The 54,555-nt window shown below is 44.4% G+C and carries 35 protein-coding genes (1 of these 35 running past the window's edge); 11 read left to right on the forward strand and 24 right to left on the reverse strand.

Going from position 1 to position 54,555, the window contains the following annotated elements; all coding sequences use genetic code 11:
• Window positions 1–1,833, reverse strand: the 5' portion of a protein-coding gene (locus tag Q1A18_RS12550; protein ID WP_299580567.1) for a TonB-dependent receptor. It extends 222 nt beyond the left edge of the window; only the first 1,833 of its 2,055 coding nucleotides appear in the window; the start codon lies at window positions 1,831–1,833; the stop codon falls past the left edge of the window.
• Between the two features lie 701 nt (window positions 1,834–2,534).
• Here Q1A18_RS12550 and Q1A18_RS12555 point away from each other — a divergent pair.
• Window positions 2,535–3,041: a sigma-70 family RNA polymerase sigma factor gene (locus Q1A18_RS12555; RefSeq protein WP_299580570.1), complete on the forward strand. Its 507-nt coding sequence runs from the start codon at window positions 2,535–2,537 to the stop codon at window positions 3,039–3,041.
• Between the two features lie 111 nt (window positions 3,042–3,152).
• Complete coding sequence (locus tag Q1A18_RS12560) at window positions 3,153–3,701, forward strand: DJ-1 family glyoxalase III (protein ID WP_299580573.1); 549 nt, start codon at window positions 3,153–3,155, stop codon at window positions 3,699–3,701.
• 39 nt (window positions 3,702–3,740) lie between these two features.
• Here the strand turns inward: Q1A18_RS12560 and Q1A18_RS12565 are convergent, their stop codons facing one another.
• The 4 genes from Q1A18_RS12565 to Q1A18_RS12580 all read right to left on the reverse strand — a co-directional run bounded on the left by Q1A18_RS12565 (window position 3,741) and on the right by Q1A18_RS12580 (window position 12,714).
• Window positions 3,741–5,792 (reverse strand): tetratricopeptide repeat-containing sensor histidine kinase, encoded by a 2,052-nt coding sequence (locus tag Q1A18_RS12565; RefSeq protein ID WP_299580576.1) that lies wholly within the window; start codon window positions 5,790–5,792, stop codon window positions 3,741–3,743.
• A gap of 211 nt (window positions 5,793–6,003) precedes the next feature.
• Window positions 6,004–6,744: a DUF1080 domain-containing protein gene (locus Q1A18_RS12570; RefSeq protein ID WP_299580579.1), complete on the reverse strand. Its 741-nt coding sequence runs from the start codon at window positions 6,742–6,744 to the stop codon at window positions 6,004–6,006.
• Between the two features lie 163 nt (window positions 6,745–6,907).
• Window positions 6,908–10,597 (reverse strand): phosphoribosylformylglycinamidine synthase, encoded by a 3,690-nt coding sequence (purL, locus tag Q1A18_RS12575; RefSeq protein WP_299580582.1) that lies wholly within the window; start codon window positions 10,595–10,597, stop codon window positions 6,908–6,910.
• 491 nt (window positions 10,598–11,088) lie between these two features.
• Entirely contained in the window at window positions 11,089–12,714 is a 1,626-nt protein-coding gene (locus Q1A18_RS12580) for a M20/M25/M40 family metallo-hydrolase (RefSeq protein WP_299580585.1), read from the reverse strand.
• A 315-nt stretch (window positions 12,715–13,029) separates the two neighbouring features.
• On the opposite strand from Q1A18_RS12580, the gene Q1A18_RS12585 reads away from it, so the two are divergent.
• Window positions 13,030–13,527, forward strand: a complete 498-nt coding sequence (locus Q1A18_RS12585; RefSeq protein ID WP_299580588.1) for a YkgJ family cysteine cluster protein — start codon at window positions 13,030–13,032, stop codon at window positions 13,525–13,527.
• Between the two features lie 11 nt (window positions 13,528–13,538).
• On the opposite strand, the gene Q1A18_RS12590 is transcribed toward Q1A18_RS12585, so the two are convergent.
• The 9 genes from Q1A18_RS12590 to Q1A18_RS12630 form a co-directional block, all read right to left on the reverse strand.
• Window positions 13,539–14,735, reverse strand: a complete 1,197-nt coding sequence (locus tag Q1A18_RS12590; protein ID WP_299580591.1) for an exo-alpha-sialidase — start codon at window positions 14,733–14,735, stop codon at window positions 13,539–13,541.
• 39 nt (window positions 14,736–14,774) lie between these two features.
• Complete coding sequence (locus Q1A18_RS12595) at window positions 14,775–15,782, reverse strand: metallophosphoesterase family protein (RefSeq protein ID WP_299580594.1); 1,008 nt, start codon at window positions 15,780–15,782, stop codon at window positions 14,775–14,777.
• Window positions 15,783–15,785: 3 nt separating this feature from the next.
• Window positions 15,786–17,561: a metallophosphoesterase family protein gene (locus tag Q1A18_RS12600; protein ID WP_299580597.1), complete on the reverse strand. Its 1,776-nt coding sequence runs from the start codon at window positions 17,559–17,561 to the stop codon at window positions 15,786–15,788.
• A 57-nt stretch (window positions 17,562–17,618) separates the two neighbouring features.
• Window positions 17,619–19,937, reverse strand: coding sequence for a hypothetical protein (locus tag Q1A18_RS12605; protein ID WP_299580600.1), 2,319 nt, complete (start codon window positions 19,935–19,937; stop codon window positions 17,619–17,621).
• Between the two features lie 183 nt (window positions 19,938–20,120).
• Window positions 20,121–22,337 (reverse strand): hypothetical protein, encoded by a 2,217-nt coding sequence (locus tag Q1A18_RS12610; protein WP_299580603.1) that lies wholly within the window; start codon window positions 22,335–22,337, stop codon window positions 20,121–20,123.
• 59 nt (window positions 22,338–22,396) lie between these two features.
• Window positions 22,397–23,683: a DUF3748 domain-containing protein gene (locus Q1A18_RS12615; protein ID WP_299580606.1), complete on the reverse strand. Its 1,287-nt coding sequence runs from the start codon at window positions 23,681–23,683 to the stop codon at window positions 22,397–22,399.
• A 149-nt stretch (window positions 23,684–23,832) separates the two neighbouring features.
• Window positions 23,833–25,368: a calcineurin-like phosphoesterase family protein gene (locus tag Q1A18_RS12620; protein ID WP_299580609.1), complete on the reverse strand. Its 1,536-nt coding sequence runs from the start codon at window positions 25,366–25,368 to the stop codon at window positions 23,833–23,835.
• Between the two features lie 126 nt (window positions 25,369–25,494).
• Window positions 25,495–27,195 (reverse strand): SusD/RagB family nutrient-binding outer membrane lipoprotein, encoded by a 1,701-nt coding sequence (locus Q1A18_RS12625; RefSeq protein ID WP_299580612.1) that lies wholly within the window; start codon window positions 27,193–27,195, stop codon window positions 25,495–25,497.
• Between the two features lie 18 nt (window positions 27,196–27,213).
• The gene (locus Q1A18_RS12630) at window positions 27,214–30,636 is read right to left on the reverse strand and encodes a SusC/RagA family TonB-linked outer membrane protein (RefSeq protein WP_299580615.1); all 3,423 of its coding nucleotides are present in this window, start codon (window positions 30,634–30,636) and stop codon (window positions 27,214–27,216) included.
• Between the two features lie 845 nt (window positions 30,637–31,481).
• Here Q1A18_RS12630 and Q1A18_RS12635 point away from each other — a divergent pair.
• Complete coding sequence (locus Q1A18_RS12635; protein WP_299580618.1) at window positions 31,482–31,988, forward strand: OsmC family protein; 507 nt, start codon at window positions 31,482–31,484, stop codon at window positions 31,986–31,988.
• Between the two features lie 163 nt (window positions 31,989–32,151).
• Here Q1A18_RS12635 and Q1A18_RS12640 read toward each other — a convergent pair whose 3' ends face one another.
• The 3 genes from Q1A18_RS12640 to Q1A18_RS12650 form a co-directional block, all read right to left on the reverse strand.
• Window positions 32,152–32,799 carry a hypothetical protein gene (locus Q1A18_RS12640; RefSeq protein ID WP_299580621.1) on the reverse strand — a complete coding sequence of 216 codons (648 nt, stop codon included), beginning with the start codon at window positions 32,797–32,799 and terminating at the stop codon, window positions 32,152–32,154.
• 761 nt (window positions 32,800–33,560) lie between these two features.
• Complete coding sequence (locus tag Q1A18_RS12645) at window positions 33,561–34,316, reverse strand: type II CAAX endopeptidase family protein (protein WP_299580624.1); 756 nt, start codon at window positions 34,314–34,316, stop codon at window positions 33,561–33,563.
• A 656-nt stretch (window positions 34,317–34,972) separates the two neighbouring features.
• Window positions 34,973–36,553, reverse strand: a complete 1,581-nt coding sequence (locus Q1A18_RS12650; protein ID WP_299580627.1) for a sulfatase — start codon at window positions 36,551–36,553, stop codon at window positions 34,973–34,975.
• A 239-nt stretch (window positions 36,554–36,792) separates the two neighbouring features.
• On the opposite strand from Q1A18_RS12650, the gene Q1A18_RS12655 reads away from it, so the two are divergent.
• The 6 genes from Q1A18_RS12655 (at window position 36,793) to Q1A18_RS12680 (ending at window position 44,795) form a co-directional block, all read left to right on the forward strand.
• Window positions 36,793–38,022: a M48 family metallopeptidase gene (locus Q1A18_RS12655; protein WP_299580630.1), complete on the forward strand. Its 1,230-nt coding sequence runs from the start codon at window positions 36,793–36,795 to the stop codon at window positions 38,020–38,022.
• A gap of 103 nt (window positions 38,023–38,125) precedes the next feature.
• A complete protein-coding gene (locus Q1A18_RS12660) occupies window positions 38,126–38,500 on the forward strand; it encodes a four helix bundle protein (RefSeq protein WP_299580633.1) in 375 nt (124 codons plus the stop codon).
• Window positions 38,501–38,586: 86 nt separating this feature from the next.
• Window positions 38,587–39,843 carry a competence/damage-inducible protein A gene (locus Q1A18_RS12665; RefSeq protein ID WP_299580636.1) on the forward strand — a complete coding sequence of 419 codons (1,257 nt, stop codon included), beginning with the start codon at window positions 38,587–38,589 and terminating at the stop codon, window positions 39,841–39,843.
• Window positions 39,844–40,021: 178 nt separating this feature from the next.
• Window positions 40,022–42,496, forward strand: a complete 2,475-nt coding sequence (locus Q1A18_RS12670; protein WP_299580639.1) for an AsmA-like C-terminal region-containing protein — start codon at window positions 40,022–40,024, stop codon at window positions 42,494–42,496.
• Window positions 42,497–42,578: 82 nt separating this feature from the next.
• Window positions 42,579–43,607, forward strand: coding sequence for a glycoside hydrolase family 43 protein (locus Q1A18_RS12675; RefSeq protein ID WP_299580642.1), 1,029 nt, complete (start codon window positions 42,579–42,581; stop codon window positions 43,605–43,607).
• Window positions 43,608–43,862: 255 nt separating this feature from the next.
• A complete protein-coding gene (locus tag Q1A18_RS12680) occupies window positions 43,863–44,795 on the forward strand; it encodes a magnesium transporter CorA family protein (RefSeq protein ID WP_299580645.1) in 933 nt (310 codons plus the stop codon).
• Between the two features lie 202 nt (window positions 44,796–44,997).
• Here Q1A18_RS12680 and Q1A18_RS12685 read toward each other — a convergent pair whose 3' ends face one another.
• From Q1A18_RS12685 to Q1A18_RS12700, 4 genes are all read right to left on the reverse strand, one after another.
• On the reverse strand, window positions 44,998–45,990 hold the full coding sequence (locus Q1A18_RS12685; RefSeq protein ID WP_299580648.1) for a GntR family transcriptional regulator: 993 nt from the start codon (window positions 45,988–45,990) through the stop codon (window positions 44,998–45,000).
• 60 nt (window positions 45,991–46,050) lie between these two features.
• A complete protein-coding gene (gene fucP / locus Q1A18_RS12690) occupies window positions 46,051–47,343 on the reverse strand; it encodes an L-fucose:H+ symporter permease (RefSeq protein WP_299580651.1) in 1,293 nt (430 codons plus the stop codon).
• Between the two features lie 48 nt (window positions 47,344–47,391).
• On the reverse strand, window positions 47,392–48,531 hold the full coding sequence (locus Q1A18_RS12695; RefSeq protein ID WP_299580654.1) for a DUF6786 family protein: 1,140 nt from the start codon (window positions 48,529–48,531) through the stop codon (window positions 47,392–47,394).
• Between the two features lie 122 nt (window positions 48,532–48,653).
• Complete coding sequence (locus Q1A18_RS12700; protein ID WP_299580657.1) at window positions 48,654–50,435, reverse strand: L-fucose isomerase; 1,782 nt, start codon at window positions 50,433–50,435, stop codon at window positions 48,654–48,656.
• A 133-nt stretch (window positions 50,436–50,568) separates the two neighbouring features.
• Between Q1A18_RS12700 and Q1A18_RS12705 the strand changes: the two genes are divergently transcribed.
• Window positions 50,569–51,987: a dicarboxylate/amino acid:cation symporter gene (locus Q1A18_RS12705; protein WP_299580660.1), complete on the forward strand. Its 1,419-nt coding sequence runs from the start codon at window positions 50,569–50,571 to the stop codon at window positions 51,985–51,987.
• On the opposite strand, the gene Q1A18_RS12710 is transcribed toward Q1A18_RS12705, so the two are convergent.
• From Q1A18_RS12710 to Q1A18_RS12720, 3 genes are all read right to left on the reverse strand, one after another.
• Window positions 51,984–52,394 (reverse strand): DUF134 domain-containing protein, encoded by a 411-nt coding sequence (locus Q1A18_RS12710; RefSeq protein WP_299580663.1) that lies wholly within the window; start codon window positions 52,392–52,394, stop codon window positions 51,984–51,986. The two genes, Q1A18_RS12705 and Q1A18_RS12710, sit on opposite strands and share 4 nt — an antisense overlap.
• Window positions 52,395–53,468 carry a chorismate synthase gene (gene aroC, locus Q1A18_RS12715; RefSeq protein WP_299580666.1) on the reverse strand — a complete coding sequence of 358 codons (1,074 nt, stop codon included), beginning with the start codon at window positions 53,466–53,468 and terminating at the stop codon, window positions 52,395–52,397. It lies immediately after the preceding gene.
• Between the two features lie 64 nt (window positions 53,469–53,532).
• Window positions 53,533–54,111 carry an FKBP-type peptidyl-prolyl cis-trans isomerase gene (locus Q1A18_RS12720; RefSeq protein WP_299580669.1) on the reverse strand — a complete coding sequence of 193 codons (579 nt, stop codon included), beginning with the start codon at window positions 54,109–54,111 and terminating at the stop codon, window positions 53,533–53,535.
• Between the last annotated feature and the right edge of the window lie 444 nt (window positions 54,112–54,555).

Genomic DNA, 54,555 nt, shown 5'->3' on the forward strand with positions numbered 1-54,555 from the left:
CCGGTCCTGGAATCGGAAGTTCCATGCCCCCATCAGGTCTTTCCATAATTTATGGTCCACCGAAAATACAAACTTGTGCTTCAGGTTGTCCAAAGCATAATTCGACAAATACTCACTTTGACTTTTATCCAGTTGATTATAGGCATAGTTGGTATTGATCCGCTGAATAAAGAACGGTTGTCCCAGCAATTCCGGAACATTCAAAGCGGCAATGAATTCCAATCCATTACTTTTAATTTCTGTCAGGTTGCGGGTTTCCCACAGAAACTCTTCACTTTCTCGCACCCAGTCAATCAAATCTTTTCCAACACGATGATAATAACCAGCCTGCAAATGCAAGTAGCGGTTATTCAACTTCAGTCCACCTTCAATCGTTGTGGATCGCTCGGGTTTTAAATCAGGATTGCCCTTGTTGGTAGGGCCTGCGTAATACAAATCGGTAAAAGTGGGCATGCGCAAGGACTTATTGAATGATCCATACGCTTTCAGCCCATCGGTTAACTGGTAGCTCAAATCCACCCCGGGATAAATGTTCCATTCATAATTCAAGTCCGAAATCCAGTTTGCCATAGCACCACCCGAGGCAGTCAGGTTCCCCAGGTAAAAAGTATGTTCTGCAAAGTATGAAACGCTTGTACGTGAATGGGACTTGGTAAATTGCTGCCCCTTTTCTCCCGGAACATCAATCGGTTCTTCCATCATTTCACCCAACACATTGCTCCAAATATTTTCAGATCGAAACTCAGCGCCAAAAGCAGTTTTGCCCCACTGGCTGGTAAACCAGCTATTGATAGATGCCCCCAGCACATCGGTCATATGATAGTTATGTCCGCTGTACCACGACGCCGGATTGTCGCGAAACAGTTCGAACCGATCCTGATGCCGTCGCCAGTATAAAGCCGGGGTAAAATGCAATTTCTCTCCGGTTTCAAATTTCAAAGATGCAAAGGTGGTTTTGGTCTGCTCAAACTGATTAGGATAGGCCGGGGTGTAAAAACCGTTGGCTCCAAAAGACTTATTGGAGTGGCCTGCCTGTACATCCAATTTTCCGGCTTCAGCCTGCAAAAGGCCATGGTAAAACACATTATAGCTATCAAAGTCCGTATTGTCAATATAGCCGTCCGAAGCCATATTATTAATAGCAATAAAGTTGCTTAGCTTCCCAACTTGGGCATTGGCCGAAACATTGAGATCGCGAAGCTGGTGCTCGCCATAGGTCAAATCAATAGCAAGCTGATCGGCCAGCAATGGTTCGGTAACAATATTGATGGCACCCGAAAATGCATTGGGACCGTAAACCCGAGCTGCAGGCCCTTCCAGAATTTCAATACGTTTGATGCTTTTAAAACTAACCGGTAGGTTAAGGTTGTGATGACCGGTTTGCGGATCGGAAAGATTAATTCCATTGAGAAGAATAAGTGTTTGATCGAAAGAGCCTCCCCTGACGGAAACATCGGCTTGCACGCCATGCGTTCCCCGCTGTCGAATGTCAACACTCAAAGCATACTCCAGCAGGTCTTGAATACTGTTGACCGGAGCCGCATCAATCTGATCTTTCTCAATCACGGAAACAATCCGTGCCACCTGTGAATAAGTTACAGGTGCTCTTTGGGCACTGACCTCAATCTCATCAAGATCATATTCCATGCTCACTTCCAATCGATCAGTTTGGGCAATCGTTTCGTTAATTCCAGCCACCATAAAATAGGTCACAGCCAACACGGCAATGTGCACCTGCTTATTCAGCGCCTGAAACAAGGAATACCTTTGACCTCCCCAACGTTTAAAAACAAGCTTTTCAGCCCATTTGTACTTAAAATTTAAATTTTTCATTGATCTGTATTACTTCTATAAGTAATCGGAAACGGCAAATGTAAAAATATCTTTCCAAAGGTAAAAGTCAGCCAAAAGGCAATTATTAAAGCTCAAATCTAATCCTGTTGAACCAGATCAAAAGTGCCCATCATCTCCTTTCAATTCATGCCAGATTGATTATTTACTTGTAGAAAGCCGACCTCACATGTGGAGCATTTCATACACCATAGCCTCTCCTGTGCATAGACAACAAAAATTCATATTGAACAAAATCATCACATCTGCTGTACGCTTCAGCAGTTCATAGCCAAATCCTGCATCATTTATACTATTTAAGCATGGAACTTGTGGTGTGCAGTCCATAAATAAAAAAGCAGTGAATTGACAACAAAACAATTAGACAACAGTTGGTTTTTGTATTAGCAAACAGCAAGGCAATGGAGACACAAAACCGATAAGATTTCTTTTTAAAATACAAAAACCAATTCCCTTTTCATAGCCAATCTAAATAAAAATAACTTGTTTAACGACATACAAAACAACTTAGACAAAACTATGTAAAATTCATAATTTTACGCTATGCTTTAATTATCAATGCGTATCGATTTCCTTTATCATGAATAAATAAAATCGAAGAATAAAAGACGTGAGAATCCTTTTCAATACGACAACAGTTATTTATATTTGTTCTAAACAATAATCAATAAAAACACGCTGCCATGACACAAGTTCAATTTAACAACGCATTGCTGGGATTGCAAGACAAGTTGCTTTACTATGCACTTAGCCTGACAGCTGATCAGGAGAAAGCCCAAGATCTTTTACAAGAAACGTTTTTAAAGGCGTTAACCTACCGTGATAAATTTACGCAAAACACCAATTTTAAAGCGTGGATTTACACCATCATGAAGAACACCTTCATTAATAACTATCGGAGAAATGTAAAAGCCAAGAGCACATTTGATGGTGCGAATAACGATTTTCACCTGAAATTTTCAAAAGATAAGATTTATCCTTCACCGGATTCATTTTATAGCTCAAAGGAAATCCTGAAGAACATTAACGCACTTGAGAATGAGTACAAAGTGCCTTTCAAAATGTTTCTTGATGGTTATAAATACAAGGAAATAGCCGACAAATTAAGCCTTCCGTTAGGAACAGTTAAAAGTCGAATTTTCTTTACTCGCAAAAAATTAGAAAAAGCATTGAAGGAATACGCTAACTAGTCGTTAGTTTTCTTTAAGTGATCATACCGGATAAAAAATGGTTCGCAATTATGGACCATTTTTTTTATTTTAGGGAAAATCCAAACAATGATTTTCAATACAGAAACCGATATGAAACAATTAGCAGTTCATTTAGCCAACGGCTTTGAAGAAACAGAAGCCATTACCATTATTGATGTTTTAAGACGCGCCGGACTTAACGTTCAAACCGTTTCGGTAACGGATAGCAAAACCGTGACAGGGGCTCATCAGGTTCCGATTGTAGCCGATAGCCTTTTTGATGAAGTAGACTACCATAGTATTGATGCCATTCTGTTGCCGGGCGGCATGCCGGGCGCCAAGAACCTGAGTGAACATCAAGGCCTTCGGGAACAAATCCGCCAATTTGATCAAGCGAATAAAATGTTGGGCGCCATTTGTGCTGCTCCGCTTGTATTTGGACACCTGGGTATTTTGGAAGGCAAAAAAGCCGTGTGCTATCCCGGCTTTGAAAAGGAGTTGCATGGTGCCAGGGTTTTGAAGGAGTCGGTGTGCGTATCCGGACACATTATCACGAGCAGAGGTGTTGGAACAGCACTGCAATTTGCCTTAAAACTGGTTGAAGAATTAGTCGGTAAAGAAAAAGCCGATCAACTGGCACAAGCCATGCTGGTGGAATAATTAAAGTAGAAATGCCTCCCCCTTTAGCTGAATTTGTTTTTAGCCTAATTCAGCTAAAGGACTTTGTTTTTCCCCAGGAATTGAAAAATAGAAACGGGTACCTTCTCCCGGCTTGCTGTCAACCCAGATTGTTCCACCATTTTTTTGAACAAATTCATTACATACAAGTAGACCCAATCCTGAACCATCTTCCTTATTGGTACCTTTTCGCTTGAGTTTCGAATCAATTTGAAATATACTGTTGAGCTCTTCAGCAGACATGCCTACACCATTGTCTTCCACACAAATAATAACACCATGTTCGTTGTTCTTTACATGCGTTTTTACCCATCCATTTTCGTGGGTAAACTTAATGGCATTGTTCAGCAGGTTACGAAGGATTGCTTCGAGCATCATCGGATCAGCATAAATGGAAACATCTTCCGGAATGTCTGATAATAATCGAATTTTTTTCAGCTCGGCATGGGGCTTAAGCAGGTTCTCAATCTCCCTATAAAGCTCATGGCAATTAAGTTGCTTCGGGCTATACTCCAACACTCCGGCTTGGGAACGAGCCCAATTAAGTAAATTATGCAATAAGCGGAAAATGGAAGTTGTTGATTTGTAGATATCGCCGCTAAATTTAATTCGCTCTTCATCGGAAAACTGGGGATAGTTCCTGTTAAGCACATACGCATATCCCATTACCGTATGAAAAGGGTTCTTCAAATCATGCGCAATAATGGAGAAAAGCTTATTCTTGGCTGCATTTAACTTTTCCAGTTCCTGCCGCTGCTCTTCAATTCGATCGTTTTTCCGGCTAAGCAATTCATTCACCCGCTGCTTGCTCAGATAAGCTACTGACAGGAAGAATATTAATCCGACCAATACCAATATCGCTACAATACCGATAGCACGTAATTCTTTATCTCGCTTTATCTGCAACTGATCAAGCTTTCGAAAAGCATTCAAGCGTTCAATCTCAGCCAGATTTTGTTGAGCCTGGTACTTTTGCTCCAATTCAGCAACCTGGTTTGTCCGCTCTTCACTCAGCAAGCTATCTTTATAGGAACTGTACAACTTAAATGCGTCCAAGGCATCCTGAGGTCGCCCCATATGCTCATACGTCAGCGCCAAGTCATAGTAATTAAGCTGGCGCAAATAATAGCCATGGGAACTAATCAGGTTCAAACTCTCATGAAAAGCCTTAATCGCTTTATCGTAGGCTCCCAATTCGCGATAAACACTCCCTAATCCTTCCAAGGCGAAGGCTTTGTTCCTGGTATCCCCTAATTCTTCAAATACTTCGATGGCTTGTTGGTAGTATTCGAGTGCCCTATGCAGGCTATCGCCTGTATTCACATAGATGTTAGCGATATTATTCAATGCAATGGCTTCCCGCTGCTGACTTCCGTGCTGCTTAAAAAGGTGTAGTGCACGCGCATAATAGACCTTGGCTGAATCATATTGTTCCTGATTGTAATACGAAACACCAAGCCCATTATAGTTTACACCCAAGCTGTATAAATCATCAATTAGCGTATTCACTCTGGCCGCTTGCCGATAGTTCTGAATGGCCTTATCATATTCTCCAATGCGGGAAAAAACCATTCCCAGATTGGAATACACGTGAGCTAAAGTCTCATTTTCTACTGGATCACCATACCGAAAGAAGTTTAACGACTTATAGAAATAATCAACTGCTGAGTTGTATTCTCCAGTAAAATAATGAACCAACCCAATAGAATTGTAGGTTTCAACCAAGTTAACTGAATCCGCTTGCTGGCTAAAAATATGCTCTGAAATCTCATAATTAGCCAAGGCCGCATGGTAACGATCAAAATAGTAGTAGCACTCAGCTTTATTAAAATGCGCCAAACCCAACAGCAATGAATCATGCATAGAGCCAGCCAGCCCAATAGCTTCGTCTGCCATGGCTATACTCCGGGCACTATCGTTTGAAGCATACGCAGCTGCCAGTTCAACCAAAACCTTCGCACGATCCACTCCTTCCAAGTCCTGGAGCTTTATTAATAGGCTATCGGTACTATCTTGCCCCTGCGCGACCCCATAGAGCAGGATTATAAAAATATTCAGAATAAATGTTTTCATCTCTCAAAAGCAAGCCATACAAATATGTTGAAATTAAATGAACTTTTACTCAAATAACTTACATAATCCCTCTAAAACCGACACAATTGAAATTTTTCAGCCTGAAGTGATACCCTAAAAAAAGAAAAACACCTTCAGTCAGCTTTGCCTTCCGAAGGTGTTTTTCCAACAGTCTTTTATATTTCTTTTTAAGTTCTCAAGAATATTCTACTTACAACTCGCGAATCTTAATGTTTCGAAACCAGATGGGGTAACCATGATCCTGAAGACCGATGTAACCTTCACGCGCAATTCCTTCCGTAAAACCGGGGAAGTTCTTGAACTTACTGTTCTGAACCATCTCATCCCACTCCGGCGTCCACAGGGTGTATGCAACGACCTCTGTTCCATTCATGCTATGTGTCACCTGCCCATCTTTCACTTTTATAACAACCGTATTCCAGCTTCCAGCCGGATTTACTGTTTTCGGATCAGCGGGAATCATGTCGTATAATGAACCGGCCAAATGGCTGGCAATTTTATTATCCGAGGCATTGTCGTTGTCAAGAATTTGCACTTCAGGAGCCGCAAAATAAATAGGTTTTCCAGGCACTTCACGCACATAGTAGAAAATGCCTGAATTTCCCTGGTCACTGGCTTTCCAGTCAATCGACAGCTCGAAGTTCTTAAACTTCTTTTCTCCAAAAAGGATATCGCCACCGGCACCATGCCCGGGTTGCTTGCCTTCACCAATAAGGACCTTCATCGCGTCGTCCTCCAGGGTCCAGTTAGCCGGCATGGCCTGACCATTGCATTGACGCCAACCGTCAAAGTTTTTCCCATTAAACAACAACACCCAGCCTTCCTTTTTCTCTTTTTTTGTAAGCTTGTTTGCCTTTTGAGCTGAAACAGAAGCTACGCCCAGCGTAAACACAGCCATCATCAGGATGGTCATCCAATTTTGTCTTCTCATGATTTAAATGAATAATGCACAGAATTGTGCCATTAATAATTAGTTATTTAGGTTAATACGGTACCAAATGTAATAAAATGGCCCTGCTAAACCTATTAACTCATCAGAAAAAGAAGTTTTGGTGGAAAATAAAGAGGCCCTCCAGTGGAGGGCCTCTTTGTGTTTATTGTTTGTTCTTTTTAATCCATTCTCGTGCATTAACAAATGCTTCGATCCAGGGAGCAACTTCATCCTTCTTCCGGTCGGCCGGATAGTACGGCCAGTGCCAAGGCTTAAATGCCCGCTCCATATGCGGCATCATCGCCAAATGACGTCCGTCTTTCGAGCAAAGCGATGCCGTGTTATAATCCGAACCATTCGGGTTAGCCGGATAAAAATCATAGCTGTATTTGTAAGGAATGTGGTATTGATCTTCTGCATAAGGAAGGTTGAACTTACCTTCGCCATGAGCAATCCAAACACCCAGTTTCATTCCTGCCATTGTTTTCAGCATCACTGAATCATTTTCAGCAATTTCAACATTGACAAAAGCCGACTCGAACTTGTGCGACTCGTTGTGCAACATTTTTGGCCTTTGCTCATGCTCCGGGTAAAGTAGTCCCAACTCAACCATCAACTGGCAACCGTTACAAACTCCCAAGCTCAAAGTATCCTTCCGCTTGTAAAAGTTTTCCAGTGCAATGCGAGCTTTTTCATTGTATTTAAAAGCTCCGGCCCAACCTTTAGCTGATCCTAAAACATCAGAGTTGGAGAAACCACCTACGAATACGATCAGATTCACATCCTCCAGCGTTTCGCGTCCCGCAATCAGGTCAGTCATATGAACATCTTTCACATCCAGACCAGCCAGGTACATCATGTAAGCCATTTCACGATCGCCATTCACACCTTTTTCACGAATAATAGCTGCCTTCAAGCCACTTGGCGTGCGACGATTCAGGTCGATGCCATAATCCGCTGCTTTTCCGGTGAAGTTTTTGAACTCGTATTTCAGCTCATTCTTCTTGTAGTTTTTGAAACGCTCCAAAGCCAGTTTCTCACCGCTTTGTTTGCGATCCATCAGGTATGAAGTTTTAAACCACAGTTCGCGTAATGAATCAATATCCAAGTCGAACTGAGCCTCGAAGTTTTTCACTGAGAAAGTGCGTTTTCCGGCAGGCTGCCCAATCTTAACAAACTTCACGCCTGCTTCAGCCAACTTCGCTTCAAGGCTTTCAGCATTTGCGGCCTGAATAACAATTCCCGGATTTTCATTAAAGAATACTTTCGCCGTATCCTGCTCTCCCAGACCGGTTAAGTCCAATTGCAAACCAGTTTCGTTATCGCTAAAGCACATTTCCAGCAAGCTGGTAATTAAACCTCCGGAAGCAACATCATGCCCCGCCAAAATCAATTCTTCTTCAATCAAATCCTGAACGGTGTTAAATGCTTTCAGGAAGTAAGCCGGATCAGCAACTGTTGGTGCATCCTGCCCCAGTTTGTTGATGATTTGTCCAAAAGCACTTCCTCCTAACACCAACGGAGTAGATGACAGGTCGATGTAATAAAGAGGTTTGCTGGCATCATTCACCGCAACCGGCTCCACCACCTTCTTAACATCAGTAACTTCACCCGAAGCTGAAATAATCACAGTTCCCGGAGAGTAAACAACATCGTCCTTGTATTTTTGAGTCATTGACATGGAGTCTTTTCCTGTCGGAATATTGATTCCCAAGGCACAGGCAAAATCGCTGGCAGCTTTTACAGCTTTGTAGATTCTGGCATTTTCTCCCTGATTTTTGGCAGGCCACATCCAGTTGGCACTCAACGACACGCTTTTCATTTTATCCGGCATAGGCGCCCAGATAATATTCGTCAATGATTCAGCAATAGAAAGGATAGAACCACTTTCAGCATTGATCATTCCGGCTACAGGTGCATGTCCAATGGTCGTCGCAAATCCGCTTTTACCTTGATAATCGAGTGTAATAACACCAACATTGTTTAGAGGCAAATGCAATTTCCCCGCTCCCTGTTGCTTGGCAATACGGCCGGTTACTGAACGGTCCACTTTATTGGTCAACCAGTCTTTACAGGCTACGGCTTCCAATTGCAGTACATCTTCAAGGTAAGTTTCAATTTTATCCTGATCGTAAGCCAAATCAGCAAAATTGGCTTTCTCTGTTGTATCGGTCAAAACTGTTTTTGGAGGATTTCCAAACATATAGGCCAACTGCCAGTCAATTGGTTTTTCTCCAGTTTTCGAATTCTCGAAAGTAAACTGCATATCGCCTGTCGTCTCTCCAATTACATACATCGGAGCACGCTCACGGTCGGCAATATTTTTCAGCAAGTCTACATGTTTCTCGCTCATCACCAAACCCATGCGTTCTTGCGATTCGTTTCCAATAATTTCCTTCTGCGATAGGGTTGGATCGCCCACCGGCAATTTGCTTGTATCAATTTTACCTCCGGTTTCTTCAACCAACTCCGACAAGCAGTTTAAGTGCCCACCGGCACCGTGGTCATGAATCGAAATAATTGGATTATCGTCAGACTCAGCTAACGCACGGATGGCGTTGTAAGCCCGTTTTTGCATTTCGGGGTTAGCCCGTTGTACGGCATTCAACTCAATGGCATTTTCAAACTCACCAGTAGCTACCGACGAAACGGCACCTCCGCCCATTCCGATGCGGTAGTTGTCACCACCAAGCAATACCACTTTATCTCCAATACCGGGTTTATCTTTCAAGCTGTCTTTCTTGGCACCAAAACCGATACCACCAGCCAGCATGATCACTTTATCGTACCCGTACTTCTTGTAATTTTCAAAGTGCTCGAAAGTTAAGACTGAACCAGTAATCAGCGGTTGTCCAAATTTGTTTCCAAAGTCGCTGGCTCCATTCGATGCTTTAATCAAAATTTCTTCTGGTGTTTGGTACAACCAAGGACGCTCTTCCGTTGCTTGTTCCCAATTACGGGCACCTTCGCTACGTGGGTAAGAAGTCATGTAAACAGCAGTACCAGCAATAGGCAAACTTCCTTTTCCTCCGGCAATCCGGTCACGAATTTCACCTCCTGTACCCGTAGCAGCCCCGTTAAAAGGCTCAACCGTGGTTGGGAAGTTATGTGTTTCTGCTTTCAAGGAAAGCACTGTTTCAATATCTTTTACTTCGAAAAAGTCTGGCTTATCTTGTGTTTTCGGAGCAAATTGCTCAACAACCGGTCCCTGCACAAAGGAACAGTTATCTTTATAAGCCGAAACAATTTTATTAGGATTTTCTTTGGACGTTTTCTTAATCAGCTGAAAAAGTGACATTTCCTGCTCTTTACCATCAATCACGAAAGTTCCGTTGAAGATTTTATGCCGACAGTGTTCCGAGTTTACTTGCGAAAAGCCAAACACTTCACCATCGGTTAACTTACGTCCCATTTTTTCAGCAACCGAATTCAGGTAGTCAATTTCCTCCTCACTTAAAGCCAGTCCTTCCTGCTCATTATAAGCGGCAATATCATCAATTTCCAGAATTGGCTCCGGTTTTTTATTGATCGTGAAAATTTCCTGATCCAGATTTTCATAAAGTCGTTTCAGCATAGGATCATAACCAGCTGATTGGTCAGGAACTTCAACAAACTCTTCCATTCGCACAATACCGTTCAGCCCCATATTCTGCGTTATTTCAACCGCGTTGGTACTCCAGGGGGTTATCATTTCTTTGCGGGGGCCAACAAAAAAACCGGTTAATTTGTCTTGCTCAATCAAGGTCGCCTCGCCAAACAACCAGCTTAGCTTCTGCACGTCTCCATCCGAAAAAGAAACAGTAGTTTGAACAGCAATAATGCTGCTTTGAAAGGTTTTAAAGAATAAAATCATGTTGAATCGGTTAATGATTAAGAGATATGTTATATAACACACCACAAAGATAAAAATTCCTAAAGAAGAAACATTCGAAAGAATCTGAAAACCGATTAATGTGAATAATAAAGTCAATTTATTAACAGTACCGCCACTTTAGAACCTCCAAATTGGTCGCTCAGCAGCCGGTCTGCATCGTTCAGCACCGCTTTGTCAAAGATTCAGCCAATAAGTCAGCTTCAAGTTTAAAGAACGAAAGCGCGGGCTGAGTTTCTCATTTGGAATCCCGCCCTCTGAATACCGAACATTGAATTAAAAGTAAAGGTCTGGATTGTGTATTACTAAACCGGCCCCGTATTTTTCTGAAATACGGGGCCGGTTTGTTTCTGTATGAATTTCTCCCTACTTCTGGAAAATCCATTGAGGAAAGGTCTATTAAAAAATCTGCTTCTTATAGAAAACTCCAAGTAAAACAGATTGAAATGCTCCAAATCCAGGAGTAAAGCAAACTACTCCTTGATCAGTTCCGGGTTGTTGGCAAATTCCCACATATCAAGATAAGAGAGTTTGATGATATCTTCCAGTTTTTGCCAGTTAATCAGCTCCACATGATCCGACGCCTGATGATAATCCGTGTGTCCTCCGGTATGGAACCAGAAAATTGGAATATCCCGCTTGGCAAACCCACTGTTATCGCTTCCTCCAACGGGTTTCTCAACCGCGCTAAAATTCACATCCAAGTTTAGCCCGAAGTCTTCAATGTGTTCTTTTGATGTTTCCTTTAAACTCGTCGCTGCTTCGGTATAAATCATCGCCACTTTATTCCCCGGAGCATCGGGAGAACCATTCCTCCCCACCATGTCAAAATTGAGGTAAAGCATCACTTGGTCCATTTCGTCAAAAGCCTCAATAAAATGACGCGATCCGAGCAAACCACGTTCTTCGCCGTCCCACAATGCAAAAATGATGGTGCATTTGGGTTTTACGCCTGATTCAATAAAAGCTTTGGCGATGGTAGTCACCGCAACAACGCCCGAACCATTATCGTCGGCACCGTTCCAAATATGACCATTGTGTTTTCCCAGATGATCGTAGTGTGCTCCCACAACCATGATTTTGTTGGGATCTTCACCTTCGATGCGAGCTAAAATATTGCGAAGTCCCAACACCTTGGTTTTCGCATTCACATCGATTTCCAGTTCTCCTTCTACTGCTTGCGAGTTTGTTTTGAGCTTGGCAGCCTTGGCTACAGTCTCTTCCAAAGTCGGGCCTTTCTCTCCCAAAATTTCTTCCAACATTTGTTTGGAGATCGAAATTACAGGCAAAGTGTGTTTATCACTCGGAAGCCTCAACTTTTTGTCATAAAAACTCGCTGGTTTCGTATCGCTTTCCAGCATAGCCTCATTATAACGAAAAGCCGGATTGGCTTTCCAATCGTGCTGCTTATCTTTCTGCGGATCGTACTCCAATATAGCTACAGCACCTTTATCAAATGCGGTTGTGTTTTTTTCCTTACTACCTATTTTTAGCTTTTTATCGGCAATCAAGCGGGCTGCTTTTGAGTCAGGAGCCCCATCGCCCGGAAGCCCGGCAAGACGAACCACAATTTTGCCCTTCACATCAATACCGCTAAAGTCATTCCACCCCAATTCTTTGTTTTCAATGCCGTAGCCTACGAAAACAAGCGGTGCTTTTACAACTCGGCTCTGACTGACAAAGGACACCTCAAAATCGGTTTTATAGTGGAAGCCTATTGTTGCATTTTCCCGCACAAGACTTATCGCCTGCTTTTCTGAAGGTTGAACTTCAATTGCAGAAAACTCCTGAAAATAAGAAGTTGACTTTTCATCTTTCAGCCCAAGCAATTTTTGGTAGCGATTGGGAGTCAATGTTTGCTCATCGCCATTGGGTTTTAAAGTATACAGCTTAAATAAACTGGCCAAATAATCACCCGCCAGGTAATTTCCAGCCGTTCCTGCTTCACGCCCTTCCATCCAATCGGATGCTAAAAATTCGAGTTGCGCTTGAATAACATCCCGATTAATGGTTTCCAATCCCTTCTCTTTCCCCGATTCTTGTGCCAACAACGACAAATAGAAAGTGGATGCTAATATTACAGTCAATAAATGTTTCATAGTTCCTCGCTCACTGAAGTTTTAAAAAAATTTTCATAACTCACGAATAGATGCGCAAGATAATTAAAAATTATTTTTTCATCTTCCAGCAGATAAATCCACTTTCCTGCATTCCAATTTATCTCCCTCCAACAAACCTTTTATTCTCACATAATCAGCTACACTAGCTGCATTTACAACAAAATTTCCCAAATTAGCATTAAGCAGCATGCCCTTACTTCCACATTGCAAAAGAAGCAGGCGTTAGGTACTTGGGGAACTTCCTCTCGTTGACCATCTGCGATCCTTTTCCTACTTTTGTCGAAAATTAAGACCATGACTTCCAAATTTGAAAAGTACCACCAACTGCGCAATCAAGTCGACCAACTTTCAGAGCAGCTTTCAAGCTTGCACAAAAGCCACATGGCCTGCAAAAAGGGCTGCGACCTTTGCTGCATGGACTATGATGTGTTTCCCATCGAGTTTGAAGCCATGAAAGAAGCCTTGCAAAACAAGCAGGTTGATGTCCAAAAATCCGTTGATGGAAGCTGTATTTTCCTGAAAGATCATACCTGTCAAATTTATGAGCACCGACCTATTATTTGCCGCACACACGGGCTTCCACTTCTTTTTATGAATGACGACCAATGGGAATTATCAGCCTGCGAGCTAAATTTTACTGAATTTGATGATGAAGAGTTCAATACTGAGAACACCTTTCCACAGGACAAATTCAACAGCAAACTCTTTCTCTTAAATCAGGCTTTCCTGAAAGAAAACGACTTGCCTTACTCCGACTTTGATTTAATCCCAATTCAGAAATTAAAAGGGTAAGCAATCCCCCACTACCTGATTTTATCCGGATCCACCACCAAATGCTTGATGGATTTGCCATGGTCGCCGGTGCGCGATGAGTACGAAATGTGCAGTCGGCCGTCCGGTGTCTGAATCAAGGACGGATAGGAATAGCTGCCACTCGACTTGCTGTGTGGCTCATCCTTTTCCAGGTAGGTTTTCCATTTCCAGCTTTGGCCTTCATCGTCCGACAACATCAGCACCACTTGGTAGCGCCCGTCCGAAACATCATTGCCCACAAAGGCCCAACGCCCATCCTGCAGGTTGAGCAGCTCCACACTGGCCGTGTTGGGGATATCCAGCTTTTGGGTGTACGACCAACTATAGCCATTGTCTTTCGAGACACTTCGGTGTACGCGGGCCGGAGCATCGCCGCTATCGCGCATGTAGGCCACCAGATCTCCATTGGTGCAAAGTGCCAGGGCCGGCTGAATGGGTCCCCGCCCAACAATGGGTTTGGAGGGTTTCCAGGTTTCGCCATCATCATCGGAAAGCGCACAAATCGACAGGTTAAACCCATCCGAATACAAGGGTAGCACCATTCGCCCACTGGGCAAAATCAGAGGTTTGATCCGGCTCATCCAACCAATGCTGCGCAAAACGGGGTCGTGGCTTGCTTTTTTGATCTGCTCATCGTACAAGGGCGCGTAACCGCCCCAGCCATGATGCAGTTCCGGCATTTGCTCGAATTGCGCTGCGATTTCCTCGACAAACTCCTCACCCGGCTTCAACAAAATATTATCCTGCCACTCCCACACCGGAGCTCCCGGCTTATCGTAGTTGGTGCTTGTGCGTGTCCGCAAAATCGATCCTTCCCAGCGGTTACCATTCACTGCAATCCAAACCAAAAACAACTTGTTTTGGCCATTCAAAAACAGCACCGGGTTGCAATCGGGGATGTCCGGCGTGTCTGCCATCAAAAAAGGCTTGCTCCACTGCTTCTCCCCTTGCTCTAGCCGCGCTCCCATGATTCGCACATCGTCGGATTTGCGCTCGCCACTGCCCTGAAACCAACAGATCAGAAGATCGCCATTGGGCAAAGCCACCAAGCTGCTGCTGTGTACGTGTTCTGACTGTTCCGGGAAAATAAGCTCCTCGCTAATTACCGCTTGATACGAATCCTGTGCCTGCAGGCTTGCCACTCCTGCCGTCAGCAGCAAGAAAAATATGATCGCTTGTTTTATCATCCTTGTCAATTTTTAGTTAAAGATAAGATTTAGCTGCTTTTAACGGGCGGCCTGTTCTTTTTCCTGAAACGAACCGGGAAACGAGCATTCCAAAACCTTGTTGCCACTCCACTCCCGAATCCACGTTTTAAACTGGCGCTGGTTTTCTTGCAGCACAATCACCCGACCACCCGCTTTCGGGTCTTCCTCATTGCGCATCACTTTGGTTACTCGCCCATAAGCCAAGGCAATGCCATGGAAAAAACCAATGTAATCGTTGATATGATCATGTCCGGTGAAAGTCCCCATCACATCTCCACCATGAAGCATAGCGGCAAACATACCCGTATTGATATCGGGGCTGCATTCGTCTTCGTTTTTCACCCCAATAGGAGGCGCCAGTTGGTTGTTCCACGCTTGAGTGTATTCTGGCAAGGGAATATGAAAGAAAGCCAGGGCCGGCAAGGGTTGCCCTGCATTAGCCGCCGTATAGTTACGGCTCTTTTGCAAGTACCAGTTGACCTGTGAAAAGTCGAACCAGCCGTAGCCATCCACCTTTGGTTTCAGGGTACTGTAAGCATTCGAGTCCATGCAATAAAGCAAGGCAGCCGTCTTTTGGGTTTGTCCCTTCACGGTTAACACAAAATTGGTGCTTCCCGTCAGCGTGCCTACATCATGGTTCAGACAGCCCGGAAACTGCTCCACAAAGTTGGCCAGTTCCTTTCGTGCCTTGGCATCCAGGGCATCGTGGTTCCCAAACACCACCACCCAGGGAACATCTTCTGCCTCAAAAATGGCAGCCAGCTTTCGATAAATCTCCCGAGGTGCATGCTGACTGGCAATGTCGCCGGTGAGTACCGCCAGCTGTGGCTTCTCTGCCGCCAACACCGAACTGATGACATCAAACACCTGCAAGTTTTTCCCTTCTTCCAGGTTGATGTGCGTATCGGTAAACTGCACCACTTTAAAATCTCTATCTGAAGTAAAATCAAGCGATCTTTTCTGTTGAGCAGTCCCACTCAAAGTCCACAATACAAGCAGCAAAAGGGTATACACCAATCGTTTCATTTCTTATTTTTTTAATTTGAATTCATCGGCCAACTGCCCTTCCGAATCAATCGCCTGGTACGAAAGCTCATCGCCATCAATCTTCAGGTACTGGTAAAACTGCCCGCGTGATTTCTGTACTGCCGCATATGGTTCTTCTCCAATATCGCGGGTTCGCGAGGGAATACCAATGGAAATAATATAGGCCGTACCATCCTTGTAGGAAGACACCACTTCGCCCTGCTTCATTGGCTTGGAGCGCATGTAATAGTGAATATGCCCTCCGAACACCAGGTCAACATGGTATTGATCAAACACAGGAACCCAAGCTTCCTGAATGTCGTAATAAGGTTCTTCCCAATTGTAAGGAGGAAAGTGAAACATGGCAATTTTCCAGCTTGCCGTGGTATTTTTCAACTGCCGCTCAATCCATTCGGTCTGCAACTCGACCGGCGATGTGGCATCCAGCATTAAAAACAAGGTGTTTTTGTATTGAAAGGCGTAAGTATGCTCCGGAATAATTCCGGAAGGACCTTTCTCGGGGTAGCTAAACATTTCGCGATACATCCATGCCCCCAAACCGCTCCGATTATCGTGATTGCCAAGAGTGGACATCATGGGCCGCTGACTCATTATACCATCGGTATAGCTCCACAAAGCATCCCATTGGTCGCGGTGCAGGCCATCGCTCACCAAATCGCCAACGATAGAGTAAAACGCAGCATCCGGATGTTTCTCAAAAGCCATGTTCAGCAGCTTGCCCCACTCCTTGGAAAAGTGTGTATCTCCAAACCAAATGAAGGAGAAAGAATCATCCTTCGCCTGGGTGCTAAATGAGTTTTCCTGTTTCCAATCGGCATCGATCGCAAGTCGATATTCGTAGGTTTTTCCGGGCTTCAGGTTTCGCAGCTGTGCCGTAAAGCGATGACAATAACGATCGTTCATCAGCATCAAATCTTCCATCAAAAAAGGAGTAGCATCAACAGTTTTCACCTCCTCGCCTCCCTTTTCCCGATACTCCACCTGACCTGTTTGTACCGAATTGGCTGTTCGCCATTGAATATCCATGGTCGTTGCCGGATCATCGCTCCAGCTGAGCAACAGTTGATCCGGTTTAGCCGAAGACGGATGCTCGGTTGCCCGAAAAGCACCAACAAAGTGCGACTCAGTTCCCCGCCCGCGGATGGTGGTCAGCAGTTTTTGTCCTTGCAAAGCTTCCGGCACCTCCTCTAAAACCAGCTCAGTCCAATCGTGATAGGTAAATGCCCCATCAGCCATCGTTCCCACATACTGATGCTTCGGAAAAAAGTTACTCAGCTCCAATTCGTCTGCAGAATTTTGTGGTCCCACGCTCACCAAGTAGTGCATCCCAAAGTTCTCAAAGCCATTAATACCCAGGCCAACGTGTCCGGCATCAAAATTCTTTTGCCACACCTCATAGTCTGTAATTTCATTTTTTAGCTTCATCGCTGTCTTCTGAAATCCCTGCTCTTCCAACCAAAACGGGACCACCTTCTGCTTGACACTTCGCAGCACCGAAACAACTACGGGCACATTCACATCAAACATCCAATACTTGCTACTTAAAACCTGCAACTCTTGTTCGTTGAATAACTGAAAAGCCTGCTCGTAGGTAATCGCCGCCAATTCTTCCTCGCTCTTCGTTTGATAGAGCTCGGTTACCTTGGCATCAATCACTTCTGCAACAGATGGTATCTCCGGCTTCGGCCCGGCACAACCGGCCCAAATCAACAGCCCAGCCAGCATCACCAAACAACTATTCAACATTAATTTTTTCATTATTTCCATAAGTTAATCTCTTGGGTATTAGCTCTAATTTTGTTTGAATAATTTCAATTAATATACTTTCGGGCGTGACGGCCCCTGGTAGGGTGCTGCACCCTCGGGGTCTCCAACTTCCACGTCTAACAGCTTCGGATCGTTGGTTTCCGGCGCTTCAATAAAGCCATGGTAACGTCCCATCCAGTAGTCCCGCACAAAGCCGGTGGGCTCCATAATCCGATGCCCATGGCGTCCTCCGTCCAAAACAACAGCATTTCGGCTTCCCCTAACCACATTCTTTTCACGGGGAGAAATCGCTTTCAGCCCTCCTTCATACGACGTGTAGCCTGCTTCAACATGCAAATCATCGCGATGCGAATTTCGGAAGCTATGCTCCGTTGGATCAAGCGTCCATGCCCTCAGGTGCTCCACTGATGCCTGCACATCGCAGTCGTTGCCGGTAATCACGCCATAAGCAAAGTTGAACCAGGGAATGTGCTCCATGCGTTTCACCTCCCAGGTACGTTCCAAGCTGCGCAAGTACACCGAGCGCAAAACCGGATCTTTCTCATAACGCAACAAAGTGTAATAGCTGTAAAAGGCCAGCTCATCGTCCCAAGGCGCTATGTTCTCGGGCGGAAACACATTCTTTTGCCGAATGGTATTGGCTGGATAGCCCCAATCAATCAATTGCTGGTAACCATCAGCAAACTTCTGATTTCCGGTGAGCGCCAAGGCCGTTTGCATAAATGTCAGCGCTTCCAATCCGTTTACGCCGCGGTCAACGTATCCATAAGGCCTTAATAAGTATTCCGGATTCCACCGTCCCCAGCGGGTTGGCTTACCATCCATATCGTGCAAGGTCCATCCACAGTCAATGATGTAATTGGAGATTTTTGCCAGGTGCTCCCGCGCCATTTCTTTTTCTTTTCCATCGGCTACTAAATCGTGAAACAAGGACACCGAGTAAAAATGGGCAATGGCCTCATCACTGGAGGTATCCCCTTTCCAATACCACTTGCCATCGGGAGTTGGATACCACTTGGCAGGCAAGCCACCTGATCCATGTTTCCCCATCTCACCCTTATCGCCTGTTATTGACCAAATGGAACGGGCAAAAAATCCATCAATGGGTGTTACTTGCTCCAACCAAAGCATGGCTTTAAATGACTCCACCGCTTCCTCCCGGGCCTGTTTATCTCCCGTAACAGCATATTTGTAGCACATAGCAGCCAGGTAAGAAGCCGTATGCGAACCGTCATTATCGCTGATCTCACGCACCCACTCCCCATTTTTCAAATCAAGTGTATGGATGAAGCCCATTCGTTTATGCCCCCACGCTTCCAGGTGATGCTCATAGTAGGCCGCTTTCTTCTGCAAAGTATATGGCTCATAAGACAGAATCGACAGCCCTCCATTTGTTGCAATAAACACTTGCTGATTGTCAACAGCCAGGGCATTCACCCGATTATCCGGAAGCCAGATGTCCGCTCCGAAATAATGCCACTCGTCATTCAACATACGCACCGCTCCACGCTCGGTGCCAATCCAAATATCCTGATCGAAGCCTCGCTCCAGGCAGGTCGTATTTTCAACCGGCAAGCCATCTTCTCCCCTAATGGTTTTCAGCGCTGCCCCTTGCAACACCCCCAAACCACGGTCGGTCGCAATAAACAAGCGACTGCCATAACTCAAAAAGTCACGCGTACTTCGTGAGGGAAGAACTCCCCAATCGACAAAGTCATCATTCACTGTTTTGCCATCAAATAAAACGATCCGGCCCGGGCGCAAAATATATAAGGTTCCGCTGTACGATTCGATATGATCAATGGGACCTAAACGCACCGGATCAGCATGAAGCTGCGTGCCATCTTCCATTAACATGGTCATGTTGCTGGTGTAATAACCTCCTTCGGGTTTGGTACTTACAAAGCGATCATTTTCCAATCGGAAAATCTCTTCAGAAGTCGCTGCATGCAAAGCGCCGGCATGCATACACACATCAACAAAAATTTGATTGTCGATTAATTTCCAGGCTTTACCCTGGTTGCGATAAATTCCGTGGGAAGTCAGCGCCCAAACGGCCCCACCAGCAGCCTTCAGCCGAACAACCTGCTCGGGAGCCTGAGAGGCAGAAAGAAGTTTTCCATCTTCCACCTGGAAGAGCTGCTTGCCAACTAAGGCATAGCAAGTTCCCTGCGTAGCAGCCACAGCCGTTACCGGCTCATCGGTTGGAATTTTCTGAACCGATTCTTGCAGGAAAACTTCATCTTTCTGAGGCTTCCAAAGTTGCTGATCCTCTTGGTAGAGCGGCTGTGAAAGCACGCTTCCAGTCACAGTACATATCAGTAGGCAAGCAATAAACCAATTTCGAAAAACAGCTTGTAAATCCATCGTTTGTTCTTTTCAAAAGTTTGTAATTCGCAGTTGTTCGAAAAGAAAGTAAGTGGCGTACCCAAATCGCTGAGCAGTTTAAGTACGCCATCTTATCAAACTAAACCAAAACAACCTTATTTTTTATAGAACCGGCTTCAGCGCCGGTCGCTTTCGTATCTTTATTTCGTTTGAAAATCAAACTTACTTTTGAGGCTCACTGATGACTCCCAAGTAACGGCCAATCCAGTATGGAAGCAGCCAAATATCGCCCGCACTGTATTCGGCATGTCCGCGGCCATTGCTGTCCAAGTCAAACCGGTTGGCATTGTGACGGGACACCCGTAACTCTCCTGCCGGCAACACTTCCCGGATGGTCTGCTTTCTAAAGTTGGGCTCCACAAACTCAATGTCCTTGCGATGGCTATTTTGAATGCCCCAATCAATCAGGTCCAGAGGGTATTCTCTCAGGTACCAAATCGCCTCTTCAAAATCGTAGTTATCTTTTCCAACCAAGGCCGTCATGATATTCCAAAGCCCTTCTTTCTCCGGACGCTCATGTTCCCAGTGGTCCAAAATGGCCTTTTTGTAATTCGCCTTCAGCGTGTCGTTGAAAGCGTAACGATAAAGTCCCCAATAACCGCAGTAGTACATTTCATCGTCCGAATGGTTCCAGCCACTGGATAACATCTTGCTCCAATCGTCGGCATCCTCCGGTGCAGGGCCAATCTCTTTCATCGGCCGCATCAGATTCTCGTAATAACCATGCTCCTCCATCAGTTGAAACGCGGCTTTCTTGTACTTTTCTTTTTGGGTAAAATGATAAGCAGTTTGCAACATCCCAATGTAGTTGCTGGAGTTAATCTTCCGGTCGCCAACCATGATTGGGCGAGCATTCACATATTCAGGGTTCCAGCGTCCCCACACCGTAGGCTCACCATTCCAGTCCACCAAATAATGGTCGTGCTTCAAAGCATGCGACATCAAGGTGTCGATCAAAGTAATGGCTTTATTTTTCAAGTCCGGTTCAGCAATCAACTCTGCAATGGCCCCAAAGGCAAAGATGTGTCCAATAGCTTCATCGCTGCTGGTTGTCGATTTCCAGTCCCATTCCGGATCCTCAGCCCTACGCCAAGGTTTATCGTGGTATTTATAGCCCCGGCGCTCGAAAGACCGCGATGGAAAACCGGGAACAGGATTAATGGAGTAAAGCCGCTCCATGGCATCCAACGATTCGCGTACATTTTGTAAAGCTTCGGAAGAACCGGTTACCGCATAGCGAAACACTTCGCCGGCCAGGTACATGGTCGTCCATAAACCATCATTGTCCGAAGTTTGGAGGCTACCACTTGTAACATCTCCATCTGTCATGTTGCTCACCGTTCCGTTAAAGCCATGGCGAATGTGACGTTCCCGAACCTGCTTGTCGTAATACATCGCTTTATCATGCAAGGTCATTTCCTTGCGACAGATTTTTCCCAAGCCCTTATTGGTCAAAATCAAGATTGAATTCTCCGGCCCATCAGCCAAGTCAATCACTTCATCAGATGGCAGCCAGCGTTTGGACGAGTAGTAACGATAACTGCCATCCTCGTTACGCTTAAAAGCACCGCGCGTTGATCCAAACCACAAGCCATCCTCCAGCTTGGCAATGGTCGTAATTTCATTCCAGGGAAGCTTTCGTTTAATGGCACCGGGCTTTCCTGTTTTGGTATCCACTTCGTAATAACCATCATTGGTTCCAACGAGCAATTGATCTCCGGCCACTTCAATACAGGTTATCGAAGCATCATCCAGAATGGTCGTCAGCCTTTTTTGAGCTGGATTAAAAGTTGACACCGTATGCTGTCCTAAAATCCAATACAGCTTATTCAATGCATCGTAACGAATGGCGCGTACTTCATCTTCGGCAACGCCCGACCATCGCAGCTGGTCCCAGTCCAGCAACTGCAAGTTTTTCCCATCTGAGATCAGGAAAGTAAAATCATCATCAACTGCAAAGTAACGCACTTCAGGGATCTGATGGCGACTGTACAATTTCCCAGCCCAAGCGTTACTCAACACAGCCTTGTCATCCAAATAGACCAGCTGCTTTTGATGACTCATCAAATCCTTCAGTCCTTTATCTGATGTTGGCAAATACTGCACATCCTTCACCAGTTCGCCGGGAAAAAGAAATTGGCCGGCTTTTGGTCGCAACAAACCATGCGACGAAAGCACCTGCACATAGCCATTGCGATCAGCAGCCACCCGCAGAAGCTCAACCCGGTCGTTGTTAAAATTGTATTTGATACTGTATTCTTGAATAAAAGGGGTATCCTGAATTTGAGCTTGATTGTTCTTTCGCTGTCCTATGGAAGACAAGGAAAGCATTAGCCCCAAGATAAAGATACCCGATTGGAGAAGTCGTTTACTGTTCATTTCTATTGGTTTAAGTTCTGTTTAAGTTACACTATATTTATTACTAATTCTATCCGTTTTTAGATTTCACTCAGGGCTGCATCAAGCTTTTCCAGGTCTAACTGTAGCGTAAATATTTGTAAAAAACTGGTTGAAGTATCCGATTCACGATTGCCTACTTCCATATTATAAGCAGCCAGCAGCCCATTGTTGGACACCACCAATTGGCTGCGTTGTTTGGAATCGTCCGTAAGCCAGAAGGCTTTCCCAAAATGTGGCCCTTGTTGGACATAAGAGGCAAGTAGATTCCCATCAACCAGACAAAAAATCCAATTGCCGGAAGGATGCCAGCGTAAATCCGACGCATCCGACCGAAAGCTGCTAACCTGATGGGGTAATAACTTCTTCTGCATGGCTTGATCACTCCCCTCTGCCGCGATAATCCACAATTGATCAATTCCCGATTTATCTTTCGCCAAGTATGCAATGTAGCGGCCATCTGCCGATCCGCGCACAATACCAGAAACCCCGCCGGCATGTGTCAACCGACGAATGGAAACACCTTCAGGCGGTTCCGGAAAATGGGTTGCATCACCGGAATAGGCCGTTGTAATCACAACATTTTCGGGGACATCAGCCACAAATAAATCCTGCTGATAATCACGACCATTTTCGGCTCTTACCTTCCCCACAAAAGCCCGCATAGTTCCTTTTCGATCAAGCCAGGAATCTCCAAAGGCCCGTTCAATTTCACCAGCCTTTGAGTTCCCTTTTTGTGCAGGTTTTAGCAACACCGCAAAGTAATGCGAAGCTCCTTTGGGAGCCTTCAAGTTTGGCTCCATGTAACCAATGGTCCGATCATATTCCGGGCACAAAAAATCGTCGTAGGTAAATCCAATTCGCAAGCCATCCTTCGAATATTCATGCCGATGAGTTCCTCCCCGATGGGCCCCGGAGATTGTTGGCCGATCGGTAGCGACAGCCCGCTTATCGAGCCATTGAAAGTGGCCCGCTCCATCAGCACTGACCTCGGCTCCATTCCGATTACGAATGCCGTAATAGCCACGCTCCTCAACCTCATTCAACATCGGTCCATGAATGAAAGCTACCTTATTTTCACTGGGGTGCCATGATACCGCCGCAACTCCCGGAGCAGCCTGCACTCCGGTAACGGATTCCGGCATCCAAAGCACCGTTTCCTTACCAGTTACCAGCTCAATTTTTTCGATGGACTGACAATTAGCCAAGTCGCTATTGAAGACGGTTCCGCGCGTATCGTAGCATAAGAAACGATCATCCGGAGAGAAATTATCATTGTTGTCCAAGGCATGATTTTTTTCGGAGAAGGAAAGTTGCTGTTCGCTCATGAGTCGTCGATTCTTATTTGGTTGGGTTGAAGTTTTTGAAGTACAGCCAATCACGGAGACCGCCAGTACAAAGAGTAGGCAAAAAACAAGGGGGCAATATTTCAAACTTGCGGCATTCATCAATGTGTTTATACCAATTCTTTTATAGCTTAATTTACTCGGAATAAGCGATGGGCTCTCCATTCCTGTCCAAACATATCCTTGGTTCGAACGGTAAGTTTATGCACTCCCGAGGTCAAATTATCGGGAAGCTTCCTTTCCCACATATGCGTTGAAACGCTCGGATAATCCATCGGATAACCAAGTACATCTTCTAATTTATGATCCCCTTTCTCCAGTTCCAGGTAAGGGTTTAACAGATGTACTTGTAAGCTTTGCGGGTCAATTTGATCCTTTTTTTCTAAGTTGAACCACGATCCTTGTCCATTCACCTGCATTTCGACAACTGATTTTTCCGATCCAGCAAATACATTCACCACAACCACTTGCTCGCCAGCTTTGGCTGCATCAATTTGCTCTGGCAAGTAGATATTCATCTGGTAATCCGCCGGACGCCTTGCTGCTTTAAATCGAATTTTGTAGCTATTTTCATCGAAGCTCACAATCGAATAGCCATTGGGGGCTCCGTCATTCATCGTCGCATGAGGTATTCCGAGTTCGTCCTTCAAACCACACCACCAGCTACCACAAACCGTCGCATTCACCAAGTGATGATGGGCTTCATCCTCCTGCCATCCCTGATCAACATTCAAAAATAAATGAGCTTGTTCATGCGCATGTCCGGAAATGGAAAAGCTATGTTTTCGATCCTGAATCAGTTCCAGAATAGCCTCTTTATTATCACACTCAATGATAGGAGCGTGCATCATTAAAACCACCAGCTTATCTGCGGGAACAGCTCGCAAATAGCTTTTGACAAAAGCAATCTGCTCGCTTGTAAAGTGTGGAGAATAACGGCCATCATCGCCATAAAAAATATTGTTCAAGGCAATGAAAACCACTTGCCCGTATTCGAAAGCATAGGTACTTGGGCCAAAGAAGCGCTCAAATGTATCATCCCGCTCTTGATTTGATTTAGCCTGACGATCGTTGTCATGGTTGCCAAAAATATTGTACCACGGAATCCCGATATGACCAATGTATTGACTGATGCTATCCATCAAAAGCGGATCATCGGCAACCAAATCTCCAAGGCTAACTCCAAAGCGAGCCTCCGTTGCCAGACATTCCTCCACCACATCATGGGCAATGTACTCCACCTCCTTCATGCCACGAGCCTGCGGATCGCCCCAGAAAAGCACATCAAACTGCTGCGGTTCATCATTCCGTTGCAATGGAAAGTTCAGCTTGCTTTTGTTTTTTGCAGTCTGCTCAACATCATCAAATAAGAAATAATGTTTGGGTAGTTGATTGCTTTTAACCCCAACCTGATAGCCAGCTGGTTTGACCACGAAGATTGCCTCTTCATTTCGAACAGGCAATTTCCAATAACCATCAGCATCGGTTTGAATGACTTCCAAACCATTGGAGACAGAAACCCCCTTCACGCCAGGTTCTCCGGAATCCAATTGGCCATTCTTGTTTTGATCGAGATAGACAAATCCATCCGAAAATGATTTTGCCTGTGCAATCCCCAGCGAACTCGCCAGCAAGCATCCCAAGATTAATATACGTCGAATTATCATTGATTAGTTTTAACATCCCCTGAAACTAAGCAGCTTGGCTAAGTACCGGAGACTTCGGTCGTTATACATTGAATCAGCGGAGGTGCATGGCGCCCCCGCTGATCATTTATAGTTGGTTGTAGAACCTTAATAAGGTTTGTTAGTTCCTTGTAGCAGCCAGAACTTTGACCATGCGCTATCTTCACCATCGGTCGCGGTATAATCCGTTTCCTGAAGGTTTTGAATAGCAGCATCGTAGTTCACATTATTCCGGTCTTTTTCGCTTGCACCATATTGAAAACGCAAAGGCATGGCTTCACGAACCCCCTTCTTGCCAACTGTTAGCTGGGGCAATCCTGTCCGGCGCCAGTCGCACCATGCTTCATGAGCAACAGTCCAGTTGGCGATCCATTTTTGCTCCATAATTTGCTCTATTGAGCCGTCAAAAGCAACACCAGCAACCGTCACATAATCATTGTAAGCATTCCCTACTTCCCAAGTATTCAGCGAAGCTTTTATACCTTTTTCATACCAACTTTGCTGATCGCCAACGTTCCAGCCTTTTTGAGCAGCTTCAGCCAAAATGAAACAGACTTCAGCATAGGACATCAAGCGGGCTTTTAGCAAGTCACCTTCGGCCTCCATATAAATATCATCCAATGCAGAGTTATGCACATTCGGACCTCCCTGAATAGGATTTGGATTTAAGTTCCAGCCCGAGCCATCTCCGGTTGTCGAAGCAATAGGCAAACCAACATAAACCATCGTATCAACCAATACCTTACCAGCTTCGGCATCATCAACCCAAGTATCCGGAGCGTACAAAACCATGTTGTTTTCTGCCATGTAAGTAGGATTTAAATACCTGACTCCATCCACAACAACATCGCCTTCGTAGTCCTCTGAAACCTTTATTTGCATCTTCACTGGGTTAAACCAAACATCCAAACGCGGATCTTCCAGCCCTACCAAGACATCGCGGAAACCAGCACAAAGCTGAATCCGATTAAAGTTGCTGGCTGAAGCGTCGTAGGTAACATTTGCTGGCCACGAATCAGCGTTGGAAGAACCAACATAGCTCATCATGGCATCCTCTTCAAATGAAGCAAAAACCGGATAGCTGGAAGCATTACTCATGATCTCCTCAACTCCTTGCTTGGCATAGTCAGGCAATTTTTCAGAAAGTCGCATGTAATACCTCAACATCAACGAATTGGCGAATTTGCGCCACAATTCAGGATTCCCACTGTAAAGAATATCAGCATTCGCCTGGATTCCTTTGTAGGCCCCAGCCGGCTTCGACAAAAGCGTATTGGCTTCTTTTAGTTCTTCAATGATTCCTTTGTAAATTGTTTCCTGCGAATCGAAAGTCGGAAACAAATCCCCCTGACCACCGTCCGGTGCATTTAAGGCATTGGTGTAAGGAGCATCGCCCCAGGAATCAACAACATAACCATAATTAAACGCGCGCATCACCAAAGCAACTCCTTGCTGAAACTCCATCCCTTCTTCCATCGAGCGTTGATACAGGTGCTTCGCATTACGCAGGTTCGCATACCAAGTGTCCCAACCTCGTTCTTTGTTCCAATCATATTTGTTAAGCTCGCTTCCCCAGCCACTCTTTTGCACATACTGCATGGTTCCGGCCACCCAGCCTTCATAATTATCCTGCAAGTAAGGATGAGCCGTTTGAGAAATAACTGTTGGAACAACCAAGTTGGGTTGGACAAGATCCGGGTCAACCCCATTCGGGTCGATATTCAGCTCTGTCAGATGGTCTTCGCACGATGCCAAAGCAAGGATTGCAAATACCAACAATATCTTGTGAAATGAATTTATTCTTTTCATGTTTTTCTGTTTTATCCGTTAAAAACTCACGTTCAACTTAAGACCAACAGGAATTGTCCAAGGACTAACATTGTATCGTTCAATTCCTTGTTTAAATTGAATACCACTCCCTTGTACGCCTGATTCAGCCTGGAAAGCTGTTTCCGGATCAATATTAATTCCAGCTTTCGTCCATAGAATTAAGTTCCGGCTATAAACTGAAACAGAAGCATTCTGAATTCCAAGCGACTTTAGAGGAGGAAGTTGGTAGGTCAGTGAAATCTCCCGAAGTTTTACGAAGTCAGCGTCGAATGTTGCATTGCGGGTATAATCCCAACCATAAAAATCCTGATAGCGGATCAGAGGCGTACCTTCATCACCCAAATGCTCTTTAACCATGACAAACTTCCCATTGTCATCATAATAGCCTTCAACACCAGGCATAAACACTCCATCATTTAGGGTGATGCCATTCTCCGTATGTGGAAAACCTCCAGTGTCCGAAGTTGGCCCTCCAACAAGGACAAAGAACATTCCGTCAGGCGACAAATATTCATCGGCATGATCTTTCAAATATTGAGCAATTTCGGAGCCATTCATATCATTCAACTTAAGGGTGCGATCCATCCAGCGCTGCGTGTGTAAATCAGACTCTCCATAACGGAAGGTTTGCGAAACAAACTGCCCTCCTTTACGCCAGTCCAAACTTGCACTCAACGTCCATTTTTTATAAGAAACTGAAGTTTGCATGCCCAAGGTAAAATCCGGGTTAAAGTTTCCAATTACAGGAGCTACACGGTTACCATCGGCATCTTGTAAAGTACTATTACTATCATCCCAGCCTTCATCATCAATGATTGGCCAGCCATGGTAGGGAGAGCCTGGATCATCAACACGAGTCATCGCGCGGTCAATGATTTGTCCGATTTCATCGCCAACCCAAGTATAGGCTCCTCCTTTGGCATCACTCCAAAGCCTGATGTAATCAAAGCCTTCCGCCAATTCTTCAATTCTTGTTCGGTTTTTAGAGAACACAAAATTCACATCCCAGTTCCAGTTCTCAGTGGCTATTGGCACCCCTCCTAATGAAAGTTCAATCCCTTTACTGGAGATCAGGCCTGCATTGATTTGCTTGCCGGTATAGCCTGATGAAGGAGGCAGTGCAATGCTCAAAATCTGGTTTTCATTTTCAGCTTCATAATAGGTACCATCCATTCTTAGTCTGCTGTTGAAGAATGCCAAATCAGCTCCAATCTCCCAACTGGTTTGAATCTCCGGTTTTAGATCCGGTAATAATAAAGTTCCCGAAGTCCCCAAGCGAGGTTGATTATCCCAAGCCCCCATGTTTTGCATGGTAGCCATTAAGCGATATGGGTCTGTGTCGTTACCAACCATAGCCCAGCCACCACGCAGTTTAGCCAAAGACACCTTGCTTCCCATGTCGAATACATTATTCAACAACAAGCTCAAGGAGGCTGAAGGATAAAAATAAGAGCGATTATCAGCCGGTAAAGTACTAGACCAGTCGTTTCGAGCGGTTAAATCCAGATAGACGGCATCTTTATATCCTAATGAAGTCAAAGCATACAAACTATAAATTGCTTTTTCGCTCCAGCTTGAACCATATTCAATATTATCCGGAGCAATGTTACTTAACGAATACAGACCGGGGACAATTAAGCCGCTCCCCCGCGCTTTTGTTCTGGCCAGGTTGTTCTCGGCATATTGATACATGTAGTTACCCCCGGCCGAAGCTGAAAGACTAAAATCTTCAAAGGTCTTATTGTAGGCTAATAAAAAATCTCCATTCTGCTCTCTCCGAGCCATATTGAAAATACCATAGGCCCCGTTTGCATCCCGCGTGTAACTAAGGGCAATTTTACTCTCGCGTCTTTCATGAAACTGATCATGCGTATATCGTCCCATTAATGATAACTCAGGCGTGATTTGCCAGTCGATCTTTGCATTCCCAAATACCCGGTCTCGGCTGAAACCGTTATTCACTTCATTCGCTAAAAAATAGGGGTTGTTGATTCGGTCCACTTTTTCATACGATCCATCTGGTCTCAGATCCAGCGTATAAGGACCATTCTGTTGAATTCCTTCCAAGCCTGGCTCCCAATAGTTTTTCAAATCGTTAATGTCAATATGTGAGTTGATATCGTATAAAGCCTGGAGAGGGTTTGCTCCTCGGTTTCCAACAGATGGTCGGTTATCGGCCCCTGAGTTGGTAAAATTAATGCTCGAGCTAACCGTGAGGTTATCGACCAACTTCAACGAAGAGTTCAGGCTAATTGAGTTTCGGTGCAAATCACTGTTTGGAATGATTCCTCGGTTCTGCATGCTTTCAAATGATACCCGATAGTTTAGCCGATCTGTTGCATCAGTGAGCGAAACCCCATTGGTCGATGTAATACCGGTTCTGAAAAAATCTTTAAAATTATCGGGATGAGAAACCAACTCAGTTGCTTCAACTTCCCCATTCGCATTGAAATAAGGCCATTGATAAGCCATCATTCCTTTGTCCATCTCAGGTCCAACCCAATAGGAATCACCGACGGGAACCACGTAATAAGGCAATCCATTATTGGGGCGGTTATCTTGAGTATAGGGGCGTTGTCCATTCGCAAAGCGTGTGTGTTTTTCGATATACTTATAAGGTTTTTCGACAACGGTATTTGACGTAACCGTAATGCCAAGCCCTTTGGATTCCTTTCCGGACTTTGTGGTAATAATCACCACTCCATTCCCAGCCCGCGAACCGTACAAAGCAGCAGCACTTGGGCCTTTCAATACCGAAACACTTTCGATGTTTTCAGAACTTAAATCAGAAATGGCATTACCATAGTCCGGATTATTTTCGCGACCAACAGATGTAATATTATTCAACGTATTGTTCATCGGTACTCCATCAACCACAAAAAGCGGCTGGTTGTCACTTGTTAATGACGAAGCCCCTCGAATAACCATACTTACTGATGACCCAGCACCACCAGTAGAACTAATAGCAACCCCGGAAACCTTCCCGGAGAGTGAATTCAAGACATTTTCCTGAGCCACTTTTTGCAATGACTCACCATCAACTTCAGCAACAGAGTATCCCAACGACTTTTTCTGACGAGAAATGCCAAGAGCAGTTACCACTACTTCATCAACCCCAATTGTTGATGACTTTAAGACAACGTCCACTACAGACCGTCCGTTGACTGGAACATTTTGCGTTTCCATACCAACAAAAGAGAACACCAATGTAACATTGGAGTTTGGCAGTTGTAGGTTGTAGCTCCCATCAAAATTGGTCACTACCCCACTGTTTGTACCCTCAATCACGATAGATACTCCGGGCAAAGGCTCACCATCGTCACCCGTTACGGTACCGCTTACCCGATTTTGAGCTGTAGCAGCAACACAAAACAGAGCAAATAGTGCAACCAGAAGTGTCTGCAAAATTCTTTTTTTCATAGATCGTTTTTTTGATTTAATTAAAATCATGGATCATAATCTTATCATCCACTCTTACAAAGTTTTATAAACGATCAAGCAATTGCTTCTGGAATTTTACTCTAAATACATTAAATTTTAACCCACATGTTTTACAACAGTGTAAAAAACAATTACTACAGGTTAAAATAATTTCACCTTTAAATTAAAACTACATCATCTCGTATCGACGATGCATTAACATTTAGATAAATCACGAAGATGAAAATCAATCGTGAATTCATGAGAATCCATCATGCAGCATAACCGAAAACCAAGTCATTAAAAGAAAAAAGAAGATTAAGATACTGAGGTACCCTATCTGCATTCAGGAGTAGCTTAAGCCTCCACATTTTATGAAAATGTTAAATGGACTACTTCTTTCTGTAAGTAAAAACCAAATGATAAGCAAGTTAACCGGGTAGAGCCTTGGCTTAAATGGAAGAGTGCCCAGCAGTAATCCGAACGTTAAAAAGCTGTACAACATATAACGTAGAAAGAAAATCGTAAAAAATCAGCCGACTTTTACCCTGCGTCAAACGATCAAGGCTTTCAAAATCATGTTCACCAACTACCAAACCAGGTATTTGTTAGGAGATCAGCAATAGGAGTCCATAAAAAGTATTGATTAGATCACTTGCTCCAGTGCAATCACATCGCACAACCAACGCCTGGCTGAAAATGAAGCACAATACAATCGGGTTGCAGCGAGCTTGAACAAACAGGACCAGGCTTGAAAAGAGAATCCGCTACTCCTCTGATGAACGTGAAACCAACTATCTCGTAGAAAATTGAAAGAACAGTCTTTAATTTAAATCCGAGACCCGATGAAATCAGAGGAACTGAGGAAAATTCAAGCCCCGATCAAAGAGAAATACCGGGAGCAGCCTACAGCGGCAATCATCACCCTGCAAGCAAGTGGAGAAATTGGAGCAGGCATTTCCTGCAAAGTAGCCACAGGAAAAGCACTGGTTGAAGCTGGTCTACACCCGGCTACGGGGGGCAACGGCATGCTCGCCTGCTCCGGAGATTTGCTTTTGGAAGCCTTGGTAGCTTGTGCCGGAGTTACACTTCGGGCGGTATCAACAGCTTTGGAAATCCCGATCGAACAAGGCAAGGTGATCGCCGAGGGCGACTTGGATTTCAGAGGAACATTAGGCGTAGCGAAAGACGTGCCGGTAGGCTTCAAAGCAATTCGACTTTCTTTTGAGTTGGCTTGCAATGCAAGTCCTGATCAACTCGCTGCAATTGCCAAACTAACAGAACGATACTGCGTGGTTTATCAAACGCTCACCAAGGGAGTCCCCATTGCAACAAGCTATGCGACGCATTAATCCAGAAGAAGTTCCCAGCCTTAACCGAGCGATTGCATCGCTTGGTTAAGGCTGGCTGGAAATGCAACACCATTGCAATCGTGCAAAAGCAAAGGGATTTCGATTTTGGAATTTGAAATTATAAACCCCCGACCCATCACCCAATAAGGCCGGGGTTTCTCATTCAGGATGGTTCAATAATTCCAAGCATTTCAAGAAATTGCGGACGCCCCTGCAAGGCAATGCGGGCAATCGCTCTAAAATCGGAATACCAATCCTGCAAGACATCTACGGCTTTGTCACGGGCTTTGGTGGCATCCTGCGCTTCACCGGACTCCTGCTTTAAACGGGCTAACTGGTCTTCCACAGCCAGCACCAGGTCCATGCCAGCCTGTAACTTTTCTGCCGTAACACCAAACTCACTTATTTTAGCCATAGCCGGTTCATCAGCCATCAGGTTGGTGTAAAACAGCCGTGCCTGGCTGATCCAACCGGAATAGCTTTGTTTGCGCCTGCCATTAAGCTGAAGCTTAGTCCACATACCTGCATCATTTTTAAAAGCAATGCGGGCAATTTTTACGTAGTTCATGTATGTATGATGAGCTTCCGAACGTTTTAGTCGTAGCTCATCGCTGGCACCATCTTCCTCACCAGCTTCTTTAACCTGCTTTGCCTGCAGGTTCTGAGCGTTGGTCAAGATGACTTTGCCTGCAGTCAGTTTCTCGGGCGTATAACCCAACAAACTCATCAGTCCGGCAACTTCGGGGTGCCTTAAGGCATTGTTGATGCCTAAGTCAGCCTTCAGTAATAATTCATCAATCTCTTTGTTCATAATGCATACATATATTTAGTTAGTGGGTGATCAAATTAATTTTAATCACTCTTCACACACAAACATCTTACTTACACAGCTAAAACGATCAGTATCCGCTTGGTTCTTGATCATTACCTGCCGGAATTCAAAACGACCAGACAGAATCGGGAGCTTACCATTCCGAATGGTAACAAGACTGCCTGGAATTGCAATAAGACCACTCGAAATTGAGACAAGACCGCCCGGAATTGCAGGAAGACCGTACTTCTGCTATTTCCTGCTGTTTTTTGTCAAATCCCGGGCAAACGGGCAGTACTGGACCATGGATGGTGCGGTGCTTTCAGCCTTTTACGAACTCTCCCGTCCTATTATCTGTAATTGGGGCCAGCAAGCGATCGTTTTTCCCGGCCAACGACGCCACTCAACCGGGTGTTTATCAATACGATTACACAAGTTAAAACAAATTGAACTTAATAGCAACTTTAATTAAATTACGAAGAAGCCTGGGGCCCCTCTTACTGGCGGGTTTTAATTGATTCGAAGGTGCGGCTAATTCTGATTCTACCGAGCTTGGTTTTGAATATGCATTTGGGGGCCAGGCAAATCAATCGCAAACCGGAGCCTGCAACACCCCAAAGAAAGTTTTTCTATTGACTTACTGATCGGATGACTTTGAGCCGTCCGATCAGTAAAAACCCGGGCTCGCTGGAGGTGCTACACGATGCAATCATGCGGCAGCGAAGGGCTTATACTTTTAACGAATCAAGGATTTACAATATTCATTTTTTTACTTCTAATAGTAATTTCTTTCCCAGGATAACAATCAAAGGAATTGATATAATTACCAAAAAACCACTTAATTTATTTGCAGTTTCTAAGCCAACATATTTAAAAATTAAAAAACTCTCAATTTGAACCATTAAGTTCAAAACTGAATGAAGTAGAATTGTCGTCCCAATACTTCTTGTTTTATAATATATCCAACCGAAGATTAATCCAATTACAAATACACCCCAAATTTGCAATGGTTTTCCATGTACTAATGCAAATATTAATGCAGAGAAGATAACTGCATACCTAGGAGCGTATTTTGTTAATAATCCCCTTAGTATAATACCCCTAAAAATTATTTCTTCTAGAAATGGAGCAATCAATACAGCACCAAGTATAGCTAAAGGCCTATTAAATGGATTAGATAACTCTGTTTTAAAATGAAATATTTGATTGATAAGATTATTTATCGGCTTATTGACTCCAACTGAAAATATAAAAAGCAGAACTATCATTAAATAAAGGAATCGGCTCTCTACAAGTTTGAATTTCCAATTGAATCTTTGATTTCTATGATGATTAACCCAGTAAGAAATGCTTATAAATATTAAACATACTAATACATAAAATATTATCTGATTTAATTCATTCGTTGAATATGAATTAATACCAATAAATAATAAAAAGGGCATTGACAGTAACAATGCAGCAAGGAGCAGACCTATTATTTGAATAATTCTATTGGGGAAAAATGTTTCTTTCATACATGCAGCGCTTCAACCTTCTATCTAAGGGATGAAAAATATTTTTAGGCAAATTTCAAAGGGGGCTTCTGTCCAGCAGCACAGAACTGCGATGCGAGAATCCGCAGTTTACTACCACCAAACCCACCCTGGAATTTACAAAGTATTATAAGCTGGCATCTTTGGTTTAAATCCCATTTTTTTGTGAATAAATATGGTAATTATTAGACGCATTACTTCAACAGAAGATAGAATAACAAACATGGTATTATTGTTTACTATGTCTACTTTCAAAAAATCCAATATTACTGATAGAAATCCAAACGACAGTCCAAACCAAAATATTAATCTGGGTATAAATTGAAGGTAATATATCCAGATTCCCATAACCTTATTTTTATATAAAAAGAAGGCCGAAAAAATCATCGATATCAAAACAGTTATCATTAATGCACTCATCCAGAAAAAATTCATGCTTAATTTCATTTTGTCCGAAAGAAGAAAAATGATTATAGAAATGAAATCTATAATTCCAAAAATCTTAAGTATTGTTTTCATACCTGTAACCCTATTTATAGTTCAATTATTGATTAGTCTGTTACACTTCCTTATAACCAGGACATATCAAACATATGTTATTATGTTCTATTTAGCAAACTTTTAGGTGTCGGACCTTACTAGTCCAACATTTCCGTTTCAATATCAGTGGCATTGATCCAGCCTGCGCGAACCTTTTCACCAGCCATAAACCGATTGTAAAAGTTTCGGGTAGCCGCCTCAGCATAGGGATAATCCTCAAAACGATCGCCTTGTCCAAACATCCGTGGATCGCCTTCTGCCTTGAGTTCTGCTTCCATTTGCTCTGCCAGTTGGGCTTTAATTTCCTGGTAATCCGGCTTTGCGGCAAGGTTGCGCAGGCATTCCGGATCATTGGATAGTTGATACAACTCTTCAGCCGGTCGTTTCCCAAAGTTCATCTCCCAAAACCAGCTTTCACCATTGGCTCTCAGGTTGTTCAGCACCCAGCTTTTAGTAGGCGATCCATCACAATTCATATAACCGGTTTCCGGGTTTCCCGAAGGCCAGCGTTCCGGATGATAATTCCTCAGGTAAAGAAACTCTTTGGTCACAAGCCCGCGAATGGGGTACCCCTGATCATCAGGTCGCCCCATGTCATGACGCTCTTTTCCAATCACCATAAATTCCCGGCCGCATGCATCCGACAAATTCTCAAAAACAGGCAATAAACTCTCTCCTTCCATCGGTTGCATGGTAGGCTCCTTCACGCCGGCAACGTCCAAAAAAGTGGGAGCAAAATCGGTAAAACTCACAAAGTCATCCACCACTCGTCCCGGTTTTTCGATTCCTTTGGGCCACATAATCGCCAGCGGCAGGTGGTTCGAAAGCTCATACTCCATCCCTTTAATCCGGGGAAAGGGCATTCCATTGTCGGCGGTAACAACCACCAATGTATTTTCAAGAAGTCCTTGGTCTTCCAGCATTTTCAGCATACGCCCCAAATGCTGATCAAAATACTCAATCTCAAAAGCATAATCCAACATATCGTAACGAACTGAATCATTGTCGGGCCAAAAGCCAAATACCTGGTCAATATCTGTTAGGCTTTTGCCTCCTTTCTCTACGCCTGCCCGAAACTCGTACGCCCGATGGGGTTCTGTGGATCCATACCAAAAACAGAAGGGCTGCCCCTCTGCCCGCGCCTCCAGGAAAGTTTCAAAATTGGCCGCATAATCAATGTTCGAAATGAACCTGGCCGGCGGTGTTGTTTTCAATTGATTGAACGCAGGGCCAAGCAGCTCGCGCCTTTTTCCATCAATTTCGCCCGGATTGCCCGGTGCCCAGCCTTTGGCCGTATGACCAACAAAATACCCCTGCTTTTGCAAGGCCTCGGCATAGGTCTCAAATTTCTCAGGGAAATAAGGCACATGATTCGCAGCGGCTTCCAGTTGCCAGCTGTTTCTCCCGGTAAGAATGCAGGAGCGCGAAGGAGCGCATTTGGCATTAGGCGTATAGGCGCGCGTAAACAGAAGTCCTTCGCGGGCCACGCGGTCAAAGGCCGGAGTTTTAACCCAATCACAACCGTAAGCTCCGGCATGTGGGAAAGACTGGTCATCGGCTATACAAAATAGAATATTGGGAGGCTGCTCTGTGGATTGCTCCGCCTCCTGACAAGACGAAAAACAGCCCCCCAACAGCAAAGTTCCAGAAGCCAGAATCAAAGGTAAGTTTCGTTTCATAAGTTCGTTAGTTTGAGTAATTGCTCCTTAAAACTAGGAACATTCTTCAGAAGAAAAAACCCCTTGAAGCATGAAAACGAACAAATTCCATCTCTTTTGTGCGTCGGTTGAAAGAGCATCTTTCTCCTATCGCGTAATCCTGTTACAACACTTTTCCGGCAGGCAATAATCAAGAGGGATTATTCAGCTTTTACCATGGCTTTTTTTACCTTTGAATGCATTTTATAAAGCAATAATTTATGACACCCTTATTCTGGATCATTATTGGCATCCTGATTTTTGATTTCGTCCTGGAACGTTGGTTGGATTACCTCAATACCACCCGTTGGAGTACTCAATTGCCCGACGAAGTAAAAGGAATTTACGATGAAGAAAAATACCGGAAGCAACAGGCTTATTCAAGAACCAATCATCGGTTTGGCATGCTAACCAGTTCTTTCAGCTTTGTGTTGCTGATGTTGATGTTCTTTTTCGAAGGGTTTGCCATTGTCAACAACTGGGCGCTATCGGTTTCCTCCAACCCCATTTGGGCAGCCCTCTTGTTCTTCGGAATCCTGATGCTAGGCTCCGACCTGCTTACCACTCCTTTCGACTGGTACAGCACGTTTGTGATTGAAGAAAAATACGGGTTCAACAAAACAACCGTGAAAACCTACCTGCTCGACAAACTGAAAGGCTGGCTGCTAGGCGCGCTCATTGGAGGCGGCTTGCTGGCGCTTATTATTTTCATTTACCTGAAAACCGGCGAGTGGTTCTGGGTGTATGTGTGGCTGGTAGTGAGTGGTTTTTCGGTTTTTATGGCCATGTTCTACTCTTCGCTTATTGTGCCGCTTTTCAACAAGCAAACGCCCCTGGAAGATGGGGAACTAAAACAAGCCATTGAAGATTTCGCCCGTAAGGTGGGCTTCAAGCTGGATAATATTTACGTGATTGATGGCAGCAAACGATCGACCAAGGCCAATGCCTATTTTTCCGGATTAGGACCCAAAAAGCGGATTGTTCTTTACGACACCCTGATCAAAGACATGGAAATACCAGAGTTGGTAGCCGTTCTGGCTCATGAAATTGGGCATTACAAAAAGAAACATATTATCTGGAGCTTGCTGATTGGTCTGCTTCAAACCGGCTTGATGCTGTTCATCTTTTCATTGCTGATTGACAGCCCGGCACTATCGGCGGCTTTAGGGGTGGCCAAACCCAGTTTCCACATCGGGCTCATTGCTTTTGGCATTTTATACTCCCCTTTGTCGTCAATCATGGGCGTTGGGATGAATCATTTATCGCGTAAGAATGAGTACGAAGCCGACGACTTTGCCGCTCAAAACTACAGCGGTGAACCACTGGCTTCAGCCTTGAAAAAACTATCGGTCAAAAACCTGAGCAACCTGCGTCCCCACCCGGCTTATGTTTTTGTCCATTATTCGCACCCGCCACTCTTGCAACGCCTGAAGGCCCTGCGTGGAAAGTGATAAGAGAGGGTGAGCAAGGAAGGAAGAGAGAGAGAGAGAGAGAGTGTGTGTGTGTATGTGTGATACGAAATATAAAAGACTGCAACCATTGAATGATAAAACTATGGAACGAATAAAAACACATCGAGACTTGAAAGTTTATACAAAATCTTTCGAAGCAGCCATGAGAATTTTTGTTTTATCCAAGTCTTTTCCAAAAGAGGAAGCCTATTCACTTACTGATCAAATTCGCAGATCATCGCGTTCGGTGTCCAGCAATATTTCGGAAGCTTTTCGCAGAAGAAAATACCCAAAGTCATTTACCAACAAATTAAATGAAAGTGAAGCGGAAGCAGCAGAAACTCAAAATTGGCTTGATTTTGCAGTAGCATGCAGCTATATTTCTCAGGATGACCATGAAACCTTAAATCAAGAATACGAAAACATTATTGGAATGCTAGTCAACATGCAGCGTCACCCCGACAAATGGAGCATCTGAGACTAATCTCATATTCTCAAAAGCTCACAGTCGCAGTCGCACTCACACTCGCACTTTCTCTAAATGAAAACAGGAACTAAAAGGAAATGAAAGCAGAAATTATTACCATAGGAGATGAAATCTTAATTGGTCAGGTGGTTGACACCAACTCAGCCTGGATGGGCGAACAGCTCAACCTGCACGGCATTGAGGTTTTTCAAATTACGTCGGTGCACGACAAGCACGACCACATTATGGAAGCGCTGGCCAATGCCGAAAAGCATGCCGATCTGGTGCTGATTACCGGGGGGCTTGGCCCCACCAAAGACGACATTACCAAAAAAGTGCTGTGCGATTATTTCGATTCTCAGCTGGTGCTGGATGAGTCAGTGCTGCAGCGCGTAACCGAACGTCTGACCAAACGCAATGTGGCTATGAACCAGTTGAACAAGGATCAGGCGCTGGTACCTGACAAATGCACGGTGCTCACCAATTCCACAGGAACAGCTCCGGGAATGTGGTTCGAAAAAAACGACACCATTTTTGTTTCCATGCCCGGCGTACCTTTCGAAATGAAAAGCATCATGAGTGAAGAGGTGCTTCCACGATTGGCGTCCAACGGCAAAGCAAAATCAATTTATCATCAAACGGTATTGGTTTACGGCATCCCCGAGTCCATGCTGGCCGAAAAAATTGAACACTGGGAAGAAGCCCTTCCGGATTTTATCAAACTGGCCTACCTGCCCAGCCAGCTTATGATTCGCCTTCGCCTCAGCGCCTATGGCAATCAAATGGAGCAAATGCAAACAGAAGTTCATCGGCAAATCGACCTGCTGAAACTGCTCATTCCAGAGAACATATTTGGGTACAATGGCGATACCCTGGCAGGCGTAACCGGCCAGCTGCTTGCCCGTTTGGGAGCAACGCTGAGCATTGCCGAAAGCTGCACCGGAGGTAATATTGCCCATTTGTTTACCTCCAACCCAGGCAGTTCAGCCTACCTGAAAGGTGGAATTGTCGCTTATTCCAACGAGGTGAAAACCGCCGTTTTGGGGGTGAAACCACAAACGCTGGAAGCGCATGGAGCCGTGAGCCAGGAAGTAGCACTTGAAATGGCTCAAGGAGTGCAGCAAGTGCTCCAAACCGACTATGCCATCGCCACCACAGGCATTGCCGGCCCCGATGGTGGTACGCCCGACAAGCCGGTGGGCACCGTATGGATTGCAGTTATTAGCAAACATAACATCAAACTGGAACGTTATACTTTTGCACACAACCGCGAACGAAATATTTTGCGATCGTCGCAGGCAGCCATTAACTTGTTGCGCCAACTTATTTTGACGGAGCAACCAAGTTTGGCATGATTATTTCTTGAAAAATCAGCTTTGCGCTAAAATAAATTACGAGCGCTATTAAGTATATGTAACAGGTGAATAATTCATTCAACTGAAACGTTCTTAAATCGATCAGCGAACCAATACGCCAAATTAACCCAAGCGTATAGGAGGCTAAACGTTAGTACAATTAAAAAAAACAATAAAAATGAAAAAAGTAATTCTGACCGTATCGGTGATTATAATTCTGCTTCTGGCAGCAATTATCATTGTTCCAATCGCTTTTAAAGGTCCTTTGCTGCAAAAAGTAAAAACTACCATCAACAACCAGGTGAATGCCAAGGTGGAGTTCGAAGACTTCAACCTGAGTCTGTGGCGAAGTTTTCCCAATGTCTTGATTGAGCTGGAAGGCCTGACGGTTGTTGGAACCGGCGATTTTGCCCAGGACACATTGGTAAGCATGCAATCACTGGCAACAGATATTTCCTTAAGTGATTTGTTCAAAGGCGAAGATTTCACCATTCAAAGTCTGCGTTTAAAAGAAGCGCAGGTCAACCTGCTGGCCAGCCAAGCCGGACAGGTGAACTGGGACATTGTTAAGGCCAGCGATCAGGTAGAAACGGTTGAAGAATCGGGCGAAGGCATGGCCATTTCGCTGCAGGACATCGAAGTGCGCGACTTAAGCCTGATTTACAAAGACGAAGCCTCGGCCATGGTGGTGGCCCTGATGCATGCCAACCTGGATGCCAGCGGACGCATGGAAGGAACAATTACCCACTTTGACCTGGATGCAGAAGTTGGCGAGTTTAAATTTGAATACGACTCCACCGAGTACCTGAGCAACACCGTTTTGAAAGTTAAAAGTCAGCTGATGGCCGACTACGATAAAATGAACTTTGAATTCGGGGAATCCACCCTTCATCTGAATGAGTTGCCCCTTGACCTGAGCGGACGCTTTGAAATGCCTTCGGACAGCATGTACTTCGATCTGAAGTTTAAGCAACCCCAAAGTGATTTTACGACCTTGCTGGCCATGGTGCCACAGAGCTACCAGAGTTATCTGGAAGATATTAAAACCACCGGAGAAGCTGGTTTTGAAGGAATGGTGAAAGGCTGGTACTACGAAGATGACATGCCCGAAATTGACCTGCGCTTATTGGTTAAAAACGCAAGCCTGAACTATGCAGGTTCACCTGAAAAGATTGAGCAAATCTCGATGGATGGACACATCAGCAAGCCTCAGGGTGACTTTGATCTGCTGACGGTGAACGTTTCCAAAGCTCATGCGCAAATTCGCGAAAATCCGATTGACGCCCGCCTTATCATTACCACGCCCATGAGCGACCCTCAGTTTGATGCTTACTTCAACGGAAAAATCGATTTCACCCGCTTGGCTGAGATTATTCCGATGGACAGCATGGAATTGAAAGGAGTTATGGATGGTAACCTTGCCGTCAAAGGACGGATGTCAGCCATTGAAAAAGAAGATTATCAGAAAATATCATCTTCCGGTGCTGTCAACTTTAAAGATTTTAGCATTAAAACCCCCCAAATTAATCAAACCGTTGAAATTAGTTCGGGCTCTTTAAAAGTGGACAACACGGCAATTACCCTTAGTTCGCTGAACGCCAAAACCGGGCAAAGTGACTTTCAGCTCAAAGGAAAACTGTCGAACTACCTGCAATACTTCCTGATGGACAAAACCTTGAAAGGTGATTTCACGCTGAGTTCAAATTACCTGAACTTTAACGAGCTGGCAAACCTGATGGCAGAGGATACGGTAACAACAACAGCTGTAACAGACAGCGTTATTGCTTTCCAGGTTCCGGCTAACCTCGATTTGGCCTTCAACTCCAACATCAAGCGGGCTACTTTTGATAAAATGGACATTCAAAACATCGTTGGGTCGATTGTGGTGAAAGACCGGATGCTGGTTTTGAAACAGCTGAATATGGACATGTTGCAAGGTAAAATGACCGTAGATGGCTCCTACAAAAGTAACGATGCCAACCAACCTTTCTTCGACTTTAATATGAATATCAGCGCCATTAAAATTCCGGCGGCTTATCAGTCGTTTGGCCTGATGCAGCAGTATATTCCCATTGCGGCACGCAGCCAGGGAGACATTTCAACCCAAATAAAATTCAACGGACAGCTCAATGAAAAGCTTGAAATTATTACGTCAAGTCTGGACGGAGATGGACTTTTCAACACACAAAACCTGCAAATCGTTGATTCCCCCACCTTCGATCAAATCAAGAATTTTATTAAAAAGGAAAAGCTAAAAAATGTTAAGGTTGATGATTTCACCGCCCACTTTAGCCTGAATAAGGGCAATGTGGAAATGAAGCCATTTAAAACCAAAATTGCCGACCAGGATGTAGACATTCACGGTAAACTTTCAGTAACAAAGGTGCTCGACCTGAAGATGGACTTTAAGGTAAACCGCGATGATTTGAGCGGGGATATTGACAATGCTCTGGGCTTTTTGCCAGGCTCGAAAAACATCACCCTCATTCCGATTACGGTAAACATTGCCGGCGATTTAACCCAACCCAAAGTATCGCTGGATTTAAGCCAGGCCAAAAAGGAAATTCAGGAAGAAGTAAAAAAGTCAACCAAAAAAGAACTGGATAAATCGGTTGAAAAAATAGGAAACCAATTAAAGAAGTTATTTAACTAACTCAGGCTGTTGCCAAGTCTCTTAAAGCCTATTCGAAGATAGGCTTTAAGAGACTTTTTTAAATCAATAAACCAAACTAACCATGAAAAAAACAATTCTCCTGCTGCCACTGGCAGCAATGCTGGCCTGCGGGCAAGTGCCGAAAGATTCCAGCGCCCCCTTAAGCTCAGGCAATCCGATAGCCGAAGGCTGGTATGCCGACCCCGAAGTCGCGATTTTAAACAATCAGTACTGGATTTTTCCAACTTATTCGGCCAAATATGAAGAACAGGTTTTTCTCGACGCTTTTTCTTCAGATGATCTGGTTAACTGGACCAAGCACGAACACGTGATTGACACCGGAATTGTAAGCTGGGTGCACAAAGCCATGTGGGCCCCATCCATTATTGAAAAGGACAACAAGTATTACTTGTTTTTTGCCGGGAATGACATTCAAAATGAATCCGGCCCCTTGTACGATGCCAAGCTGGGTGACAAAAACAAGCAGGGCGGAATTGGTGTTTGCGTGGCTGATAAGCCCGAGGGCCCCTACTCCGATTTGCTGGGAAAACCACTGATTCAGGAGTTTTACAACGGCGCCCAACCCATCGATCAATTTGTATTTAAAGCCTTGGATGGCAAGTACTACCTGGTTTATGGCGGCTGGGGCCATTGCAACATCGCACAAGTCAGCGATGACTTCACCCAACTCATTCCTTTTGAAAATGGTGAAATGGTTCGGGAAATTACGCCGGAAGGCTATGTGGAAGGCCCAACCTTCTTTATTCGCAACGGTCAGTATTATTTCATGTGGTCGGAAGGTGGCTGGGGCAATTCCACCTATAAAGTGGCTTATGCCATTGCCGAAAGTCCGTTTGGCCCTTTCAAGCGCATGGCCACGGTCTTGGAGCAAGATCCGGATATTGCCACCGGAGCCGGTCACCATTCGGTTCTGAATATTCCCGGAACCGATGACTGGTACATCATTTATCATCGTCGGCCAATTCCGAACCAGGACCGCGACCATCGGGTGATTTGTATCGACCGCATGTACTTCAACGAAGATGGAACCATTCAACCCGTGAAAATGACTTTTGAAGGCGTCAGACAACGTACACTCCCTTCGAGCTAACAAATAGGTAACACTGCATTTCAACAGGAACTGGCAAAAGAACAGCCTGTTGAAATGCGTTTTCGCTCTCCTCCCCCGTTCTTCCGTACAAAACTTTTGGAGTTTGTTCTTCTTTAAACTTGTTTTCGTAGCTTTGCAACGCAATAAAAAAACAATCTCATGGACGAAGACCCTGGTCATCAGAAAAACGAATTATTAACCTCGTTGTAGGAGGGCCAGCTGCCTCCTGCGCAAGAATTAAAAGGAGGCAAAATCATGCTTAAAATCTTCAAAAGCTTTGGTGGTTACGTGCAAATCCCAAAAGCTGAAAATGGCTGCTGGATCAATGTTGTTCAGCCATCTCAAGACGAAATCAATCGCATTCAGACCGAATTTAATGTTCCTGCTGACATCATTCAGGATATTCTTGACGTGGACGAACGACCGCGCTATGAGGTTGATGAAGATTGGTCGCTGATCATTCTGCGCATTCCGGTGGAAAGCCCGTCCAATGGCGTGCCCTATTATACCGTTCCGCTGGGCATTTTCCGAACAGAAAACTTAACCATTACCTTGTGTTCAGCCCCCAACGAGGTGCTTCCTGTTGATAAGCCTGCGCTGTACCGGGGACAAGGCCTGTTGGTTCATGATGATTTGAATTTTGTAATCAAGCTGTTTCTGCGCTCCGGAAGCACTTACCTGCGCTACCTGAAACAAATAAACCAGCAGACCGCACTTATTGAAAATGAACTGGAAAAATCCATTCGAAATAAAGAGCTGAATAAGCTGCTGAAGATGGAAAAATGCCTGGTCTTTTTCATTACTTCACTAAAAGCCAATGAAATAGTACTCGCTAAACTTCGCAATGCACTGAAAAAAGACATTACGGAGTTGAACGAAGATTTGCTGGAAGATGCCATCATTGAGAACAAGCAGGCTCTGGAAATGTCGCAGATTTATTCTGATATTCAGAGCGGAATGATGGACGCATTTGCTTCGGTTATTTCCAACAACCTGAACGTGGTGATGAAACAGCTGGCTTCCATTTCCATCATCCTGATGATTCCAACCTTGATTGCCAGTTTATACGGAATGAATGTTCCCAATCATCTGGAGGACAATCCCTGGGCCTTTTTCTTTGTCATCTTAATTTCGGCCTTCCTGGCACTGGTGGGGATTATTATCTTCCGAAAGAAAGATTTATTCTGAACTCAATTGATTATCTTTCTTGGTAACGGACAAGCAAGATTTTCAGCAACTTAGCGAATACGAAAGTTGAGCGCCTCCCTTTTCGATGCCGGGGATCATTGGTTTGCCAACTAACGCAAAGACCTCTGAAGGTTGAATTCAGAGGTCTTTGTATTTTTGGGGTAGTCGATTTTAGTCTTCCCGAAAATTCCCGGCAAGCTTGTTACAGCGAGTCACGCCAAATGAGTTTGGGAGGTAGTGTTTCAAACACTTTCTGCTTGTTGCCAACAAAATGGGCCGCCTTCCGCCCCATCTCTTCAAAATCGACCGAGATCACGGTTATACCGTTGCCCACAATCTCTTTCATCGGAGAATCATTGTAGGAAATCAGTCCAACATCTTTTCCCAACACCAGCCCTTGACGTTTGCAGGATTTGATGATATAAACCAAATCATCCTCTTTAATCACCAGGTAAGCCTGACCACGTTCGATGCTCTTATTTTTGATGCGGGAAATAACAGCATGCTTCAGCTTATTCTCCTGACAAAAGCCTTTAAAGGTATCAATTGCCACCCGTGGGTGCGGGGTCGATTCCGGAAAGACCATGTTAAACTCGTCATAAGTCGCAATTCGTTCCAAACCTTGCTGCAGGCAGTTGTAAAAGGCTTGTTCAAAATCCTGCACAATGTAGGCTATTTCACGATCAGCTGGTTTTCCCATATCCAGAATTAACAGCTTGTTCGGGTCAATTTTCCGAACCACCTTTTCAATGCGGTCATTCTGAATATTCATTACCACATACATGCTGTATCTGCCCAAACTATTCAAAATAAGCTGTTCAAACACATCCGGATTGTAATGATGAAACAGCAAATCAACCGTGTAATTCTCTGGTAAAATCGTTCGAAAGCTGGTGTAAAGTTGCTCTTTAAACGCACTAAAGTCATCCAGCAACACCATTACTTTAAATGACTCATGGCTTACAAAATAGCCTTTGGTTGGTGTTGACGAAATTACACTGCGCTGCTTCAATGTGGTGTACGCCTTAAAAACAGTATCCCGGGACAAACCGCTTTCGCGGCTGAGTTTATTAACCGATGGCAAAAAATCGCCTTCATTCAAAACGCCACTGCTAATTGCTTCATTAATGGCATGAATCAATTGCTGCATTTTGGTCTGCGATGAAGATTCATCCAACTTAAATGTAAATTCCATACTTCTATAATTAATACGCCCCCACTTTGTGCCTCCCAACAAACAAGCCTCAAAAACACATCAATCCAAATGCACTTTCAGGCATCGGTAGCCATAAATACCAATTACCACAAAGCAAATAAAGGGCAAAATGAAAGAGAAATTAACGGCTGGCAACCAGGCAATCGTTCCCTGGTCGATAATCAACCCTTGCAACGGCGGCATTAAAGCACCGCCCACAATGGCCATCACCAAACCGGCAGCCCCAAGGGTAGCATCATCTCCAAGACCATGAAGAGCAATCCCGTAAATGGTTGGAAACATCAGCGACATAAAAGCCGAAGTAGCCACCAGCAAATACAGGCCGGGCATTCCCTGAATCAGAATCACTCCCGTTGTTGTCAGCATTCCTCCAACTGCAAATAAAGTCAGCATTAGCCGGGCATTCAAATATTTCATCAAAAAAGTACTGATAAAACGGCTCATAATAAAGATGGCCATCGCAACAATGTTGTAACGTTGTGCCTCAGCTTTGGGTATTCCCAGGTTGTCAGCATACTGAATGATAAAGGTCCAGCACATGATTTGTGCGCCCACGTAAAACACCTGGGCAATCACACCTTCACGGTATTTGGCATTTTTGATTAGCCGCTTGAAGATGTCTTTGGCATGAATGGTATGATCAGCTTTGGCACGCGTTGGCATTTTCGCCAAAGCAATAACCACAAACATGAAAATGACAAAAAAGCCAAGTATAACATACGGATTACGAATAACCTGCAAATCCTGGGTGCGAATAGCGGCCTTTTCAGCGGCTCCCAGGGTTTCAAAGATCAGGTTGCCGGCAGCATCCCGCTTATCCGACTCCAGCGATGACAGAATCAGCTGTGAAGCAACAAACATCCCCAAGATGGATCCCATGGGATTAAACGACTGCGCCAGATTCAAACGTCTGGTAGCCGTTTCTTCCGGTCCCATAGCCAAAATATAAGGATTGGCAGTTGTTTCCAAAAAAGCCAGACCGAAGGTTAAAATATACAGGGAAACCAGAAAAAATCCGAACACCTCGTACTGCGCAGCCGGAAAAAACAACAGCGCTCCAATGGCATATAAGGCCAGCCCAATAAGGATCCCCACCTTGTAGCTATAGCGTTTTATAATTAATGCCGCAGGAATTGCCATGGTGGCGTAGCCCCCGTAAAAGGCAAACTGCACCAAGGCAGCCTTGGCATTGGAAATTTCCATCACTGTTTTGAAAGCAGCCACCATCGGGTTTGTAATGTCGTTGGCAAAGCCCCACAAGGCAAAAAGGCTGGTTATTAGAATGAAGGGGACGAGTAGTTCCGAAGGAACAACTTTATGTTTTGTTTTCACGTTTAGTTTGATTTTAGTTTGTTTGGTTTATAAATTCGTTGTTTCGACCTATAGTTTTGATTTAATGGTTTGAATTGAAACACCCAACAGTTTTTCAGCAATTGGATTTAAAGCTGCTTCATCTCCTTCAAAATGAAATGTTCGCTGGAAATGCATTTTTACCTCCCCTGCTTTCAACGCAGCTGCAGAAGAGGATGATTCTAACTCATAAAACGGCCCCAATTGACTGCCATCCGCCAGAGGACCATCATTGTAGGCATTAATGGCATCGCCTTTAAATGGTTCGGCCTGAACTTCCTCCCACGAAGAATTGACATAGTCTGCTGAGGTTGAATCCAGGGAGCACAACAGGATGGTCAGGCACTGATTTTGAGCATCATAACTCCCCAAAACCGGCAAGGCTCGTTGGGGTGAAATGCCAATCTTGCTGCGGTGTTTCCCATCAGCTTTCAAATACACAGCCACATCGTCAACAGCAATGCGGTCTTCTGGAACTTTTCCAAAGTAATCATCCGTAACCACAGTCCCTTCACCCTCCTTTTTGTAAGGAACCACCAAAGTCACTTCGGGCGAGGGTTGGTACATGGACAGCATCCAGATAGATGGCATGCCTGTTTCCTTATTCCATTCAGTAGCACCGGTATTCTTAAGCTGATTCAGCGATTCGTAAGCGACCACACGAACAGATTCATCCAGCTGAATAGGCAGAAACTCTTCCAGCTCAATCGGGTCAATAATACTTACCCGCCGGGTAATTTCCATGGCAAACTCGTTTCCGGAATAGTTGGTTAGGTCAAAACTTTTCCGAAAAGTCGCCGTTTCCTGGTTGGCTTCAATCACATCCCAAGGCATCGAATCAATAGCCGCTGGCACCCGCCAGTTTCCCATGGTCATGGGTTTGCCCGGCTCAAAGTAAAACGAAAATTGTCCTCCTTCGGGGCCAATCCAAAAACGCTCTTCTCCTCCAAAAGGGTTAAATTGTTCCGACAACTCGCTGCTTCCCAGCAAATCGTGGTTGATCCATCCAAAAGAGTAGCCCGCTTCACCCGAGGTCGTGCTGGTCATTACCCGACCTTGGAATTCGGGGACCACCACTAAACGTGATGATCCCGCTACCAATTCTATTGTTGAATAATGTTCTTGAAGTTGTGTTAAATCATAGCCATACTGGCCTTTATGAAATTCCATAGGTTTCGTCTTTCTGTTATTATCGTTGCAAGACCAATTGGTTGCCATTAATGAAACAGCTAAAATGCCAATTATTATTGAAACGACTCCATGTTTCATAACAAAAATATTAAACAATATAGTTATCCATAATTTGGACCATACGTTTGACAAGCTTTGTAGTCCGCAGCTTCCTTATCCATTCCGAATGAAGCCCATGCACTTGGACGGAAGATGTCTTTTTCATCCACATTGTGCATTGAAACCGGAATCCGCAGGATTGAAGCCAGGGTAATCAAGTCAGCTCCAATATGACCATAGCTGATTGCCCCGTGGTTGGCACCCCAGTTGGCCATAACGCTGTAGACGTCTTTAAAAGCATCAGAATCATTCAAACGCGGCACAAACCAGGTTGTTGGCCAGGTTGGGTCGGTGCGTTCATCCAAAACGGAATGAACATCTTCAGGCAGTTCCACCGTCCATCCTTCAGCAATTTGAAGCACTGGTCCTAAGCCTTTCACCAGGTTAACGCGTGACATGGTCACTGGCATTTTTCCGGCCGTTTTAAATTGCGAAGAATAGCCACCTCCACGGAAATATCCCAGACTTGCCGGGCACCAGCGCGTATTGTCCAAACAAGCTTGTGCCTCATCTTCTGTTACATTCCAGTATGGTTTCATAACCGGATTGCCCTCTTCATCTTTTTGTTGAGCCGTAGCATCCAACGTTGTTGATCCGGAATTGATCAGGTGAATCACACCATCGCGAGCCAGCCCGGTAAGTTCTTTTCCGGTAACGCGCTTAACGGCTTCCGGGCTCCAGAAAGTACGAACATCAGAGAAAATCTGGGCGGTATTGGTCAATAAATGGCCAAACAACATGGGAACAGCATTCAGGCTATCGTTCTCTGTTGCAAAGATAAATGCTTCACGCAAACCATTCCAGTCAAAGGATGAATTCAGAATAGCTTCTGTAAAATCAGCATTCGGATAGTAGTCTGTCCACTGACGTTGTCCCTGGAAACCACCTGCAATGGCGTTATGTCCGCGGGCTTCTTCACCAAAGCCAAGCTCTGCCAGTTTCGGATTACCAATCATCAGGTCACGGCAAATCAGGGTCATTTTAACCACAGTTTCCCATTCCCAATTTTTACGTTCACGATCACGTAGTTTATCCGGTGCATTGCGATCTTCGCCTTCCTGGCAATTTTCTTTCACCCAAGCCAACGCTTTTTCAAACTCGTCCTGGTCATAAATGCCTTCATCCATCCTACGAATCACTTCTACCGACTCCACAAACTCTGTCCGCATGCCCAGGTAATCCTGGAAGAAATTGGCATCTACCATGGAGCCGGCAATTCCCATGGACGTGTAGCCCAACGACAGGTACGACTTGCCTTTCATTTGTGCTGAAGCCAGAGCTGCTTTTGTAAATCGGAGGATTTTTTCGCGCACATCATCCGGAATTGAGGTATCATCAGAATCCTGTACATCGCGGCCATAAATACCAAAAGCCGGCAAACCTTTTTGAGTGTATCCTGCCAGTGCTGCTGCCAAGTAAACGGCTCCAGGGCGTTCTGTTCCATTAAAACCCCACACAGCTTTGGGAATAAGCGGGTCGGTATCCATCACTTCGGAACCATAGCACCAACAAGGCGTTACAGTCAAGGAAACACCGACACCTTCGCGGCTGAATTTATCGGCACAACGAGCTGCATCAGCCACACCGCCAATGGTGGTGTCGGCAATCACACACTCCACCTTTTCGCCAGATGGGAAACGCAGGTTTTCTTCAATTAATTGAGCAGCTGCTTTAGCCATATTCATTGTCTGAACCTCAAGTGATTCACGAACTCCGCGCTCACGTCCATCAATCGTAGGACGAATTCCAACTTTAGGCAAACGGCCGATTAAGCGATTTTTCATAGTCTTTTGTATTTTTATTAGTTTATTGTATTGTGCTGTACTGTGCTGCTAAATTAAAAAGAATTCGATATAAAAAAGATGTTGGATAACATGCCTCAAATAGCTAGATTTGTACATATCTTAATTCAAATCTATGCGCATATTTAAACTCGAACTCCATTGGCAAATCCTGATTGCCCTTATTCTTTCTATCTTTTATGGCATTCTATTTCCAACTCAATATACCTTCAACCAAGAAGCAATCAGTTATTTAAACAAGAAAATCCCATCAACGGAAGTTGTCTCAAAAATAGAGTACAATCAAGGAGCCGAGTTCAACACGCTGAATGAGTTCAACGAAAACCTGAAGCGTATTTTAACTGCAGAGGAGTTTGAAACTCATAAAAATACGATTCAAAAAGCCAGTTACGACAATCCCCTGGTAAATGCAGTCAGTTGGATGGGGGATTTGTTTTTAAGATCCTTAAAAATGCTGATTATTCCTCTCATTTTGAGTTCGCTGATTTCCGGAATTACCAACATTGGAACGGGGAAAAATCTGGGACGCTTAGGACTTAAAACAATGGGCTACTATGTGCTTACATCGCTGCTCGCCATTGTTACAGGCCTGTTTTTTGTGAACTTATTTAAGCCCGGTGTTGGTGCCGATTTAAATTTTCAGCAACATGTAGAAGGGCTGGTCGACAAGCAGCGATCTTTTCGCGAGATCCTGATTGAGATTGTTCCGGAGAATATCTTCCGGGCGTTTAATCAAAGCGATATGCTTTCCATCATCTTCTTTGCCGTATTGTTTGGCTTTTTCATCACCAAGGCCGATCTTGTCAACCGCGAAATTCTGAAGAAGGCATTCAACGCGCTGTTTGATGTGATGATGAAAATCACACTCTTCATCATCAAATTCACCCCGCTGGGAATTTTTGGGATTGTTGCCAAGGTGATTGCCGATCAGGATGATTTAACCAGTCTGATGTCACGTATGGGAATTTATATGGGCACGGTAATTCTGGCTTTGGGGGTTCATTTCTTTATCAGCATCCCTCTTCTATTAAAAGTCCTGGGAAAAATAAATCCTCTAAAGCATTTCAGAAACATGACCACTCCCCTGCTAACAGCCTTTTCAACTTCTTCATCAGGAGCCACACTCCCGCTAACGATTGAGGCCGTTGAATCCAAGTCCGGCGTGTCGAACAAAATTAGCAGTTTTACTTTACCCTTGGGGGCCACGATTAATATGGATGGAACAGCGCTTTATGAATGTGTAGCGGCCATTTTTATTGCCCAGGCGTACGGACAACATCTGAGCATTGGGCAACAGGCCATTATCGTGACAACCGCTTTGCTTGCCTCCATTGGCGCTGCGGCCATTCCTATGGCCGGATTGGTAATGATTAGTGTAATTCTGGCTGCAGTCGGACTTCCGCTTGAAGGAATTGGCTTAGTCCTTGCCGTTGATCGAATTTTAGACATGTTTCGCACAGCAACTAACGTGTGGAGTGATAGTTGCGGGGCAGTTTTAATTGCTAAAAGCGAAGGCGAAACACTTCAGGTTTAGTCTTCCTTGTAAAACTCGTTTAAGGAAATAATTTCAGAAGAATGACAAACCGGACAGTTCTCTTCCGAACTGGCCATATTGAATTTAGCGTTACACGCGTTGCAACGATACCAGTTTTCATCAAACTGAAAGTTTCCGCCACGAATCAACAAGTCTTTACCTTCAACCATGGCTTGAGCAACCTTGTTACGCGCCGACTCATAAATACGAGTCAGTGTTGGGCGCGAAACATCCATGCATACGGCGGCCTCTTCCTGGGTCAGATTATCATAGTCCAGTAATTTGATGGACTCATATTCTTCAAAGAAAAGCACAACTTGTTCTGCTCTGTTTTTAGGCCCGAACACCGAGAATCCCTTCACCGAAGGCGGAGCCAATAGTCGACGTTGTCGTTTTTTACGAGGCATCTAATTATGATTTATTTTACTCAACAAATAATGATCAGCAATAACCAAGGCTGCCATTGCTTCTACAATGGGGACAGCACGTGGTAACACACAGGGATCATGACGACCTTTGGGATTGATCGTTATTTCATTTTCATCTTTATCGACCGTCTGCTGCTCTTTCAGCAAAGTCGCAATGGGCTTAAACGCCACATTGAAATAAATATCCTCTCCATTGGAAATTCCTCCCTGGATTCCTCCGGAGTTATTGGTTTTTGTACGTATACCTTTTTCTGACTTGACAAACACATCATTGTGTTCAGAACCACTCAAACGGGTACCGTCAAAACCTGAGCCATACTCAAAGCCTTTTACCGCATTAATTCCCAACATGGCATGGCCTAAATCGGCATGTAACTTATTAAAAACCGGTTCGCCCAAACCAACCGGAACGCCTTGCACAACTCCCTGAATCACGCCACCAATAGTATCGTGATTCTTACCGGCCAATTCAATCCGGGCAATCATTTTATCGGCAGTTTCCGGATCCGGACAACGAACAATATTCGTTTCAGTTTGACTCAAATCCAGTTCCTGATAGCTTTTGGTCAATTCAATATCGCCTACCCGCTGTACAAAAGCATGGATGTTAATACCGGCTTGTTTCAGCATCAACTTAGCAATGGAACCGGCTACTACGCGGGCAATGGTTTCGCGGGCCGAAGAGCGGCCTCCACCACGATGGTCGCGGCTTCCATACTTCTTCTGATACGTGTAATCGGCATGCGATGGGCGGAAGACATCTTTCAAATTGTTGTAATCATTGGAGTGCTGATCTTTATTCCGAATTAAAAAACCAATGGGTGTTCCCTGGGTTTTTCCTTCAAAAATACCGGATAGAAACTCTACCTGATCTGACTCCTGGCGCTGTGTAGTAATTTTTGACTGACCGGGTCTTCTTCGATCCAGCTCATGCTGAATAAAATCCAGGTCGATTTCAATACCGGCAGGGCAGCCGTCAATAACACCACCAATTCCAACTCCATGGGATTCCCCAAACGAGGTTAATCTGAAAATTTGTCCAAAGCTATTCATGCTTATGATAAAAAAATATTGCTCCTGAATGTTCAGGAGCAATCGTGAGAATTCGTTTTATTTCTTAGCAACCGCAACCGCAGTCACCTTGATTTGCTCCTTCTGTTGAGCAGCCTTCTTCTTCGCAGCCACAGCCACCGCTGTTACATCCGCAGCCGGCACCTTGCACAGTTGCTGCAATTTCCTCATCAGTAGCATCGCGCACTTCCAGTACTTTACCCGTAAAGAACAAATCTTCTCCAGCCAAAGGATGGTTGAAATCCATTTTTACGTTTTCATCGGTAATTTCTAGTACCAAGCCGTTCATGCGTTGACCACTGGCACTCATCATTGGAACCGTGTTACCAACTTTAATGATTTCATCGTCAAATTTTCCTTCCACCAAAAACAGGTGTTTCGGAAGATCAACAATCGCATTTTCATCGATCTGCCCGTAGGCTTCTTCGCATGAAAGATTTATATTGAAGTCGTTACCTTGCTCAAGCCCTTCTAACAGCTCTTCAAACTTAGGCATCATCAAACCAGCACCATAAACAAAGTTTAGTGGTTTCTCAGCCGTTGCTTGTTCAATCAATTCTCCGTTCGCTCCTTCGATTCTTAGATCGTAAGTCAAAGAAACCATTTTGTTTTTAGTAATCGCCATTTTAAACTATTTAGATTGATTTTGAATAATTAGTGCAAAGAAATAAAAAACATTCATATAATGAAAGGTGCCTCTTTGCTCCAACTCGCACATTTAATGATAACATCATAAAATTCGGTTGGTTTAATCTTCCCTTCAATAATTTACAAAACTTAATATTCAATATTAACCATACATGAAATAATCGGCATAAAGGCGGTCTTTCGGAACTTTTATTGGCCTATTTGGTTGTAATATTTTTAGTTCAAAAAACAACAAATAGAATTACCATGAAAAGAATCTCTTTATTCATTGGCATACTGCTCCTGCTTACTTCTACCCAACTGCTTGCGCAACGAACAGATGCCAATATCTTCGGAGATGTGAAGAGAGTGTTCAACTAACTGTGTCATGTAAACAAAAATGAATGTTTTAAAATTTACCTGATATGGGAAAAGAAAAGTT

The organism is uncultured Sunxiuqinia sp., assembly GCF_947495665.1.
Lineage (GTDB): Bacteria > Bacteroidota > Bacteroidia > Bacteroidales > Prolixibacteraceae > Sunxiuqinia > Sunxiuqinia rutila.

Bases quoted from the DNA above. Each gene is read 5' to 3' on its own strand.
- Q1A18_RS12580 (WP_299580585.1), bottom strand. From the start codon at position 12,714: ATGAAACATTTATTGACTGTAATATTAGCATCCACTTTCTATTTGTCG.
- Q1A18_RS12585 (WP_299580588.1), top strand. From the start codon at position 13,030: ATGACTTCCAAATTTGAAAAGTACCACCAACTGCGCAATCAAGTCGAC.
- Q1A18_RS12700 (WP_299580657.1), bottom strand. From the start codon at position 50,435: ATGAAAAATCGCTTAATCGGCCGTTTGCCTAAAGTTGGAATTCGTCCT.
- purL (WP_299580582.1), bottom strand. From the start codon at position 10,597: ATGATTTTATTCTTTAAAACCTTTCAAAGCAGCATTATTGCTGTTCAA.
- Q1A18_RS12660 (WP_299580633.1), top strand. From the start codon at position 38,126: ATGGAACGAATAAAAACACATCGAGACTTGAAAGTTTATACAAAATCT.
- Q1A18_RS12675 (WP_299580642.1), top strand. From the start codon at position 42,579: ATGAAAAAAACAATTCTCCTGCTGCCACTGGCAGCAATGCTGGCCTGC.
- Q1A18_RS12595 (WP_299580594.1), bottom strand. From the start codon at position 15,782: ATGAAACGATTGGTGTATACCCTTTTGCTGCTTGTATTGTGGACTTTG.
- Q1A18_RS12555 (WP_299580570.1), top strand. From the start codon at position 2,535: ATGACACAAGTTCAATTTAACAACGCATTGCTGGGATTGCAAGACAAG.
- Q1A18_RS12650 (WP_299580627.1), bottom strand. From the start codon at position 36,553: ATGAAACGAAACTTACCTTTGATTCTGGCTTCTGGAACTTTGCTGTTG.
- Q1A18_RS12665 (WP_299580636.1), top strand. From the start codon at position 38,587: ATGAAAGCAGAAATTATTACCATAGGAGATGAAATCTTAATTGGTCAG.
- Q1A18_RS12635 (WP_299580618.1), top strand. From the start codon at position 31,482: ATGAAATCAGAGGAACTGAGGAAAATTCAAGCCCCGATCAAAGAGAAA.
- Q1A18_RS12605 (WP_299580600.1), bottom strand. From the start codon at position 19,937: ATGGATTTACAAGCTGTTTTTCGAAATTGGTTTATTGCTTGCCTACTG.
- aroC (WP_299580666.1), bottom strand. From the start codon at position 53,468: ATGAATAGCTTTGGACAAATTTTCAGATTAACCTCGTTTGGGGAATCC.
- Q1A18_RS12620 (WP_299580609.1), bottom strand. From the start codon at position 25,368: ATGATAATTCGACGTATATTAATCTTGGGATGCTTGCTGGCGAGTTCG.
- Q1A18_RS12625 (WP_299580612.1), bottom strand. From the start codon at position 27,195: ATGAAAAGAATAAATTCATTTCACAAGATATTGTTGGTATTTGCAATC.
- Q1A18_RS12710 (WP_299580663.1), bottom strand. From the start codon at position 52,394: ATGCCTCGTAAAAAACGACAACGTCGACTATTGGCTCCGCCTTCGGTG.
- Q1A18_RS12615 (WP_299580606.1), bottom strand. From the start codon at position 23,683: ATGAGCGAACAGCAACTTTCCTTCTCCGAAAAAAATCATGCCTTGGAC.
- Q1A18_RS12565 (WP_299580576.1), bottom strand. From the start codon at position 5,792: ATGAAAACATTTATTCTGAATATTTTTATAATCCTGCTCTATGGGGTC.
- Q1A18_RS12645 (WP_299580624.1), bottom strand. From the start codon at position 34,316: ATGAAAGAAACATTTTTCCCCAATAGAATTATTCAAATAATAGGTCTG.
- Q1A18_RS12720 (WP_299580669.1), bottom strand. From the start codon at position 54,111: ATGGCGATTACTAAAAACAAAATGGTTTCTTTGACTTACGATCTAAGA.
- Q1A18_RS12640 (WP_299580621.1), bottom strand. From the start codon at position 32,799: ATGAACAAAGAGATTGATGAATTATTACTGAAGGCTGACTTAGGCATC.
- Q1A18_RS12570 (WP_299580579.1), bottom strand. From the start codon at position 6,744: ATGAGAAGACAAAATTGGATGACCATCCTGATGATGGCTGTGTTTACG.
- Q1A18_RS12610 (WP_299580603.1), bottom strand. From the start codon at position 22,337: ATGAACAGTAAACGACTTCTCCAATCGGGTATCTTTATCTTGGGGCTA.
- Q1A18_RS12600 (WP_299580597.1), bottom strand. From the start codon at position 17,561: ATGAAAAAATTAATGTTGAATAGTTGTTTGGTGATGCTGGCTGGGCTG.
- Q1A18_RS12695 (WP_299580654.1), bottom strand. From the start codon at position 48,531: ATGGAATTTCATAAAGGCCAGTATGGCTATGATTTAACACAACTTCAA.
- Q1A18_RS12630 (WP_299580615.1), bottom strand. From the start codon at position 30,636: ATGAAAAAAAGAATTTTGCAGACACTTCTGGTTGCACTATTTGCTCTG.
- Q1A18_RS12590 (WP_299580591.1), bottom strand. From the start codon at position 14,735: ATGATAAAACAAGCGATCATATTTTTCTTGCTGCTGACGGCAGGAGTG.
- Q1A18_RS12655 (WP_299580630.1), top strand. From the start codon at position 36,793: ATGACACCCTTATTCTGGATCATTATTGGCATCCTGATTTTTGATTTC.
- Q1A18_RS12670 (WP_299580639.1), top strand. From the start codon at position 40,022: ATGAAAAAAGTAATTCTGACCGTATCGGTGATTATAATTCTGCTTCTG.
- Q1A18_RS12705 (WP_299580660.1), top strand. From the start codon at position 50,569: ATGCGCATATTTAAACTCGAACTCCATTGGCAAATCCTGATTGCCCTT.
- Q1A18_RS12680 (WP_299580645.1), top strand. From the start codon at position 43,863: ATGCTTAAAATCTTCAAAAGCTTTGGTGGTTACGTGCAAATCCCAAAA.
- Q1A18_RS12560 (WP_299580573.1), top strand. From the start codon at position 3,153: ATGAAACAATTAGCAGTTCATTTAGCCAACGGCTTTGAAGAAACAGAA.
- Q1A18_RS12685 (WP_299580648.1), bottom strand. From the start codon at position 45,990: ATGGAATTTACATTTAAGTTGGATGAATCTTCATCGCAGACCAAAATG.